This window comes from Campylobacter concisus, assembly GCF_902460675.1.
Classification (GTDB): Bacteria; Campylobacterota; Campylobacteria; order Campylobacterales; family Campylobacteraceae; genus Campylobacter_A; species Campylobacter_A concisus_AJ.
Map to the genome: position 1 here is coordinate 37,050 of NZ_CABPUQ010000001.1, position 56,442 is coordinate 93,491.

At 39.7% G+C, this 56,442-nt stretch carries 61 protein-coding genes and 1 pseudogene; 28 read left to right on the plus strand and 34 right to left on the minus strand.

Going from position 1 to position 56,442, the window contains the following annotated elements:
• The 5 genes and pseudogenes from F3G88_RS00175 to F3G88_RS00195 all read left to right on the plus strand — a co-directional run.
• Positions 1-266: pseudogene (locus F3G88_RS00175) on the plus strand (hypothetical protein); the annotation flags it as partial.
• Positions 267-270: 4 nt separating this feature from the next.
• On the plus strand, positions 271-822 hold the full coding sequence (locus tag F3G88_RS00180; RefSeq protein WP_149715073.1) for a hypothetical protein: 552 nt from the start codon (positions 271-273) through the stop codon (positions 820-822).
• A gap of 2 nt (positions 823-824) precedes the next feature.
• Positions 825-1,622: a hypothetical protein gene (locus F3G88_RS00185; RefSeq protein ID WP_149715074.1), complete on the plus strand. Its 798-nt coding sequence runs from the start codon at positions 825-827 to the stop codon at positions 1,620-1,622.
• A 78-nt stretch (positions 1,623-1,700) separates the two neighbouring features.
• A complete protein-coding gene (locus tag F3G88_RS00190) occupies positions 1,701-2,372 on the plus strand; it encodes a hypothetical protein (RefSeq protein WP_149715075.1) in 672 nt (223 codons plus the stop codon).
• Positions 2,373-2,401: 29 nt separating this feature from the next.
• Positions 2,402-3,190: a hypothetical protein gene (locus F3G88_RS00195; RefSeq protein ID WP_149715076.1), complete on the plus strand. Its 789-nt coding sequence runs from the start codon at positions 2,402-2,404 to the stop codon at positions 3,188-3,190.
• 120 nt (positions 3,191-3,310) lie between these two features.
• Here the strand turns inward: F3G88_RS00195 and F3G88_RS10145 are convergent, their stop codons facing one another.
• Positions 3,311-3,526: a hypothetical protein gene (locus F3G88_RS10145; protein WP_188117439.1), complete on the minus strand. Its 216-nt coding sequence runs from the start codon at positions 3,524-3,526 to the stop codon at positions 3,311-3,313.
• Between the two features lie 43 nt (positions 3,527-3,569).
• On the opposite strand from F3G88_RS10145, the gene F3G88_RS00200 reads away from it, so the two are divergent.
• The 10 genes from F3G88_RS00200 to F3G88_RS00245 all read left to right on the plus strand — a co-directional run bounded on the left by F3G88_RS00200 (position 3,570) and on the right by F3G88_RS00245 (position 10,340).
• Complete coding sequence (locus F3G88_RS00200; RefSeq protein WP_103573111.1) at positions 3,570-4,361, plus strand: hypothetical protein; 792 nt, start codon at positions 3,570-3,572, stop codon at positions 4,359-4,361.
• A gap of 13 nt (positions 4,362-4,374) precedes the next feature.
• Positions 4,375-4,824 carry a hypothetical protein gene (locus F3G88_RS00205; protein WP_223228690.1) on the plus strand — a complete coding sequence of 150 codons (450 nt, stop codon included), beginning with the start codon at positions 4,375-4,377 and terminating at the stop codon, positions 4,822-4,824.
• Between the two features lie 52 nt (positions 4,825-4,876).
• Positions 4,877-5,242 (plus strand): hypothetical protein, encoded by a 366-nt coding sequence (locus F3G88_RS00210; RefSeq protein ID WP_103573113.1) that lies wholly within the window; start codon positions 4,877-4,879, stop codon positions 5,240-5,242.
• Between the two features lie 59 nt (positions 5,243-5,301).
• Positions 5,302-5,784 carry a hypothetical protein gene (locus F3G88_RS00215; protein WP_103573114.1) on the plus strand — a complete coding sequence of 161 codons (483 nt, stop codon included), beginning with the start codon at positions 5,302-5,304 and terminating at the stop codon, positions 5,782-5,784.
• Positions 5,768-6,475, plus strand: a complete 708-nt coding sequence (locus F3G88_RS00220; RefSeq protein WP_180999926.1) for a hypothetical protein — start codon at positions 5,768-5,770, stop codon at positions 6,473-6,475. The genes F3G88_RS00215 and F3G88_RS00220 overlap by 17 nt, the downstream gene beginning before the upstream one ends.
• A complete protein-coding gene (locus F3G88_RS10375) occupies positions 6,468-7,007 on the plus strand; it encodes a hypothetical protein (RefSeq protein WP_219809567.1) in 540 nt (179 codons plus the stop codon). The genes F3G88_RS00220 and F3G88_RS10375 overlap by 8 nt, the downstream gene beginning before the upstream one ends.
• A 190-nt stretch (positions 7,008-7,197) precedes the next feature.
• Positions 7,198-7,980, plus strand: a complete 783-nt coding sequence (gene fdhD, locus F3G88_RS00230; RefSeq protein ID WP_103573116.1) for a formate dehydrogenase accessory sulfurtransferase FdhD — start codon at positions 7,198-7,200, stop codon at positions 7,978-7,980.
• Positions 7,973-8,716, plus strand: a complete 744-nt coding sequence (locus F3G88_RS00235) for a winged helix-turn-helix domain-containing protein (RefSeq protein WP_103573117.1) — start codon at positions 7,973-7,975, stop codon at positions 8,714-8,716. The genes fdhD and F3G88_RS00235 overlap by 8 nt, the downstream gene beginning before the upstream one ends.
• A 24-nt stretch (positions 8,717-8,740) precedes the next feature.
• Positions 8,741-8,929 (plus strand): hypothetical protein, encoded by a 189-nt coding sequence (locus tag F3G88_RS00240; RefSeq protein ID WP_002941192.1) that lies wholly within the window; start codon positions 8,741-8,743, stop codon positions 8,927-8,929.
• A gap of 85 nt (positions 8,930-9,014) precedes the next feature.
• Entirely contained in the window at positions 9,015-10,340 is a 1,326-nt protein-coding gene (locus tag F3G88_RS00245; protein ID WP_103573118.1) for an aminotransferase class V-fold PLP-dependent enzyme, read from the plus strand.
• A 646-nt stretch (positions 10,341-10,986) separates the two neighbouring features.
• Here F3G88_RS00245 and hisG read toward each other — a convergent pair.
• From hisG to F3G88_RS00270, 5 genes are read right to left on the minus strand one after another with little or no spacing between them, the layout of a single operon-like run.
• Positions 10,987-11,601 (minus strand): ATP phosphoribosyltransferase, encoded by a 615-nt coding sequence (gene hisG / locus F3G88_RS00250; protein WP_103573119.1) that lies wholly within the window; start codon positions 11,599-11,601, stop codon positions 10,987-10,989.
• Positions 11,598-12,227 carry a type III pantothenate kinase gene (locus tag F3G88_RS00255; RefSeq protein ID WP_103573120.1) on the minus strand — a complete coding sequence of 210 codons (630 nt, stop codon included), beginning with the start codon at positions 12,225-12,227 and terminating at the stop codon, positions 11,598-11,600. The genes hisG and F3G88_RS00255 overlap by 4 nt, the downstream gene beginning before the upstream one ends.
• The gene (locus F3G88_RS00260) at positions 12,214-12,546 is read right to left on the minus strand and encodes a hypothetical protein (RefSeq protein WP_103573121.1); all 333 of its coding nucleotides are present in this window, start codon (positions 12,544-12,546) and stop codon (positions 12,214-12,216) included. Before F3G88_RS00260 ends, F3G88_RS00255 begins: the two co-directional genes overlap by 14 nt.
• On the minus strand, positions 12,543-13,550 hold the full coding sequence (locus F3G88_RS00265; protein ID WP_103638267.1) for an L-seryl-tRNA selenium transferase: 1,008 nt from the start codon (positions 13,548-13,550) through the stop codon (positions 12,543-12,545). Before F3G88_RS00265 ends, F3G88_RS00260 begins: the two co-directional genes overlap by 4 nt.
• Positions 13,550-14,113, minus strand: a complete 564-nt coding sequence (locus tag F3G88_RS00270; protein ID WP_103631043.1) for a hypothetical protein — start codon at positions 14,111-14,113, stop codon at positions 13,550-13,552. Before F3G88_RS00270 ends, F3G88_RS00265 begins: the two co-directional genes overlap by 1 nt.
• Before the next feature lie 124 nt (positions 14,114-14,237).
• Between F3G88_RS00270 and gatC the strand changes: the two genes are divergently transcribed.
• The 10 genes from gatC (at position 14,238) to F3G88_RS00320 (ending at position 22,120) form a co-directional block, all read left to right on the plus strand.
• The gene (gene gatC / locus F3G88_RS00275) at positions 14,238-14,525 is read left to right on the plus strand and encodes an Asp-tRNA(Asn)/Glu-tRNA(Gln) amidotransferase subunit GatC (RefSeq protein WP_021085025.1); all 288 of its coding nucleotides are present in this window, start codon (positions 14,238-14,240) and stop codon (positions 14,523-14,525) included.
• A gap of 3 nt (positions 14,526-14,528) precedes the next feature.
• Entirely contained in the window at positions 14,529-15,659 is a 1,131-nt protein-coding gene (locus F3G88_RS00280) for a type IV pilus twitching motility protein PilT (protein ID WP_149715077.1), read from the plus strand.
• The gene (locus F3G88_RS00285; protein ID WP_149715920.1) at positions 15,659-16,270 is read left to right on the plus strand and encodes a CvpA family protein; all 612 of its coding nucleotides are present in this window, start codon (positions 15,659-15,661) and stop codon (positions 16,268-16,270) included. Before F3G88_RS00280 ends, F3G88_RS00285 begins: the two co-directional genes overlap by 1 nt.
• Before the next feature lies 1 nt (position 16,271).
• Positions 16,272-16,739: a Fur family transcriptional regulator gene (locus tag F3G88_RS00290; protein WP_002941362.1), complete on the plus strand. Its 468-nt coding sequence runs from the start codon at positions 16,272-16,274 to the stop codon at positions 16,737-16,739.
• 4 nt (positions 16,740-16,743) lie between these two features.
• The gene (gene lysS / locus F3G88_RS00295; protein WP_223228755.1) at positions 16,744-18,252 is read left to right on the plus strand and encodes a lysine--tRNA ligase; all 1,509 of its coding nucleotides are present in this window, start codon (positions 16,744-16,746) and stop codon (positions 18,250-18,252) included.
• Entirely contained in the window at positions 18,249-19,493 is a 1,245-nt protein-coding gene (locus F3G88_RS00300) for a serine hydroxymethyltransferase (protein WP_149715079.1), read from the plus strand. Before lysS ends, F3G88_RS00300 begins: the two co-directional genes overlap by 4 nt.
• Complete coding sequence (locus tag F3G88_RS00305; RefSeq protein ID WP_012140331.1) at positions 19,493-20,035, plus strand: DUF1882 domain-containing protein; 543 nt, start codon at positions 19,493-19,495, stop codon at positions 20,033-20,035. Before F3G88_RS00300 ends, F3G88_RS00305 begins: the two co-directional genes overlap by 1 nt.
• A 9-nt stretch (positions 20,036-20,044) precedes the next feature.
• Positions 20,045-20,938 carry an SPOR domain-containing protein gene (locus F3G88_RS00310; RefSeq protein ID WP_149715080.1) on the plus strand — a complete coding sequence of 298 codons (894 nt, stop codon included), beginning with the start codon at positions 20,045-20,047 and terminating at the stop codon, positions 20,936-20,938.
• Positions 20,935-21,723, plus strand: coding sequence for a shikimate dehydrogenase (locus F3G88_RS00315; protein ID WP_149715081.1), 789 nt, complete (start codon positions 20,935-20,937; stop codon positions 21,721-21,723). Before F3G88_RS00310 ends, F3G88_RS00315 begins: the two co-directional genes overlap by 4 nt.
• A 142-nt stretch (positions 21,724-21,865) precedes the next feature.
• Complete coding sequence (locus F3G88_RS00320; protein WP_103573126.1) at positions 21,866-22,120, plus strand: hypothetical protein; 255 nt, start codon at positions 21,866-21,868, stop codon at positions 22,118-22,120.
• 170 nt (positions 22,121-22,290) lie between these two features.
• Here the strand turns inward: F3G88_RS00320 and F3G88_RS00325 are convergent, their stop codons facing one another.
• The 4 genes from F3G88_RS00325 to F3G88_RS00340 all read right to left on the minus strand — a co-directional run bounded on the left by F3G88_RS00325 (position 22,291) and on the right by F3G88_RS00340 (position 26,711).
• On the minus strand, positions 22,291-24,126 hold the full coding sequence (locus F3G88_RS00325) for an aryl-sulfate sulfotransferase (RefSeq protein ID WP_021087507.1): 1,836 nt from the start codon (positions 24,124-24,126) through the stop codon (positions 22,291-22,293).
• A gap of 205 nt (positions 24,127-24,331) precedes the next feature.
• A complete protein-coding gene (locus F3G88_RS00330; RefSeq protein WP_012140336.1) occupies positions 24,332-25,075 on the minus strand; it encodes an ABC transporter ATP-binding protein in 744 nt (247 codons plus the stop codon).
• Complete coding sequence (locus F3G88_RS00335; RefSeq protein ID WP_149715082.1) at positions 25,072-25,797, minus strand: ABC transporter permease; 726 nt, start codon at positions 25,795-25,797, stop codon at positions 25,072-25,074. Before F3G88_RS00335 ends, F3G88_RS00330 begins: the two co-directional genes overlap by 4 nt.
• Positions 25,794-26,711 (minus strand): ABC transporter substrate-binding protein, encoded by a 918-nt coding sequence (locus F3G88_RS00340; RefSeq protein ID WP_149715083.1) that lies wholly within the window; start codon positions 26,709-26,711, stop codon positions 25,794-25,796. The genes F3G88_RS00335 and F3G88_RS00340 overlap by 4 nt, the downstream gene beginning before the upstream one ends.
• Positions 26,712-26,864: 153 nt before the next feature.
• On the opposite strand from F3G88_RS00340, the gene cooS reads away from it, so the two are divergent.
• Entirely contained in the window at positions 26,865-28,904 is a 2,040-nt protein-coding gene (cooS, locus tag F3G88_RS00345; protein ID WP_149715084.1) for an anaerobic carbon-monoxide dehydrogenase catalytic subunit, read from the plus strand.
• Between the two features lie 199 nt (positions 28,905-29,103).
• On the opposite strand, the gene F3G88_RS00350 is transcribed toward cooS, so the two are convergent.
• The 7 genes from F3G88_RS00350 to gltX form a co-directional block, all read right to left on the minus strand.
• Complete coding sequence (locus F3G88_RS00350; RefSeq protein WP_103573130.1) at positions 29,104-30,540, minus strand: SPFH domain-containing protein; 1,437 nt, start codon at positions 30,538-30,540, stop codon at positions 29,104-29,106.
• A gap of 281 nt (positions 30,541-30,821) precedes the next feature.
• The gene (locus tag F3G88_RS00355) at positions 30,822-31,502 is read right to left on the minus strand and encodes an MqnA/MqnD/SBP family protein (protein ID WP_103573131.1); all 681 of its coding nucleotides are present in this window, start codon (positions 31,500-31,502) and stop codon (positions 30,822-30,824) included.
• The gene (locus tag F3G88_RS00360) at positions 31,499-31,771 is read right to left on the minus strand and encodes a barstar family protein (RefSeq protein ID WP_149715085.1); all 273 of its coding nucleotides are present in this window, start codon (positions 31,769-31,771) and stop codon (positions 31,499-31,501) included. Before F3G88_RS00360 ends, F3G88_RS00355 begins: the two co-directional genes overlap by 4 nt.
• A complete protein-coding gene (locus F3G88_RS00365; protein ID WP_149715086.1) occupies positions 31,768-32,274 on the minus strand; it encodes a ribonuclease domain-containing protein in 507 nt (168 codons plus the stop codon). Before F3G88_RS00365 ends, F3G88_RS00360 begins: the two co-directional genes overlap by 4 nt.
• 9 nt (positions 32,275-32,283) lie before the next feature.
• Positions 32,284-32,910, minus strand: coding sequence for a uracil phosphoribosyltransferase (gene upp, locus F3G88_RS00370; RefSeq protein ID WP_012140343.1), 627 nt, complete (start codon positions 32,908-32,910; stop codon positions 32,284-32,286).
• 89 nt (positions 32,911-32,999) lie between these two features.
• Positions 33,000-34,253 carry a malic enzyme-like NAD(P)-binding protein gene (locus F3G88_RS00375; protein WP_004317644.1) on the minus strand — a complete coding sequence of 418 codons (1,254 nt, stop codon included), beginning with the start codon at positions 34,251-34,253 and terminating at the stop codon, positions 33,000-33,002.
• Positions 34,250-35,629: a glutamate--tRNA ligase gene (gene gltX, locus F3G88_RS00380; RefSeq protein ID WP_149715087.1), complete on the minus strand. Its 1,380-nt coding sequence runs from the start codon at positions 35,627-35,629 to the stop codon at positions 34,250-34,252. Before gltX ends, F3G88_RS00375 begins: the two co-directional genes overlap by 4 nt.
• 70 nt (positions 35,630-35,699) lie before the next feature.
• Between gltX and F3G88_RS00385 the strand changes: the two genes are divergently transcribed.
• Positions 35,700-36,530: a peptidylprolyl isomerase gene (locus tag F3G88_RS00385; protein WP_149715088.1), complete on the plus strand. Its 831-nt coding sequence runs from the start codon at positions 35,700-35,702 to the stop codon at positions 36,528-36,530.
• Between the two features lie 218 nt (positions 36,531-36,748).
• On the opposite strand, the gene F3G88_RS10380 is transcribed toward F3G88_RS00385, so the two are convergent.
• The 17 genes from F3G88_RS10380 to ileS form a co-directional block, all read right to left on the minus strand.
• The gene (locus F3G88_RS10380) at positions 36,749-36,901 is read right to left on the minus strand and encodes a hypothetical protein (protein ID WP_223228692.1); all 153 of its coding nucleotides are present in this window, start codon (positions 36,899-36,901) and stop codon (positions 36,749-36,751) included.
• Positions 36,902-37,078, minus strand: coding sequence for a hypothetical protein (locus F3G88_RS10385; protein ID WP_223228693.1), 177 nt, complete (start codon positions 37,076-37,078; stop codon positions 36,902-36,904).
• Between the two features lie 80 nt (positions 37,079-37,158).
• The gene (gene dapE / locus F3G88_RS00395) at positions 37,159-38,250 is read right to left on the minus strand and encodes a succinyl-diaminopimelate desuccinylase (RefSeq protein WP_149715089.1); all 1,092 of its coding nucleotides are present in this window, start codon (positions 38,248-38,250) and stop codon (positions 37,159-37,161) included.
• Positions 38,250-40,160, minus strand: coding sequence for an EAL domain-containing protein (locus F3G88_RS00400; protein WP_148823412.1), 1,911 nt, complete (start codon positions 40,158-40,160; stop codon positions 38,250-38,252). Before F3G88_RS00400 ends, dapE begins: the two co-directional genes overlap by 1 nt.
• 90 nt (positions 40,161-40,250) lie before the next feature.
• On the minus strand, positions 40,251-42,452 hold the full coding sequence (locus F3G88_RS00405; protein ID WP_188117440.1) for an endonuclease MutS2: 2,202 nt from the start codon (positions 42,450-42,452) through the stop codon (positions 40,251-40,253).
• Complete coding sequence (locus tag F3G88_RS00410) at positions 42,449-42,793, minus strand: hypothetical protein (RefSeq protein ID WP_107856467.1); 345 nt, start codon at positions 42,791-42,793, stop codon at positions 42,449-42,451. The genes F3G88_RS00405 and F3G88_RS00410 overlap by 4 nt, the downstream gene beginning before the upstream one ends.
• The gene (locus F3G88_RS00415; protein WP_149715091.1) at positions 42,787-43,104 is read right to left on the minus strand and encodes a hypothetical protein; all 318 of its coding nucleotides are present in this window, start codon (positions 43,102-43,104) and stop codon (positions 42,787-42,789) included. The genes F3G88_RS00410 and F3G88_RS00415 overlap by 7 nt, the downstream gene beginning before the upstream one ends.
• On the minus strand, positions 43,104-44,411 hold the full coding sequence (gene murC, locus F3G88_RS00420) for a UDP-N-acetylmuramate--L-alanine ligase (protein ID WP_084041740.1): 1,308 nt from the start codon (positions 44,409-44,411) through the stop codon (positions 43,104-43,106). The genes F3G88_RS00415 and murC overlap by 1 nt, the downstream gene beginning before the upstream one ends.
• An 86-nt stretch (positions 44,412-44,497) precedes the next feature.
• Positions 44,498-44,851, minus strand: coding sequence for an MmcQ/YjbR family DNA-binding protein (locus tag F3G88_RS00425; protein WP_103574020.1), 354 nt, complete (start codon positions 44,849-44,851; stop codon positions 44,498-44,500).
• A gap of 398 nt (positions 44,852-45,249) precedes the next feature.
• The gene (locus F3G88_RS00430) at positions 45,250-46,785 is read right to left on the minus strand and encodes a flavocytochrome c (RefSeq protein ID WP_149715092.1); all 1,536 of its coding nucleotides are present in this window, start codon (positions 46,783-46,785) and stop codon (positions 45,250-45,252) included.
• Positions 46,786-46,938: 153 nt separating this feature from the next.
• Complete coding sequence (locus tag F3G88_RS00435; RefSeq protein ID WP_149715093.1) at positions 46,939-47,496, minus strand: DNA-3-methyladenine glycosylase I; 558 nt, start codon at positions 47,494-47,496, stop codon at positions 46,939-46,941.
• Positions 47,493-48,287, minus strand: coding sequence for a carbon-nitrogen hydrolase family protein (locus tag F3G88_RS00440; RefSeq protein WP_149715094.1), 795 nt, complete (start codon positions 48,285-48,287; stop codon positions 47,493-47,495). The genes F3G88_RS00435 and F3G88_RS00440 overlap by 4 nt, the downstream gene beginning before the upstream one ends.
• Positions 48,280-48,471, minus strand: coding sequence for an exodeoxyribonuclease VII small subunit (xseB, locus tag F3G88_RS00445; RefSeq protein WP_004317712.1), 192 nt, complete (start codon positions 48,469-48,471; stop codon positions 48,280-48,282). The genes F3G88_RS00440 and xseB overlap by 8 nt, the downstream gene beginning before the upstream one ends.
• Before the next feature lie 3 nt (positions 48,472-48,474).
• Complete coding sequence (gene metX / locus F3G88_RS00450) at positions 48,475-49,581, minus strand: homoserine O-acetyltransferase MetX (RefSeq protein WP_107915345.1); 1,107 nt, start codon at positions 49,579-49,581, stop codon at positions 48,475-48,477.
• Positions 49,581-51,029: an IMP dehydrogenase gene (gene guaB, locus F3G88_RS00455; RefSeq protein ID WP_149715095.1), complete on the minus strand. Its 1,449-nt coding sequence runs from the start codon at positions 51,027-51,029 to the stop codon at positions 49,581-49,583. The genes metX and guaB overlap by 1 nt, the downstream gene beginning before the upstream one ends.
• A 4-nt stretch (positions 51,030-51,033) precedes the next feature.
• On the minus strand, positions 51,034-52,392 hold the full coding sequence (gene gatA, locus F3G88_RS00460; RefSeq protein ID WP_149715096.1) for an Asp-tRNA(Asn)/Glu-tRNA(Gln) amidotransferase subunit GatA: 1,359 nt from the start codon (positions 52,390-52,392) through the stop codon (positions 51,034-51,036).
• 99 nt (positions 52,393-52,491) lie between these two features.
• Positions 52,492-55,248 (minus strand): isoleucine--tRNA ligase, encoded by a 2,757-nt coding sequence (gene ileS, locus F3G88_RS00465; protein ID WP_149715097.1) that lies wholly within the window; start codon positions 55,246-55,248, stop codon positions 52,492-52,494.
• 95 nt (positions 55,249-55,343) lie between these two features.
• Between ileS and F3G88_RS00470 the strand changes: the two genes are divergently transcribed.
• A complete protein-coding gene (locus F3G88_RS00470; RefSeq protein WP_149715098.1) occupies positions 55,344-56,441 on the plus strand; it encodes a CinA family protein in 1,098 nt (365 codons plus the stop codon).
• The last annotated feature ends 1 nt before the right edge of the window (position 56,442 follow it).

The following is a 56,442-nucleotide window of genomic DNA, read 5'->3' on the forward strand; positions in this document are numbered from 1 at the left end:
TTTATGGCGAAGACTATGAGAAATTTAAAGAAGTCTTTGAAGATACTTTAAAATATGTGCCTATACTTTACTCTGAAGTAGAGCTAGATGACATTAAAAATACAGATGATAAGCCCTATGCTGAGTTTTTAAGAAAGTATGATGACTATACTGGCAACTATGGCGATTATCGTATCCACGACCTCCTTTATATAGTCTTAGTCCAATACTCTCTAATAGACAAAAATGGTCATTTAGTTTTACCAGAGAATAGAAAAGAGGAGTAGTGACATGAAGTTAAATGGCTTAGTTCTTATTTTTGCCTTACTTACTTCTACTTTTTGTTCTGAGTTAGAAGAAAAACTAGAGGCTGAATTTGACAAACATAAGGTCAAAGAAGTATATAAAGGTGAGATAAAAATTCCAAATAGTTATAAGAAGGATGAAGAAGGGCTTTATAGGGATGAACTTGGTAAATTTGTAAGTAACCAACAGCAGTTTTACGTAAATTTTGCAGGTAAGTATATGATAGTCACGCATAGCTGTGGCACTAGTTGTTATTACAGAACGGTTGAGGACTTAAGTGCAGGCAAGAGCGTAAAGATAGAAGGTATGGATAAATTTGACAATACCGAAACTAGACCATTATTTAAAGATAGTGAAATGGGTGGATTTGCCAAACTTTATACCAGAGAGGATAGCGATCTGCTAATGGCAAGATACATAAATTTTGAAAGCGAAGATTGCAAACAAGAGTATTTTGTACTAAAAACACTCAAAAATGGCAAGAAGGAGCTAAAAAGCATATCAGAAAAAACACCTTGTGATACGCCAATAGAATAATCATGAAATTTAGAACCATATTATTAATAAATTTGTTAGTAAGCTTAAATTTATATGCTTACGAGCCTTTAAGCCCAGACGAAGCTATGAGAAAATTTGCCTCTGACTTTTTACAGATAAACGACTATCCGCTTGATCCTACAATGGACTATGGTAGCCATACTATATCGCCAAGCTTTACCTGCTATGACGACAAAGGAAAGTATAAATTTAAAAAATACTCTTTAGAAGACTTTATATGTCAGTCAGACTATAACTCTTTTAGGGATAACTATTTTGCTGATCTTTATAATCTAATCGTAAAAGAAGCTCCAAATTTAAAAGACAAAGCTCAAAAGATAGCTAGAGAGAGGATAAAAGATAGCAAAAAAGAGTGCATTAGATACTCAAAAAAAGAGTATGACTATAGCTTTGTAGAGAGCAAGGCTTTATTTGTATCTGAAAGTATAGGTTGTATAAGTGAAAAGTATAGAGACTTTACAGCAAAGCTAGCTTTAATGCTTTATGAGAACGATGAAAAGTTATTTAGTAGAATTTATGGCGAAGATTATGAGAAATTTAAAGATGTTTTTGAAGATACCATCTCTATATCAGACCTAAAATTTGAAGGCATAAGCGCAAAACAAAAAGAAGAAAATTTAAAGCTTTATGAAAATTTTAAAGAAGAATATAAGGACTACGATATTGAGAGCTTTGAGTATAATCATTGCTGGGATGTAAGCTATGTTTTATTAGTCCAATACTCGCTAATAGACAAAAATGGCCACTTAGTTTTACCAGAGAATAGAAAAGACAAGTAATGTGTTCGTTTGTAAAGTAAAACTCGTACAACCTAGAGGCAAATGTCTAAATTTTGTTTAAAGTGGATAAGTAACAAAATGATTAAATTTATAGTTTTAATATTTGCTTTAGCAAGCGGCTTAAATGCAAAAGATGCTATCATCAAGTCCAAAAATGGAAACTCCTTGATATTTAAAGAAGCTGAGAAAAATGAACATTTTGAGGTAAATTTATACAAGAAACTAATCTTTTCTAGCAAAGAATATAATTCTACGATATACATCAATAACGACACGTACTACTTTGGTCCTAATAGCAGTATCTTGTCTAGTTCTGGTAGATACGTAATATTAGATACTTTGGAGGGAGGCTATATAACTGGTTATTCTGATGATAAAGATGAAAAACCTTTGTGGAAAGATAAGACACATTGTTTGGTTATTGATTTACAAAATGGCTGTGTTTTGATAAACGAAACAGATGATGCCTGCATGATGGAGTGGAAAGGAGATGAGCTATATAATAATGCAGAACAACAAAAAGAGAGAATCGAGCTAAAAAGGAATATAAAAGACGATTTGGACCATCTTTTAAAGTGTGAAAATATAGGTTTTATGGATATAAATGAGTGTAAAAAGCAAAACAAAGGCAAGGTGGATAATGCTATCCGCTGCAACCCAATAAACTCTAAGAATATAAAAGAATATGAGAAATATCTAGGTAGTGATATAAATTCGGACACAAATAGTATCTTGAATAGATCACGATAGATTTATCTTAAATACAAATAAGGAAAATTATGAAATTTAAAATAGTATTGCTAGCAAGCTTGTTAATAAACTTAAATTTAAGTGCTTTTGAGCCCATAATGCCAGGTGAAGCTTATGAGAAAGCTAGCGATGATTATGGGCAGGTTGATGGTGGAGCTTTTTGTGATGCAGACTATGGTACCGACTTTATTACTCCTAGCTTTAAATGCTATGACGATAAAGAGAAATATAAATTTAAAGAGTACTCTTTAGAAGATTTCATATGCCAGTCAAGAAGTACTGCTTTTAGAGATAACTACTTTGCTGATCTTTATAATCTAATAGTGAAAGAAAAACCAAATTTAAAAGACAAAGCTCAAAAGATAGCAAGAGAGAGGATAGCTCAAACTAAAAAAGAGTGTATAAATAAATTTTCAAAAGAGTTTAAACAAAATTGCAAACTAACATTTAGTATATCTGGCGCTATTCTTTGTTCTAGATCATACTACAGAAGCTATACTGCTAAACTAGCTTTACTTCTTTATAAAAACGACAAAGAGCTTTTTAAAAGAATTTATGGCGAAGACTATGAGAAATTTAAAGAGGTATTTGAAGATACTTTAAAATATGTGCCGATACTTTACTCAGAAGTAGAGCTAAATGGTATTAAAAATACAGACAAAAATCCTTATGCTGAGTTTTTAAGAAAATATGATGACTATACTGGTAATTATGGTAATTATAAAATCCACGATCTAATTTATATAGTCTTAGTGCAATACTCCCTAATAGATAAAAATGGTCATTTAGTTTTACCAGAGAATAGAAAAGAGGAGTAGTGCATAAATTTTCTACAAAGGATTTTTAATGAGTTTGAACTTTATCTTAATCATAATTTTCTTTGAAATAGGAATATTCTTACTATTTCTTTTTCTCAAAGCTCTATTTAAAAAGATCTCTCAAAAATTTGATACTCTATTTTTTAAGCTAGTTTTATTTGTCACATTAAATGTTTGGATCGGATGTGGTTGCTTTTTATACAATACCTCAAAAGATCTTTTAGATCCTACTTTTTGGGACCCAGATACTGGAGATTTTCTTTTTTTACCTTTTATATCAGTGCTAATCTTAATAAATTTATCTTTAGTTGCAACTATTGTTATATTACGCATCATTTACCAAATAATAATTAAATATAGGTAAAGGCAAGGAAATAGAATGAAATTTAAAATTATATTGTTAGCCCTGATTGCTAGTTTAAATTTAAGCGCTTTTGAACCTTTAAGCCCTGAAAATGCTATCAATAAGTTTAGTAATGATTTTTGCCAACTAAATGATTATGATTCAAGCCCCTGGAGAGATTACGGCACAAATAGCAAGCCAAGCTTTGCCTGCTATGACGCCAAGGGTAAATATAAATTTAAAAAATACTCTTTAGAAGACTTTATATGCCAGTCAGACTATAACTCTTTTAGAGATAACTACTTTGCTGATCTTTATAATCTAATAATAAAAGAAGCTCCAAATTTAAAAGAAAAAGCTCAAAAGATAGCTAGAGAAAGGATAAAAGATAGCAAAAAAGAGTGCATTAGATACTCAAAAAAAGAGTATGACTATAGCTTTGTTGCTAAGTCAGCATTTTTTGTATCTGAAAGTATCTACTGCATAAAGAATTTCTATAGAGAGTATACTGCTAAGCTATCTTTAATGCTTTACGATGATGATAGAGGACTATTTAGTAGAATTTACGGAGAAGATTACGAGAAATTTAAAGAGGTATTTGAAGATACTTTAAAATATGTACCGATAGAAAATGGTAGCATGCCAAGAGATGTAAAAAGAGCTGAAATAAACAACGACTTTTTACAAAAATACAAAAGTTACCACTATGATGACGACTACCCACAGATAGATGATATGCTATATATCATGCTCGTGCAATACTCACTCATTGACAAAAATGGTCATTTAGTTTTACCAGAGAATAGAAAAAATGATGTCAAAAACTAGTTTTTTATACTTATTGCTACTTTTAGCTATATTTTCTAATGCCAAAAACTTAAGCATAGAAACATACAGCAAGGATAACAAATGCTCCATAAGTATAAATGATGAAGAGATTTATAGCAGGGAGTGCGAGTATGAGCTTGAACCAAATTTGATCTTTTATACCAAATTTAATCGTAGCGAAGTGTGGATATTTCAAGACATACAAAACTATGCCGCCTGCAGCGGACACGGCTCTTTGAGAATTTTTGAAAAGAAAGATGACGACAAGATAAAATTTCAAGGTGAGATAGATTGGTGCACGAGTGTGCCATTTTTCGAAGTCACCAATGAAGGCATCTTGGTAATAGACAAACCACACAAAAATGCACTAACCAACAACTGCGATCCAAATTTTAAAGGTAGCGGAAAACTATCAAATGAAAGAAAATATAAATTTGAGAATGGGAAGATCAAAAAGATATAGTTTTGCCTTTGTTAAATAGATATAATGCGACTAAAAAAGCACGGACATAGGTATGACAAACAAGATATTTATTTTTTATTTTACGGCACTAGGCTTTATGACGCAAAATGCTTACGCAAAAGATATAAATTTAACGGGGATTTACAAGAGTGAGCCTTGTAATATTTCAATAGAAATAGCAAAAAATACCAATAAAGCGAAGTATTTTTACAAGATAGTGGAGAATAATCAGACAAAATCACAAGGCTATATATCAAGCATAAAAAGCAACGGCGAAGGTGGATTTTACATAAAATTTAAAAAGATTGGCGGAGAGTATAAAAATGGTAGTATAGTCATACAAAACTATGGAAATTCTATGAACGAGTATAATCACTTTGAAGATTGCGATAGTAAATACTTAAAATTTGATAAATAAGGCTAGCGTGCGTGATTTTGCAATTACTATTTTGCAGTAAATTTTAATAGAAAGAACTTATGGTAGTTTTTAGATTTTTTATTTTAATCAATTTATTCTTTGCATTTATCAAGGCTGATGAGTTCGGGTATTACTATGAAAATGAAAAATTTTTAATAGCTACTCCAATGTTCGAATGCGAGGGTGACATACATTGTATAAATGGTGGTTATTTTGGGGTAAATAAAAGAAATAGCAAAAGTTTAGAAATTTTATCAAAACCAACACCGATAAAAAATAGTGTAAATGAGCGCTTGATGGGGTATAAATTTAAGAATTCAAACTACATATATGAAATTTATGGCGACATAATGTCTGGTGGAAAAATGTATTTAAACGTTTTTAAGCAAGGAAAAACTATTTTTAAAAGCGATGATTTACAACAGATAGAACAAGAAGAATTCCTATCCAAACTTAAAGAAATAGATAAAAGGCTACCTGCTAGCTTTGATAAATTTTATAAGAAGCTACAAAATAAATACAAACATGAAGACTATAAATAAAATAATTCTCTTTTGTTTAGTGTTATCTATATCACCTGCTCTTTTTGCAGAGCAAGCCACCAAGCAGTGCTTTAGTGGATATTTAGATAGTAAAGCTCGTTTTATAGATGAAAATAAATTTGATGAATTTGACTTTTCTGTCATTTTGGCTGACACTCGTACAAAATTTTTGGGCTATATCGGAGCTGATTATCACAGGCTACATATAAATTTTAGTAGCGTCAAAAAAACCTCAAATACAAAATATATAGTATCTGGTGAGTACAAAATAACCGCAGAGGCTCGCCCATTTAACGGCGAAATTCAAATAACAAAGATAAAAAAGTATGCGAATTTAAACTACGGCGTTGATGACTTTATGAAAGGTAAGATCGATGCTCAAGGCATAGCCTTAGCGAGCTATTTTTTAAAAGGTGATGGAGGTTTTCTGGCCAAAGGTCAAATGCTCATGAAATGGTACATTAATAGCGATCAAAGGCTAGTGTATGACGATATATCAGAAGATAAGGATATATACGCAAATAATTTATTTTGCGGAGAGTGCAAGGTAGGCAAGGCGCAAACAAAGCCATGCGCGTGGGGGCATTACAGGATACCAAACAGCGGCGATCTTGACATAGGTGCCGGGGAGTTTAGTCCTAGTCCAAAATATCTTAACAACGGCTGGAGCGACTTTAACAAGAATGAGTAAATTTTCTATAAAAAGCTTTTTAATACTATCTTTAATTGTAGGATTTCTAAATTTAACAGCTAGCGAAAATTTACCACACACGACAAGCATAGGTGAGATCAAAATCGGTCAAAATTTAGCTTTGAAAAATGTCACATACTTTTTAGATGGCGAAAAGACAAGCTTTGTAAATTTAGACAAAACGCAGATTATGACACTTGATTTTTGCTGTGGCGGTAACGGCGAAATTCAAAGGATAAACGTCAAATTTTATGATAAAAATTTAACCAAAGACTATATAAATTTCAGCAAGACAAAAGAATTTACTACAAATTCTGGTATCAAACTGGGCGACAAACAAGAGCAAATTTTAAATAAGCTTGGCAAGCCAAGAGACCAGCAAGAGCAAAACAGCACAACCGCTGCGATCTATATCACCGAGCAAAATGAGAGCCGCCTCTTGCAAGAATTTGACATGCCACTCTACTATGAGAGATTTATCTTTTATAGTGGCGTTTTAAAAGAATATGAATTTGGCTTTGAGTATCCGTGATATAAAAAATAAATAGCAAAATAAGTTTAAGAAATATGCCTATCTTGCATATCAAATTTTAATCACAATAACGTTTATTTCGTATCAAAACACGTTTAAGCTTTTTGCTTTGTTTAAGCAAGTTTTTACTACAATCCAAAATTAAATTTAGCTTTTTGGGCTATCATTTGTGAAAACTTCAAGGAGCAAGATGGAACCGATTTATAAAACGCAGATCATCAAATATAAAGGCGAGCAAAAAGCGCAGGTTGATGATATTTTGGTGCGTGAGATCAAGCTTGAAATTTACATAAATGACAAAAAATTTGGTGCCGTTATGGCAACGCCTACCGATCAAAAGGCGCTTGCTGTGGGCTATTTGATCAGTGAAAACGTCATCACAAAGCCAGAAGACATAGCTGAAGTTAGGCTCTCAAGCGACGAGCTAAGCGTCTATGTAAGCGCCAAAGTGAATGAAAAACGCTTAGAGCAGTTTGACGAAGAAAAGGTCATAATAAGTGGGTGTGGCAGAAGCTCAACGGCAAATATCGACCCACAGGCGATGGCGGCAAGAGCCGTAAAAAGCGGGGCTAAATTTAACAAAGATATGATCCTTACGCAGATGAAGGAGTTCTACACGCAGTGCGATCTTTATGAGATGACTGGCTGCGTGCATACGGCAAAGCTCTTTGTGAGCGAAGATAAATTTTACATAGGCGAGGATATCGCTCAGCACAACACGATCGACAAAGCCGTTGGCAAGGCCGTTTTAGACGGAGCTAACTTAGCAAATTCATTTTTGATGGTGAGTGGCAGGCTTAGTTCAGAGATGGTTGCAAAGGCCGTTATGCACGGCATCCCAGCACTTATCTCAAGGACAGCGCCGACTAGCCTTGGCGTGGTGATAGCTCGTAAATTTGAGCTCACGCTTTGCGGCTTTGCAAGGGGCGAAAATATCAACGTTTATAGCGGCGAAGAGAGAATTTATGAGTAAAAATTTAGAAGAGCTAATAAAACAAACGCTAAATAAAAGCGGCAAACTTGACTGCGGAACGGCCTTTAAGATCGCAAACAAGCTAGGCATCGAGGTAAGCGAAGTGAGCGACGAGGCAACCAGACTTGGCATCAAGATAGATAACTGCGAGCTTGGGCAGTTTGGTGGCTTGGATAAAGACCGCGGTAAATTTACATTGTCACTAAAACTAAAAGAAGTGAGCGACGAAAAGGGCAGAGTTTTTTGCAAAGATGCAAGGGATATGGCGGCAGCTAATGGCGGACTAAAGACCATGCGCTCTACACTTAGAGACTACGGCTTTGACGTGAAGTACTGTCAGCTAGGCTGTTTTAAGGAAAAGAAAGGCAAAAAGATGAGAGTAAAGACAAAGACTTGGATAGAAAACGACGAGGGCGAGCTTATATTTGGCAAGGGTAAAACCGAGGTTTTAGACGTGATAGCCGAGGTTGGCTCGATATCAAAGGCAGCTGAAATTTTAGGTATGAACTATAAAAAATGCTGGTCGCATCTGCAAATTTTGCAAAAAAATTTAAAAGAAGACCTCTTTACGACCAAGCAAGGTGGCGGAGATAACGCTGGCACTACACTAAATGATAGGGCCCATGAGCTTATAAACGCCTATAAACAGCTTCAAAACGACATCGAAGACTATGCAAATAAGCGCTTTAAAGAGCTATTTTTAAAACAAGACGATAAGACAAAAGATAAAAAATAAACCAAATTTTTAAAAGGAGAAAACATGTATGTAAAACTAAACGACAGGACTTATCTAAACAAAGATAAGATCACAAGAATCAAGATCGATAGCGTTCAAGACGGTATTCGTATCCGTTTCTATGAGGGTGCAAACCAAGTTGCTAAGAGCCAAAGATTTGAGAGTGAAGCAAAAGCTAACGAGTGGTTAGAAAAAAACTTCTTAAACAAATAATCACACGAGTGGGCGCCCTGCCCGCTTGTAACCTCACTTTATACAAAATTTCATTATAATCGCACTTTTAACCAAAAGGAAAATCGTGCCAACTATAGATGAAGTAAGAAAAAATATCATTTTAAAAGATGGAATTTACTATTTTGACTACACGGCCTCAGGCCTTGCCTATGAGCCTATCGAAGATGAAATTTCAAAATTTTTAAAAACCTACGCAAACACTCACTCAGACAGCAGCTCAAGCGCCGTGCTAACGCAAAAACGCTACGAAAACGCAAGGGCTGAGTTAAAGGAGCTTTTGGGGCTTGATGAGAGCTTTTATCTCATCGCAACTGGTCAAGGCGCAACGGCTGCGATAAAGAAATTTCAGGAGATAATGGGAATTTATCTGCCACCAACGACAAGAGCTTTGATCGGCGAAGCAAATTTAAGAAGCGTAAATTTACCACTCGTGCTTGTTGGCCCATATGAGCACCACTCAAATGAGATCAGCTTTCGTGAAGGGCTTTGCGACTGCGAGCGCACCTTGCTTGATGAAAACGGCGAGATAGACTACGTGATGCTTGAGAGGACGCTAAAACTAAACACAAAAAGAAAGATCATCGCCTGCTTTAGCGCCGCCTCAAACGTCACAGGCGTGAAAACCGACTACAAGAGAATTTACTCGCTCGTTAAGAAATTTGGCGGAGTGGTGGCATTTGACTGCGCAGCGACCAGCTCGCATGAAATTTTAGACGCAGCCTATTTTGACGCAGCCTTTTTTTCGCCTCACAAGCTACTTGGCGGAGTTGGGAGTTGTGGGCTTTTGGCGATCAAAAAAGAGCTTTATACAAGCGACATACCAAGCTTTGCAGGTGGCGGCACCATCGCACTTGCGACGCCTTCAAAGCACCTTTTTATAAAAAATGTCGAGCAGCTTGAAGAGGCTGGCACGCCATCTATCTTGGGACTGGTGCGAGCAAGCCTAGCTTACAGCCTGCAAGCAAGTGTAGGAGTAGAAAATATCAAAGCTCGCGAAGATGAACTGGCAAATTTCTTTGAAAAAGAGCTAGAAAATATCGAGGATATCACCATTTATGGCCCTAAAAATGCAGAAAAACTGCCTATTTTTTCATTTAATGTGCGCGATATTTCGCCTTATGACTTTGCTGCAACACTTAGCAACAACCACGGCATACAAAGCCGCGCTGGCGTGATGTGCGCTGGGCCTTATGCTTTTGATCTGCTGGGACTTAAAGAAAATAAGATCTTAGAGAAAAAGCCAGGTTTTGTAAGGGTGAGCATGCACTACACGCATACAAAAGAGGACGTACTCTATCTCATAAACGCTATCAAATCATCTATCAAAAAGCACCGTGAGCTTTGGGGTGAGGAAAAGGCGATGTATGAGATGTTTGGCGGGAAAATTTAGGCTAAATTTGTTGTTTCGGGTTAAATTTATTAGGTTTTGAAATTTAAAAGCTTTGCTTTAAACAGCCTCTACGAAACCAGTTATGTTGTCTAAATTTAAACTGGCTTTATCTATAAAAATTTAAAATTTATCATGGTAGCACATAAGCTCAACAACAAAGTTTGCCTGCCCACTCAATAAAAATATTTAAATTTAACTTGTAACTTTAGTGGCAATTACAACTTTTGATTTGCCCAAATTTTAATAGCAAAGTCTTTTAAAAATAGGTTTTGAAATTTAAACGCTTTGCTTTAAGTAGCTTCTATAAAGTTAGTTTTTTAAATTTAAACCTGCCTCATCTACATCAAATTTCATCACTCCAAAATAAAATTTGACTATAAAACCAAAACCTATCATAGCGACACACAAACCCAACCAAATAACTTCAAATTTAACTTGTAAATTTAGTAGCGGCTACTACTTTTTCTATTTTACTTAGCTCAAATTTTAATAGCAATCTTTTGCGATAGCCTAGAAAAACGAAACGTTTTTTACAATTTAAATAAAGCAAGCCATGTAAATTTAATATCCTATGCACTTAAATTTATTAGCTTCAGAGTGGATAAATTTAGGCGTTTTTAAAATTTAGAAGCCAAGATTTCAAATTTTATTTTGAAATTTCATCTTTTATCTTTTGATAAAGCTCCAAAATTTCATCTTTTTTGATGATGAAGCTATTTTTATTTGCGATTAGATAGGCTGAGCTTTGTATGATATCACCAGCCACTTTTAGCCCATTTTGCTTCATAGTTGAGCCAGTTTCGACCACATCGACGATCGCGTCGCTTAGCCCAACAAGCGGCGCTAGCTCGATCGAACCATAAAGCTTGATGATCTTGACGCCAACTGCAAGCTTAGCAAAATAGTTTCTCGTGATATTTGGCATTTTTGTAGCGATCTTTAGCTCAGACCTTGAAAAATCAAGCTCATCTTCGTTTTTTATGCCGATGCAGACCTTGCACTTGCCTATTTGCAGATCAAGTAGCCTCACCACATTTGGCTTATGCTCTTCAAGGACGTCAAGGCCGACCACGCCGATATCTGCAGCGCCTTCTGTGACGTATGTTGGTATATCTTGGTTGCGAACCATTAAAAATCTAAAATTTCCCTCTTCAAGGATAAGCTTTCTATCCTCAAACATAAAGCTAGAGCCAAAAATTTTTCTAAAAATTTCAAGTGTATCTTCTGCGATCCTGCCCTTTGGCAAGGCTACTGTTATCATTTTAAAATTTCCTTTTTCTCATCGATTATTTTTTGCATGGCACGAAAGATCAGCATCTTGTCGCAAATGGCATTTTTAAAAAATTTAGATAAAAAGTCACCATCTCCGCCAGTAAAATATACTTTTTTGCTGCCTGCAAGCTTTGAAATGAGCGTGATAATGGGCTTTATGATGCCGTAACTCACAGCATCGCTCGTTTTTTGAGGCAATGCATCGATGTCAATTTGCGAATTTAGTGTCACATCAAGGCGTGGTGAGATGCTTTTATAGGCATTTAACATAGTTGCAATACCTGGCAAGATGTAGCCGCCAAGATGAAGTGAGTTTGCCATTATATCAACGGTGATAGCACTTCCAGCATCTACTATAACGCCATCATTTATCATATAGCAACCCGCTTTTCTATCTACTCCGAGCCCCTGATAGATCGTGTCTATCTCAAAGTAAGACTCTAAATTTACAAACATTTCATCCTTATCTACCATGCGTAAAATTTCTTCATTTACACAGATAAAATAGACCTTTTCATTTGGCTTGTAGTTTTTAAATTCGCTAACTTTTATGTGTGTGATCTTGCCATTTTGCAAAAAAGAGGCGTTGGTGTTGCCGATATCACACAAAATCATAACAGCTCCAGCCTTGCTCTTTGAAGTAGTTTAGGGATTTTGAGCAAATTTGAGAGTTGTAAAAGATCACACGTTTTTTGATCTTGGTTTGAAATTTATCTTCAAATTTAGTGCAAATTTCATTTATCTCGCTGGCTTCTTTGAGCAAAAGCCTGCTCTTTGCATTTCTTAAAAAAACGATCTCGTAGAAATTTTTTGTATTAACACCAAAAAACGCCTCAAGCGAGCGTTTCTTGGTAAATTCGCTAAGATCAAGCCTTTTTAGATCCCTTAGCAAGATCTTTTTAGCTTCAAAAAGCTCCCAAATTTTTTGGTTCATTGCCCTAGATTAACATACTCGTTATCGTAGTAAAATGCGCCATTACCCATGAAGCTTTTATCTTTTATCTCATCGCTAAACTCGTAAATTTCAGCTCCGCTAAGGTCTAAATTTGTCTTTATAACATAACCTGTTTTTTCGATGACATAGAGCTTATTGTTGATGATAGTAGCCGCTGAGAAGATAGCAAATTTGAAATTTACCTTATTTTGCTCTTTTAGCATAAGGTCTGTTCTTACTATCGTGCCATCTTTTTTAAAGATGTAAATTTCATCGTTATGAACTAGCACGTCTTTGATCTCGCCGTCATAATAAACTGTCTGGCTTGGGTTGATGACGATTAGTTTTTTGGCTGTTGCTGCGATTAGGTTATCGCCCTCAACGCCTAAGAATATGATGTTATTAAAGAAATTTTCAGAGCTTACGACAACGTCGCGTAAAATTCTACCACTATCTTTTTGCACGATGTAAATTTTGCCATCAAGCGCTGGATAGACGATGAGTGAGCTCATGAAGTAAGGTGCCACAACTCTTGAATCAACCGCAGCGATGTCAGAAGAGCTATACTCCATTAGTGTCGTAGCTGTGTTGATGTCGATTAGATAGATGTGGTTTGATGCGCTGATAGCCGCAAGTTGGTTTTGATCAAGCGAGGCTGCTACGATCGCAGTTGGAAATTTACCGCTATAAACGCTGTGACCGCTAGGATCAGTCACGTTTAGATCGCCATTTATGCTAGCTGAGATGACAAAGCCGTTGTTTTCGTTTAAGAAGTTGAAATTTTCAGGCAAGGTAACGCTTTTATTTAGCCCATTTTTAGTGATGATGTTGCCATTATCAAGCGTTGCGCCATTTGCATTTGCTGATTTGATGTAAGAAGGAAGATCTTTTGACAAAGATATCTCACCAGAAGTTTGCGCAGGCTCAAAATATTGTCTTTTTGTGCCGCATCCGCTTAGAACTAAAGCCAAGGCAAAGGCCAAGAATAGTGTAAGTTTTTTCATTATTTTATTCCCTGATAGTGTTTTAAATTTTTAACTAAAGTTTGTAGTTGTGAGTCAAGTGCGATCTTGTCAAATTCCACATTTGCCTCTTTGATTTTATTTTGTTTTAAAAGCTCAAAACCTTTTAAAAGTGCGTTGTATTCGCTTAAAATTTGAGTATTTGCATCGCCAGTTTGTGAAAGAATGATATCTTTTACGATCGGATTTACTTTTAAATTTACAAGCTCACTAATGCCTTTTGTATCGTTTTTATCGAGCATTTGTCCAAGTGAAAAAAGTGCATATAAGCTTGGCTCTTTCTCCTTTAAAACATTTAAAGCGTTTGCGTCATTTGGGTTTAATATAAGCTTTGAATAGGCTAAATTTGCCTCCTCAACCCTATTGTCGTTTAAAACCTTACTAGCGTAAAATCCGATGAGTGCGACGATAGCTGCCACGCATAGCACGATCAGCAAAGTTTTGTATTTCCTAAAAAAACGCTCTCCCTTGATCATACTCTCAAGAAACTGCTCTTGGGCGTCGATCTCTTTTTTTATCTCGGTTAAGTCTTCTTTTATAGCCAACGTTTTTCCTTGCTTTTGAAAAATTTTAATTCGCAGATTTTAGCATAATTAAATTAAAAGTAGCCCAAAATTAAAGCTTGAATGTGATATAATGCCTCAAAATCAATTAAAAGGTTGCTTAATAATGCAAATAGACGACACTCTCTTAAATAAACTAGAAAAACTCTCAGCATTACAAATTAATGATGAAAAAAGAGAAGAGATCAAGAAGCAATTAAGTGAAATCGTATCTTTTGTCGATGTTTTAAACGAGCTTGATCTAAGCAGCGATGAGGCCGTAGTTAGCTCTATAAAAGGCGGCACTCCATTAAGAGAAGATGAGCCACATTTAAGTGACGTTGTCGATGAAATTTTAAAGCACGCCCCTTCACGCGAAGGACACTTTTTTGCCGTGCCAAAGATCATAGAGTAAAATATGGATCTAATCGAACAACTCCAAGCAAAAGGCCTAAACGCCGTTCAAACACCAGAAAGTAGCCTATCAGGCGACATCCAAACGCTTCTAAAAACCGTTGTTTTTAACAAAGCTAGCGACCTCCACCTAGTCTCAAGGTCTGAGCCTCAAATAAGGATAGATGGTACTTTAAGGCCACTTGAATTTGGCGTGCTAAGCGGCAAAGATATAGAAAATTTATGCTACGCTCTGATCACAGACGCCCAAAAAAGCGAGCTAGAAAACAACAAAGAGCTTGACTTTGCCATAGAGCTTCCAAATATCGGCCGCTTTCGTGGCAACTACTACTACACGATGAATGGCGATCTAGCCGCAGCTTTTCGTATCATACCTATCGATATACCTTCGCTTGATGATCTAAATGCGCCACAAATTTTTAAATATATCATCAAACGAGAAAAGGGCCTTATCCTAGTTACTGGACCAACGGGTAGTGGTAAATCAACGACGCTTGCAGCGATGCTTAATGAGATAAATTTAAATTATAGAAAGCACATCATTACCGTTGAGGACCCAGTTGAGTTTGTGCATAACAACAAAAAAGCCCTATTTTCACATAGAAACATAGGCACCGACACGCACTCTTACTCAAAAGCGCTAAAATTTGCACTTCGCGAGGACCCTGATATCATACTTGTGGGCGAGATGAGGGATAGAGAGACGATCTCTACGGCTATTACAGCGGCTGAGACTGGACACCTAGTCTTTGGCACTCTTCACACAAACTCGGCCATACAAACTATAAATAGGATCGTTGATAGCTTCGATGGAAGTGAGCAGCTTCAAGTAAGAAACATGCTTAGCGTTTCGCTAACTGCCGTCATCTCACAAAGTCTGATACCAAAAATAGGCGGCGGAAGGTGCGCTGTACATGAAATTTTGATAAACAACATGGCGATATCAAACTTGATACGCGAAAACAAAGTGCATCAAATTTACTCTCAAATGCAGCTAAATCAGCAACAAACCGGCATGAGCACGCAGACTCAAGCCCTGATGAAAGCGCTAAAAGAGGGCATGATTACAAAAGAAAACGCGCTAGCATACTCAACTAGCCAGCAAGAACTTCAAAATTTAATAGGAACTGTATGATGGATTTAGTAACTTGGTTTGACATTATCATTATCGCCCTTGTCTTGATGCTGGGCGTAAAGGGCATAATAAATGGCCTCATAAAAGAGACTTTTGGGCTCATCGGACTTATCGGAGGTTTAGTTGTTGCTAGCAGGTTTTCAGATGTGGCTGAGGGTTTTATAAGTAAAAATATATATAAATTTGAAAATCCTTCATTTTTACAATTTGTCGCATTTATCGGACTTTGGCTAGTTTTTTGGCTGGTTTGTCTGCTGGTTGGTAAATTTTTATCAAAGATTGTTTCAGTAAGCGGACTTGGCTTTTTAGACAGACTTGGTGGATTTGTTATGGGAAGTGGCAAAATTTTCCTCACATTTTCAGCAGTCGTTGCCGTGATGTCAGGCACTTCGCTAAACAAAATGATCGAGCCATACTTTACAAATAGCAAGGTCTATCCGCTCCTACTTGAAACTGGCAGGTGGATAACAAACGTCGATATGAAAAATATCAAAAACGAAATAGATGAAATGGTAGCAAGACCAAAGGATACAAACAAGAGTGATGCATTTATATCAATGGATGCAAATGCGAGCACAAATACCGACACAAACGTCACCAAAGGGGAGTGAGATGATAGAAAATTTAGAATACGATGCGTTACTTGAGAAATTTAAAAGGGTACTTCGCGACAATGGTTTAAAATATACAAAACAGCGTGAAATTTTGCTAAAAACGCTTTATAACAACGACGAACACTTTACACCAGAGAGGCTATATCTTTTCATAAAAGAGACCTACCCTGAGCTAAATATCGGCATCGCAACAGTTTATAGAACGCTAAATTTACTTGAAGAATCAGAGATGGTAACATCTATCAGCTTTGGTTCGCAAGGCAAGAAATTTGAGCTTGCCACAAAGCCACACCACGACCACATGATATGCAGAAAATGCGGCCTTATCATAGAATTTGAAGATCCTATGATAGAAAAAAGGCAAATAAGCATTGCAAAAGAGCATGGCTTTAAACTAACTGGTCACATGATGCAGCTTTATGGAATTTGCGAAAAATGTTCAAAAAATAATATAAAGGGAAAGTAAGGTGATATTTGACAACCAACATGAAATTCAAAGATTAGAAAGCATAGATGAGCTTAGAAATTTAGGTATAAATCCATATCCACATTTTCTTAGAAGAGATATGAATATCTCTAAATTTAGACTCAAATTTAATTACATAAAAGATACTGAAGATAAAAAAGCAGAGGGGCAGCTAGTAGGCCTTGCTGGAAGAATAAAGCTAATCCGCGACGCTGGTAAAGCGGTCTTTGCAAACATCGAAGACGAAAATGGAAATTTACAAATTTACTTTAGCAATAAGACGCTTGATCCAGAGTGGTTTAAAATCGTTAAGAAATACGTAGAAATAGGCGATATCGTCTATGTTAGAGGCTACGCCTTTATAACAAAAACTGGCGAATTTTCAATGCATGTAAATGAGCTTAGCTTAGCTACAAAATCAATAAGTCCGCTTCCAGAGAAGTACCACGGGCTAGTTGATGTAGAGACAAGATACCGCCAAAGATACCTTGATATGATAATGAACCCTGAAGTTAGGGCTGACTTTAAAAAGCGCTCGGTGATTATAAGCACGATTAGAAGATTTTTTGAAGAAAAGGGCTTTTTAGAGGTTGAAACTCCGATGCTTCACCCAATAGCTGGCGGCGCAAATGCAAAACCATTTGTGACATTTCACAACGCTCTTGGAGTTGAGAGATACCTAAGAATCGCTCCCGAGCTATATCTAAAACGTCTTGTAGTTGGTGGCTTTGAGGCTGTTTATGAGATGAATAGAAACTTCAGAAATGAGGGCATGGACCTAACCCACAACCCTGAATTTACAAGCATAGAGTTTTACTGGGCATATCACAACTACCACGATCTAATGGGCATCACAGAGGATCTATTTAATGTCATTTTAGAAAAACTTGGCATGGAGAAAGTGATAAATTTTGATGGCATGGAGATTGATTTTAGCAAGCCATTTAAACGCATAAGCTATAAAAAAGCCTTAGTTGAGATAGGCGGACTTGCTGAAGATGTGGTAAATGATAAGGATAAAATTTTAGCAAAACTAAGAGCTGACGGCTTTGAGGCAAACGAGAAGCTTGACCTTGGACACTTGCAGGCTGAACTCTTTGACAACTACGTAGAGAGTAAGCTAATACACCCAACTTTTGTCATCGACTATCCGATCTCTATAAGCCCACTTTCAAGAAGAAGTGATACAAATCCTGACGTGGCAGAGAGATTTGAGCTATTTATCGCTGGTCGCGAGCTAGCAAATGGCTTTAACGAGCTAAATGATCCAATTGATCAATACAACCGCTTTAAAGCGCAGATCGACGCTAAAAACGCAGGCGATGACGAGGCACATGAGATGGACGAGGACTATGTAAAAGCCCTAGGATACGGCATGCCACCAGTTGCAGGCGAAGGCATAGGCATCGATAGGCTTGTCATGCTTTTAACAGATAAAAAATCAATCCGCGACGTTGTCCTCTTCCCAGCGATGAGGCCACTAAAAACTGAGACAAAGGAGAACGAAAAATGAGTTTGCAAAGCTATGATAAAGATATTTACGACCTAGTAAATTTAGAGTTAAAACGCCAGTGTGACCACCTTGAGATGATCGCTAGCGAAAATTTCACATATCCAGATGTTATGGAGGTGATGGGCTCAATCCTAACAAACAAATACGCCGAAGGCTATCCTGGCAAGAGATACTATGGTGGCTGCGAATTTGTAGATGAGATCGAGCAAATCGCGATCGATAGATGCAAAGAGCTTTTTGGATGCGAATTTGCAAACGTTCAACCAAACTCAGGCTCACAGGCAAACCAAGGCGTTTATGGTGCTTTGCTTAACCCAGGCGATAAAATTTTAGGCATGGATCTAAGCCATGGCGGACACCTAACTCACGGCGCAAAGGTAAGCAGCTCTGGCAAGATGTATGAGAGCTTTTTCTACGGCGTTGAGCTTGATGGTCGCATAAACTACGATAGGGTTATGGATATCGCAAAGATAGTAAAACCAAAAATGATCGTTTGTGGCGCAAGCGCATATACAAGAGAGATCGAGTTTAAGAAATTTAGAGAGATAGCTGACGCTGTTGGTGCGATACTATTTGCAGACGTTGCTCACATCGCTGGCCTAGTCGTAGCTGGTGAGCATCAAAATCCTTTCCCGCACTGCGACGTCGTAAGCTCAACTACGCATAAAACTCTAAGAGGCCCAAGAGGCGGTATCATAATGACAAACAACGAAGAGTACGCTAAAAAGATAAACTCTTCTATATTCCCAGGCATCCAAGGCGGACCACTAGTTCACGTCATCGCTGCAAAGGCAGTTGGCTTTAAGCACAACCTTAGCCCTGAGTGGAAAATTTACGCTAAACAAGTAAAAGCAAACGCTAAAAAACTTGGCGAAGTGCTAATAAGTAGAGGCTTTGATCTAGTAAGTGGCGGCACTGATAACCACCTAATCCTAATGAGCTTCTTAAACCGCGATTTTAGCGGAAAAGACGCAGATATCGCTCTAGGAAATGCTGGTATAACTGTAAATAAAAACACAGTTCCAGGCGAGACAAGAAGTCCGTTTATCACAAGCGGCATACGTGTAGGTAGCCCAGCTCTAACGGCTCGTGGCATGAAAGAGGCTGAATTTGAGCTAATAGCAAACAAGATCGCTGACGTGCTAAGCGACATCAACAACGCATCTTTACAAGAGAAGACCAAGAGCGAGTTAAAAGAGCTAGCTCATAAATTTATAATCTACGATAAAGCGACATTTTGATGCAAAGTATTGATACATCTCTTATAAAGATAATAACGACCCACTACTACATCAAACGTGACACGATCGTCAATAAGATAGAGTATAAGGGCAAAATTTTCTTTGATAAATTTGAAAAGATCAACGAACCACTAACTTATAGCGTTATGAAAGAGCATGAAGAGGGCAAAGCTATAATCGCCCACTCGCTAATCAATGCAAGTGACAAGGTCGAAAACATAGTCTTTGACTACAACGGCAGAACTCCAGATAGGTTTTGGCATAGAGCGCAGCTTCTTTTAAGAGAAGAAGGCTTTATAAATTTCACAGCCTATGAGACCAAGACGCCAGGACATTTACACCTTTATGTGCATAAAGGTCACACTACGCTAAATGAAGCTTGCACGCTTGCAAATATGCTAAGCGCAAAGCTCTCACAAAAGTTAGCCAAAGAGTGGAGAATGTTCCCAAATATCGACATGCCAAAAGAATTTAACATCCTAACTTTGCCATATAACCTCTATCAAAAAGAGCGCGGGGCAAGTTGGTCAAAATATATGTAAGGAGAGATAATGGAAAACGAAGAGTTAAAAGATATACTTTTAGAAAAAGATGATGAGGCAAAGGGTGCAAAACTAAAGAAACTTCTTATGTTTATAGCAGCTCTTGTTATACTATTTTTAATCATCATCGTAGCCATGAAGCTTATAAACTCAGGCGACTCAACACAAGCACAAAACGAAGCTGACTCAAGACTAGTTCTGCCTCCAGTGCCAGCAGAGCAGCCAGTCGATACACAGGTGCCTGCACAAGATACAAATTCAGATGTTAAAAAAGGCGATACTCAGCTTTTCGAGCAAGTGCCTATCGTGCCTGAAAATAAGCAACAAGATGATTTTGAAGATATGATCAAAAAGCTAAAAGATAAAGAAGGTGCAAAATCAGCTCCTAAAACTGAAGAGCCAAAAGAGGTAGTAAAAGCTGTCGAGCATCCAGCTGAAGCACCTAAAAAAGCTGAGACAAAGGTAGAAGCTCCAGCTAAAAAAGCTGAAACAAAAAGCGAAGCTAAAGCAGAGAAGAAAGCTGAAGCAAAGCCAGCCAAAACTGAGGCAAAAGCAGAGAAGAAAGCTGAAACTAAAGCTGAGAAAAAACCTGAAACTAAGGTAGAAAAAAAGGCTGAAGCTCCTGCAAAAGCAGAAAAAGTAGAAAAAAAAGCTGAAGCTCCAGCAAAAGCCGAGAGCGTCGCAAAAGGCTCTTATGTACAAGTATTTGCAACTAGCAAATTTAACCCAAATGCCGACTATATGAAAAAAATAGCAGCCAAAGGATATAGCTATAAGACTATAAAAGCTGGTGAGCTAACTAAAATTTTAGTTGGTCCATTTGATGAAAAAGGGCTACAAAAAGCTGTAAATGACATAAGAAAAGATGTCAATAAAGACGCTTTTGTCTTTAGAGCAAAATGAAAACCTTCGCAGTTTTTGGAGATCCGATAGCTCACTCGGTATCTCCAAGACTACACAACAAAGCCATTGCCGATCTAGCTCTTGATGCCCTATATACTAGGGTCTTGCTAAAAGATGGCAATGAGCTAATCAATAAATTTAAATCCCTAAAACTAAACGGCGCAAATGTCACACTCCCACATAAAGAATTTGCTCTAAATTTAGCCGATGAGGCTTCAGAAGCAGCCCGTAAAATAGGCTCTGCAAACACTTTGGTGCTAAAAAATGAGAAAATTTATGCCTACAACACTGACGCACCTGGCTTTTTAAAAGCGATAGCAAATTTCAAAGAGGCAAAAAGCGCCATCATCCTTGGAGCTGGAGGCACTGCAAACGCCCTAGCCTACGCACTTAGATCACAAAATATAGATATTTGCATACTAAATAGAAGCAAGGCAAGACTTGATAAATTTAAAGATCACTACGAGTGCTTTAGCTGGGATGATTATAAAGAGCATAAATTTGATCTAGTGGTAAATTCAACCTCAGCAGGGCTAAAAGATGATCTTTTGCCAGCACCAAAAGAGATTTTAGATGGCATTTTAAAAAGCGCTAAATTTGCATTTGATGTCATTTACGGCAAGCAAACGCCATTTTTAAAAGAGGCTAAAAGCCAAAATTTAGCATGCAAAGACGGAGCTGATATGCTCTTGTATCAAGCGGTCTTGGCGTTAAATTTATTTTATAATGGCAGCCTTGATGAGAAAAAGATAGAAATTTCTATGCGAGAGGCTCTTAGTTTATAAGGCTCGCAAGACCTCATCGTTCATTGCGTAAAATCAAAATGGAAAAATCATCAAGCTTAAAAAGCCAAGCTCTAAAGCTTAGCGATATAAATTTTAACTCCTTTAGCCACTCTAAAGCGCCTTAAACTACGATGATACTAGCTTGAACGATGGAACGCTTGAAATAAAACATTTGCACGATAAATTTAAAAAGCTAGGCATCTTACAAGAGCCAAATGAGCACTTTGATCTTGATTTAAATAGTGAAATTTTACTGCCTGCCATCTGCCTTAGGATAGATATTTTAAAATTTGATGAGATCAAAGATCTAGCTAAACTACTCATGCTCTATACATACTCCTTAAATGAGTGGTGCTTTTTTATATTTTCAAGCCTAAATTTAGCTGTATCCGCATGATGAGAGAGGTTTTGGCTGCATTGGACTAAATGACGATACAAAAAATGGGAGAGAATTTCTGGAGTTTTGTAAAAGAGAGAAAAATGCAAAGGTTGTTATAAAAGAGCAAATAAATTTTAAAATCAAATAAAACTAAAAGCCTCCCTTGCCGAAGCAAAGGAGGAAAAAATTTACTTTTCAAACGCTTTTTGTAAGCTAAATGGAAACGCTTGATAGCCCATAGCGTTTGTCATCTTTATCTCGATGCTAGGCTCTTTTGCTCCCCACTCAAACTCATCGATGTGCGGGCTAGGAAGTCCTACTGGGCGACCTTTTGCGATGTCAAACTGCATGCCAGCAACGGCTGAATAGACCATCACGCTATCAAGGTCATCTTGATACTGCGTAAGGCTAGTAACTGAGCTATACCACTCTTTGCCGCGCTCTTTGCCGTACTCCCAGATCTGCTCAACGGTCTTTTTGTTCTCATCGATCTTATAAACGACCGCACGAGAGTACTTCATACCAGCGATGGCTGGTTGCTCCATGCCCCTTGTGTCGCCGTTGTCAAAGACACTTAGATAAATTTCGCCTTTTTTAGACTTGCTATCTATCCTAAATGCTGTGTGCTGCGTCCATTGCCAATCAAAGCCACCTTTATCGCTCTCGTATCCTGGGCATTTTGAGTACTCATCTTCGCAGACTATTTTGTTGCCCTTGCTATCAACTGGCTGAAGAAGCTTATCTTTAAATTTATCGCTCCAGCCCTTGTGAGCGCCCATGATCCATTTTACTTGTTTGTCACGGCCGATCTTGATAACTGCGTCTTGGTGGCGGCTTGAGATGATGATACTATCGTCGCTTGGGTCGTAATCCACGCTATTTACGTGTGCCCAGTTGCGTCCTGGACCAGCGCCAACTATGTCGCCCCATTTATCATGCGTATCCATAGATTGAAGCTCGTCAGAGCTTGCTGTATGGCCTGCTTTTTTAGCGTCGATGTTTAAGCAAACTGCGCCTTGATCAAGCGTTTTTAACACGATGTCGCGGTAAGGATCAAGAATTTCATATAGTCTAAAGTCATCAACCACGTTGCCATCTCTGTCAAGCTCAACGATGACGTCGCGCACTGTTCTTACGTTTTTGCCATCAGCCCTTTTATAGTCAGCATTTGCCACACGCAAGAAGTAGTGTCCGTTTTGTGCTACGTCCATTGAGTGAGAGAAGTCGTTGTAGCTAGCTGGTAGCTCGCGGTTGAAAATTTCTCTACCCATGATGTCGTATTTTGCGTATCTTTGACCGTAACCCCAAGTCATAGCGCCATCGTCATTTTGCTTAAAGCCCATCATGACGCCAGCGTGAAATGGCTGTTTTAGGTCGTAAATTTTACTTGGCTCAAGATACCATCTAACCTCGCCTTTTGTATCAAGGATGAAGTTATTTGGGCTGTAGTTCCACTCTATCGCACCGCCAGCTGGGTTGTTCCAAACGACTTTTGTGCCCTTGCCTGTTTTATTTACAAAGTTATTTACATAGTAGAGGCGGTTTGCAAATTTAGCACTCGCAGGCTTAGTAACCTCGATCTTGTCAAATAGCGCGCCCTTTTGATTTGGCGTGCCAGCGCTCTCTAGGTAGATAGCTGGGGCGTAAATTTTATAGCTCTCTTTTATATGCTCAGTCTTGCCCTTGTAGCTCTTGTCGTACTCGACCTCAACGGTGTTTTGATAGTCAGGATACATGCCAAAAACTGGGATGCCGCCATGTGTGCGAAGATGCTTGTCAGCCACTTTGTAGCTTATAGTTTGACCACCTTGTTTTGGCACGATGGTTACTTTTGCATTGCTTAGTGTGTAGCCGCCATTTTTGATGACTGCTGTAAGTGGCGCTGTGTCGTATGGATTTACCACTACTTCGCCGATCTGCCCAGTGATAGCGTAGTCAAGTTTAGCTCCGCTTGGACCGCCTATCGCAAAAGCGCTCGAGCAAAGCACAGAGGCTAGTGCAACACAACTCAAAGTCTTTTTCATAACATCTCCTTTAGATAAATTTTATAAACTCTACTCATAAAGCTTATAAAATTTAGAAAAAGCCTTGGCAAAAACCAAGGCTTAAATCAGTAAAAGGAATAACAAAAATGATTTGCTTTGTGTGTAATTGTAGTAAATCTTTATAACATAAATTTCACGCTAAAGTTAATACTAGCTTAAAATTTAAAAATATATTTAAAATTTATTAAATAGCGTATTCAACCTCGTTATCTTCGCCATTTATGAGGTCAAAGATCTTAGCTTTTAGCTCAAAATACTTTAGATCATGCACGCCAAAATTTGGATTGATTATCTCTTTTATGATCACGCCATCGTGTAAGATCACGATCTTATCAGCCAAAAATAGCGCCTCATCGATATCATGCGTGACAAAGATAGTGGTTTGAGTCTTTGACATCTGCTTTAAGCTTTTTTGTAAATTTGTCCTTGTTATTGGATCAAGCGCAGAAAATGGCTCGTCCAAAAACAGCACCTCAGGGCTTAAGCTAAGTGCCCTTGCTATGGCGACACGCTGCTTTTGACCGCCACTTAGCGAGTGTGGGAAGAGCTCAGCCTTGTGAGAAAGGCTAACAAGCTCCAGAAATTTACTAGCTCTCTTTTCTTGTTCAAATTTATCCTTTATGCCAGAGCATTTTAGGGCAAATTTGATGTTATCTTTTGCGCTTAGCCACGGCATTAGCGAGTAGGTCTGAGTGATGATCTGGCGCGATTTGTCTAGTGAAATTTTCTTTGTATAAATTTTATTTTGCATTGAAATTTCACCGCTACTAAGCTCGCTCGTGCCACTTAGGATGTTTAAAAGTGTCGTCTTACCAGAGCCACTGCCGCCAAGCAAAACGCAAAATTCATTCTGCTTTATCTCTAAATTTATCCCTTTTAAAATTTTAGCGTCCCCAAAAGATTTGGTTAAATTTTTTATCTTTATCATCGTCCAAGCCTCTCCCCTGCGTATCTTTCAATGAGCGAAAAGATGAAATTTATCACGATGCCTATCACGCCGATCACAAAAATCACCGCCATTACGCTATCTATCCTAAGCTGGTTTCTAGCGTCTATTATGAGATATCCTAGCCCGCTTTGCGCTCCCACCATCTCGCCAACTACTAAATTTATCCAAGCAAGGCTCGCTGCTAGCTTTAGCCCTGAGATGATGCTAAAAAGACTTGCTGGCATGATGACGCCAGTGATTATTTGCATTTTGCTAGCTCCAAAGCCACGGGCCGCTAAAACAAGCTCATTTGGCACGCTTTTTACGGCACTTATAGTAAGAAGTAGCATAGGGAAAAATATCGCATAAGCGATGATGAAAATGGTCGGTTTATCGCCGATACCAAAGGCAAGGACTATCAAAGGTATCCACGCAATCGGCGAAATAGGACGCAAAAGTCCGATAAGTGACTCAAATGCATTTGCAAATTTTGGAAAAAGTCCAAATATAAGTCCGACCAAAACCGCAACAAGCGAGCCAATAGCAAGTCCTATGACGTATCTAATGAGTGAGTCAGTGACGCCAAGAAGCAGTTTGCCACTCCTTGCAAGCTCGAAAAATGCGCCTACCACCTCTTTTACGCTTGGTACTAAGTCCCCACTAAAAGCTTGCCAGATAAGCAAAGCTAGGGCTAAAACGAGAATTTGAAAAAGGTATTTCATCTTTGCTCCAAGTATGAGTTTATCTCTAAATTTGCTAGTTTTTGATTGCCTAAATTTTTGCTGATTAGAAATTCTTTTAGCTCCTCTAGCTCCTCTACTCTTAGGCTTAGATCGTTGTAGCTTACGATCTCTTTATCTAGCACTAGCTTTAATAAATTTGCATTTTGACTTAAGATCTCATTGCCCAAAAGTGCGCTTTTTTCGTGATCTTTTATGATAAAACTTGCTGCTTTTCTAAAAGCATCTAAAAGCTCGTTAAAATAAGGCTTTGAGAGGATCTCTTCTTGAAAATTTAGTGTGCAGCAGATGTGGTTTGGCTTTATATCTTTTGAAAAGAGTAAATTTTTCGCCCTGCCTTTAAAATTTACCGCCATTTGCCCAAATGGCTCAGCCACGATATAAGCGTCTATTTGATGGCTAAGAAGCGCAAAAGGCATCTCAGGTGGCGCCATCTCAATGATATCTGCACTCATATTTTCACGCTTTAAGATCGTATCAAGTAAAAAATAGTGCATGCTAAATTTTGAAGGCACAGCGATCTTTTTGCCAGCAAGCTGCTTAAGACCGGTAACGTCGCTTCTAGCCACAAGGGCTGAGCCATTTTTGTGAGCTGATAGCACTGTCTTTATCTTTGCGCCATTTGCTCTTAGCATAAGACCTAGTGGAGCTAGCATAAAAGCCCCGTCAATCGCCCCTGCCCTAAGCGCCTCAGCTAGATCAACCCAGCTGGCAAATTTAATAGGCACTATCATGAAATTTTCACTTTTATAGAGCTTTGAAGCGATGATGCATAGATGATCGCTTATCGGCACAAAGCCTATTTTTACGCCGATCTTTGGAGTGCTTGCTAGAGCTTTTTGGCTACTAAGAGCCAAGAAAGAGCCTAAAATTTGTAAAGCATAACGCCTGGTCATAAATTTTCCTGAATTTTATTTTAAGTGTGTAATTATAGTAACCAAATCTAAAATTTACACTAAATTTATCCTAAATCAATATCTGTGAAAATTTTTGATGATATAATCCAAGACTTATCCAAAAGATAAAATTTACTTGCATAAGGAGCAAAAATGCAAACAAACGACGAAATTTTAGGCATCAAGATCCAGAAATACGGACTTGATAAAGAGGCTAAGCCAAATGAAAAAGGCTTTTATGACTACAAAGACGAGGCAGAATTTACAGACTACTCAAATGCTATCTCACTTTATAAAAAAACCTTTCCAAATAAGCAAAAAGTAATCGAAGAGACACCTGATCCAGCCGTTAGCGAAATGCTCCTAAAAATGCAAGATATGGGGATCGAGACTGTTTTTGATAGATTTGACAAGCAAAAGCCACAATGCACCTTTGGCATGGCTGGAATTTGCTGTAAGATCTGCTTTATGGGGCCATGTAAGATCACATCAAAGGCAACTCGTGGCGTGTGCGGCGCTGATGCGGACGTCATCGTAGCTAGAAATTTACTCCGTCACGTAGCTGGCGGTGCTGCGGCTCACGGCGCAAGAGGCAGAGAAAACATGCTAGCTCTTAAAAACGCAGCAACTGGCAAGCTAAATATCCCAATAGAAGGCGAAGAGAAAGTACGTGCAGTTGCAAAGGCTTTTGGACTTGATGAGAGCAAAAGCATAAACGAGCTTGCCTCGCAGATCGCTGATATCTTACTTGAAGATCTATCTCGCACCTTGCCACAAGAGCACAAAGCCATAAAGACCTTTGCTCCAAAAGAGCGTCAAGAGGTGTGGAAAAAGCTTGATATCTTGCCAATAGGCGTCTATCACGAGGTTACAGAGAGCCTTCATAGAACAAGCACAGGCACAGATGGTGACTGGCGAAATGTAATGAAGCAGTTTTTCCGCACAGGTCTAGCTTATGCTTGGTCAAGCACGCTTGGCACGTCTATTGCGATGGATTGTCTATTTGGTCTGCCAAAGCTAAATGACTCTAAGATAAATTTAGGCGCTATCAAAAAAGGCTACGTAAATATCGCGCTTCACGGACACTCTCCACTTTTAGTAAGTGTCGTCGTTAAGCTTGGCAAGAGCGAGAAATTTCAAAATTTAGCCAAAGAAAAGGGCGCTTTAGGCATTCAGTTTTATGGTGTTTGCTGCAACGGACTTTCGGCTATGTACCGCTACGACGGCGTTATACCGCTTTCAAACGCAGTTGGCGCAGAGCTTGTCGTTGGCACAGGAGCGCTTGATCTTTGGCTAGCTGACGTGCAAGATGTCTATCCTACCGTTATGGAGGTAGCAAGGTGCTTTAAAACGACAGTCATCACTACAAGCGACTCTGCAAGGCTTCCTGGAGCTGAGCACATCGGTTTTGATCATCATCACTCAAATATGAGTGAAATTCACGAGATCGCAGAGAAAATTTTATATAGAGCACTTGAGAGCCATGAAGCTAGAAAAGGCATACCAGTGCATATCCCGCAATACGAAGTCGAAGCTAAAATGGGCTTTTCACTAGAAAATGTAAATAAAATTTTTGGCTCAACGCAGGTTATCGCTGATGCGATAAAAGAGGGCAAGATCCTTGGACTTGTAAATTTAGTCGGCTGCTCAAATCCACGCGTAGTTTATGAAAAAGCTGTCGTAAACGTAGCTAGAACGCTTCTAAAAAACAATGTCTTAATCATGACAAACGGCTGCGCCTCATTTCCACTACTAAAAACAGGACTTTGCAATGCAAATGCGCTTGAATACTGCGGCGATAGCTTGAGAGAATTTTTAGCCCCTTATAAGATCCCGCCGATCTGGCACATGGGCGAGTGCTTGGACAACGCTAGGGCTTCAGCGATGTTTAATGCGCTTAGCCAAAACTTAAGCACTGATATAAAAGACCTGCCATACGCATTTTCAAGCCCTGAGTGGTCAAATGAAAAGGGCATAGATGCCGCACTTGGCTTTAGACTACTTGGAATTTCATCTTACCACTGCGTATTTGCCCCAGTTCAAGGCTCAAAAAATGTTGAGGAATTTATGGCAAATGGCACATTGCCGATCCTTGGCTCAAAAATGGTAGTAAATCTTGATCCTGTCACACTTGCTGAAAATATCGTAGCTGACATGAAAGCAAAACGAGAAAAACTTGGCTGGCGAGCGTAAGATAAATTTAATACTATAGCCTCTTTACAATATACAAAAGAGGCTAGCTTTATAATTTTTTATCAATATAAGGTTTTATAAAGCAAGCTAGCGGTATAAAAATTTATATTTTTGTTAGCAAAATTTAAAATAGAAAATCTATCTTATAGTATAGATAAGTTTTATTGCAATCAGGGAAATTCCCTGATTGATTTTGTGTTTATTTTTGTGGCTTATCGCGACCTGAACCGTCATTTGGTTTTATAAATTTATCGATTAGTCCTTTGCCTATCTCACTTTGGTTTAAGCCTTCAAGCATTGAAGCTAAATTTGTGCCACCTTTTGAGCTTAGCACGTCACTTATTTTAGATAGGCCGTTTGATACGCTGCCCTCATTTGCGATGATCTTTAGATCAGCTGCACTTAGCGCTTTAGCCTGCTCTAAGCCCACATCTCTATTTGCCTCGATCTGTTTAATAGAGATAAGATAGGTCTGGTAGCCCTCATTTTCGCCGATCTCTCTAGCAAGCTCAATCTGTGCATTTACAGGTGCAAGCTCTTTTAGTCTTAGTGCCTCAGCCTCAGCAGAGCCGATTTTTTGTATACCTTGTGACTCTTTATCTTTAGTCTCCAGTAAAGCAGCAGCCTCCAAAAATGCCTTCTCTTTCTCACCCTCAGCTGTTAAAATTTGATTTTGTTTGTGTGCTTCAGCGTCTTTGATCTTTGCATTTTTCCTAGCTTCAGCGTCGATCTCTATCTTTCTTTGCTCTTGCTCAGCTTTAACGATCTCTACTTGTTTTGAAATTTCAGCTTGCTTAACATCAGTAACTCTGATAACTTCCATCTCTTTTTCTTTAGTGACCTTCTCTTGGTCAGCCACTTGTTGGCAAGCTTGCTGACGAGAAATAGCAACCTCTCTTTCGTTTTCAACTGTTTTTAGACCTACTGCCTTTTCAGCCTCTTGTTTTTTAACATCAGTCTCTTGTTTTGCATTTACTTCAGCGATCTCGGCAATCTTTTTATTCTCAGCCACAGTCATACGAGACTCTTTCTCGATTTCTGATTTTTTCTTCTCCATAATGTTAAAGATAACCTTGCTATCTCTACTATCGCGGATATCCATTAACTCGATATTTTTGACAGGCTCTATGCCCCAGTTTTGAAGCTGCTCTTTGACTGCAGTTGTAAATTCTAAGCCAAATTCACTTCTTTGTTGAAGAATTTCTTCTAGCTGCTTGCTAGCTAAGATAGAACGGATCGAGCCTTGGATGATGTCAGTTAGCTGAAGCTCCATATCTTTAAGATTTATAACACGTTGTGCAGCTAGGTTGCTATCTTTTATCCTAAAAAATGCAGTGATATCAACCATAAATGGCAAACGACCTACATCATATGCCTCATAGCCATCTATCTTTATACTAAAAACAGAAACTGGCAAAACTATCTTTGTTACACCGATTATTGGTATCCAGCTTGGAAATTCATAGTAGCTATTTCCATTTGCCGTATCTTTGCCGTAAGATGTGGTGCTTTTTGATGTTTGAACGATATGCACCTCATTTGTTGCAACAACGCGCCTAAATAAAAGCGGTATTAAAATGATAAACAGTATAACCACTGCGCCTACAATCATTGGAACTGAATATGCAAATTCCATTTATTCTCCTTTTTATAATTTTTATAAAATATTAATAACCTACACATTTATGCTAGGTTATACACTTTAGACTTTAACTTTAAAATGAATTATTGTGCCCAAATTGGGCATGTTTGAATTAATTTTATATCTACCTCCTTTTAAATATTTTAGTTTTATAAACAAGAATTATTTTTGGCAATTATAGTCAGTAATCCTTAAAATATAATGTAAATGTATTTATTATATTATAAAATTTATATTAAAGCCTTAATCTATAAACAAAACCACTATGCATAGCATTAGACTTTTATTGCCTCTCTTAAAAACCTATGTTCTTTAAAAAATTTGCGGAGTGATTTTTGCTCTTTTGGGCCGATCTTGTAGCTTATGAATTTAAGGTACCACTTGATATCTTGCTCGCTTATGTCGCGGCTTTTGGCATACTGGGCTAAGATGTAGTTTGGGATTTTTACATTTTTTTGCAAAAATTTTGCGACCAGTTTTTTGTAAAACGAGCCGTTTTTTACGTAAGAAAACCTACCAAAAACAAAGGGCAAATTTGTCTTTTCATGCCAAATTTGACCAAGGTCGTAAAAGCACTCTTTGCCCTCGCTCAAGTATGCCTTTAGCGCCCTGTCGCCTATGATCACCTCGCCATTTAGCTTAAGCACCTTGGCTAGGGCGTTTGAGCTGGCTGAGGCTGGGTCAAATTTTATATCTGAGTTTTTGCGCACAAGCACGCTTTTTACATCTTTTTTGGCGACTATTCCAAAATTTAGCTTCTTTAAATTTGCCTTTTTGCTGGCTATGCTTGAGATCACCGCAGCGTCGATCTTTCTAGCGTTTAGGGCTCTATTTAGCTTGCTTGGCACGCCCTTTTTAAACTCGATAGCCTTTTTTATCTGAGAGCTTAGTGGGGCTGATTTTAAAAATACGTGAAATGGGAGTAAATTTAGATAATCAATCTTTCCAAATATCATTTTTCATCTTTTACAAGCTCAAATTTAACCATCTCATTTTCGTTGCAAACGTCGCGAAATAGCTGGGTTAAGCTCTCTTTTGTGGCACCATCCAAAGCATTTTCGTTTTTTAGCTTTATAAGCGTTGGCTCATTTATCTCACAAAGGCAGTCAAAGAGCGCGTCTAAATTTTTGCCGTAGTACTCTGGCAGGTCAAATTTCTTAGCAAAATACTCATGCATCTTCTCTTTTTCGACCATCTTTTTGGCATCTAAGATCACGCTTTTCATTGCATCCTCTTCTCATAAAGCAGGTAAAAATGCTCGTAGTGATCGGGCGTGTAGTAGATAAGCCCGTCGTTTGAATATAAAATTCTCTCAGCGCCGCGTCTGCCGCCATTATAATTCACATCACACTCAAACCACTTTCTACCATCAGCCTCAGGCAGCCTCTTTTCTCGGTTTGAAAATCTATCCCCACCGATGCTTTTGCCGCCACTTACCTGCCATAAATTTCCGCTTTTTGCGTCCCAACCAAGTTCAAGTGCCTCTTTTTTAGTTATGAAATTCTTTGGCAGCTTATTAAATTTATAGATATAAAGTGCGACCTCATCTTTTGAGGTGTATGAGCCGTTTTCTGCAAGGCTCTGGCTCTTTTGCCCCTCTTTGTTTAACTGCTCAAGTAAAATTTGAGCGTTTTTGTTTGCCTCGCCGCCCTCTTTTGAAAAAAAGAAGGTGCCTATGATGATGGCAATGACAAAGGCAACTAAGGCTGGAAAAAGTTTTTTGTTCAAATTTTGCCCTTAAAGTGTGTTAAAAACTCTATCACCAGCGTCGCCAAGACCTGGAACGATATAGTTTTTCTCGTTTAATTTCTCATCGATCGATGCCGTATAGACCTCGACGTCTGGGTAAATTTCGCTAAATCTCTTTAACCCTTCAGGTGCAGCGATGATAGAGATAAATTTTATCTCCTTAACGCCCTTTTCACGCAAGAATTTGACCGCATCTATCGCCGTGCCGCCAGTTGCAAACATAGGGTCGATGATGATCGCCATGCGCTCTTTTGCGTCTTTTGGAAGCTTTGCGTAGAAAAACTCAGCCTGCGCTGTCTCCTCGTTTCGCTGAAAGCCCAAAAAGCCCACACTCGCATCTGGGATGATAGTAAAGACGCTATCAAGCATGCCAAGCGCAGCCCTTAAGATAGGGCATATCATCACTTTCGTAGTAAGCCTTTTTGCATCTGCCAGCGCAACTGGGGTTTGGACTTTGACATCTTTTACCTTTAAATTTCTAGTCGCTTCAAAGATCATAAGATAGCTGATCTCATCAACTAGCATGCGAAACTGAAAGGGTTGGGTGTTTTTATCACGTAAAATGGTTAATTTATGCTCGATCAATGGGTGTGAGATGAGCTTCACGTTTTGCATTTTTTGTCCTTAAATTTACTGTTCTTACAAGGTTTGTCTTTTACAAAATGCCAAGAGGAGAATTTAGCCCAAATTTGGGCTAAATTTGATTAAAAACCTTTTGCAAGTTTGGCTTTGTAAGCCTCAACATCAAAATCTTTTACTCTCGCTACGCCATCTTCAACTGCAGCTTTTGCAACTGCTGGAGCGACCGCTGTTAGCACGCGTTTGTCAAATGGTTTTGGGATGATGTACTCTTTGCCAAATTTTAGCTCGCTAACGCCACTTGCTTTTAAAACTTCAGCTGGCACTGGCTCTTTTGCAAGCTGAGCAAGCGCTTTAGCTGCAGCCATTTTCATATTTTCAGTGATCTTTTTAGCCCTAACATCAAGCGCGCCTCTAAAGATAAATGGAAAGCCCAAAACGTTATTTACTTGGTTAGGATAGTCGCTTCTGCCTGTGCCCATCATAACGTCATCTCTTACAGCTACGACGTCCTCTGGGAAGATTTCAGGCACTGGGTTTGCCAAAGCGAAGATGATAGGCTCTTTGTTCATCGACGCGACCATCTCTTTTGTCACAACACCAGGCTTAGAAAGACCTAAAAACATATCAGCGCCTTTCATCGCATCTGCTAGTGTCCTATCCTCGGTCTCAAGCGCAAATTCAACCTTTTCTGGAGTTAGATCTGTTCTTTTTGAGTGGATGACGCCTTTGCTATCTATCATCACGATGTGTTTTGCGCCAAGTGCTTTATACATCTTTGCGCAAGCGATGCCGGCTGCACCTGCGCCACTAACTACAATCTTTATCTTAGATATATCTTTGCCAGAAATTTCCATCGCATTTATAATGCCAGCGCTTGTTATCATCGCTGTGCCGTGCTGATCGTCGTGCATTACAGGGATATCGACTGCTTCTTGAAGCTTTCTTTCGATCTCGAAGCACTTTGGAGCACGGATATCTTCTAAATTTATACCGCCAAATGTAGGAGCTAGAGCCTTGCAAATCTCAACGATCTTATCAGGATCATGCTCGTCTAGTTCGATGTCAAAGGCATCAACGTTTGCAAATTTCTTAAATAGCACCGCCTTGCCCTCCATAACTGGCTTACCAGCGATAGCGCCGATGTCACCAAGTCCAAGAACAGCCGTGCCATCAGTGATGACAGCCACCAAATTTGCTTTATTTGTATATTTATAAGCTAGCTCAGTGTCTGCATTTATCTCACGGCATGGCTCAGCAACGCCTGGTGTATAGGCCATTGAAAGGTCTCTTGAAGTCTCGCAAGGTGTCTTTACCCTGATCTCGATCTTACCGCCGATGTGGTAGTTTAGTGCCTCTTCTTTAGTTACATGTGTCATTTCTCTTCCTTTAATAAATTTTGTATTCTGTTTTTGATCTCGCTGCTGCCTACTACTTCAAGCACTTCAAAGATACTTGGGCTCACGCTTGAGCCAGTTAGCGCTATCCTTAAGGCTTGAGCTAGGTCTTTTAGTTTTAAGCCATTTTGCTCTAAAAATTTATTAGTTAGCTCCTCGTAGCCCTTTGCGTCAAGGTCGCGGTCTAAAATTTGAGCAAATTTAGCCAAAATTTCTTTGCTATCTTCATTTATAAATTTAGCCCAAGCTTTCTCATCGTAGCTTTTTGGAGCGTTTATGATTGCATTTGCGCTATTTGCCATTTCTATTAGCGTCTTTGATCTCTCACGGAGTGAATTTAGCAGTAGCTCGCCCTTTACCAAAGCCTTAAAATCCACGCCAAAATCGAGCATATCGTGCGCTAGCCTATCGTAAGGCAAAGTTTTTATATAGTGAGAATTTAGCCAGTCAAGCTTTTGGGCGTTGTAGGTGCTTGAGCTTTTGTTGATATCGTTTGGATTGAAGTATTTAAGCATATCCTCGATAGTAAAAATCTCATCATCACCGTGGCTCCAGCCAAGACGAACAAGAAAATTTAAGAGCGCTTCAGGCAAGTAGCCCATCTTTTTATACTCCATAACGTCAGTCGCGCCGTGCCTTTTGCTAAGCTTTTTGCCGTCCTCGCCATTTATCATAGCGACGTGATAAAATTTAGGTGTTTTAAAGCCAAGCGCCTCGTAAAGAACGATCTGTTTTGGGGTATTTGAGAGGTGATCGTCGCCACGAATAACGTCTGTTACGCCCATTAGCGCGTCATCTATCACGACCGTGAAGTTGTATGTCGGTGTGCCGTCGCTTCTAGCGATAATGAAGTCATCTAAGATATCTTCAACCTTAAATTTAACCTCGCCCTTGATGCCGTCATGTATGACGATCTCGCCGCTAAGTGGGGCTTTTATACGGATAACTGGCTCAATGCCAGCTGGAGGTGTGCCTTTAAAATCTCTATATCTATTATCATATTTTGGGCGCTCTTTTCTTGCCTCTTGGCTAGCTCTAAGCTCCTCAAGCTCGTCCTTGCTCATGTAGCATTTGTAGGCTTTGCCCTCATCAAGCAGCTTTTTAACATACTCTTTGTAAAGATCAAACCTCTTTGACTGATATGTCACTTCGCCGTCGTGATCTAGCTTGCACCAAGCAAATGCCTCTTTTATGGCTTGTGTGGCTTCTTCTGAGTTTCGTTTTAAGTCAGTGTCTTCGATGCGGAGCAAAAATTTTCCATTGTTAGCTCTTGCGTATAAATAATTATAAAGAGCTGTCCTAAGTCCGCCTATATGTAGGTATCCAGTAGGCGACGGAGCAAATCTAGTAACTATCATTTTGTGCCTTATTTTTATGTTATAATTGCCCAAAATTATATTTACTAAATACTTAAACAAAGGTTTCATTATGAAAAAATTGCTCTTTTTGGCTGTTGGCGTGTTAAGTGCCTTAAATTTATATTCAGCTCAGATGATAAACGGCATCGCAGCTATCGTGGAGAACGAGCCTATCACGCTTTACGAGGTTTATAGCTTGAAAGAACAGCTAAAGACAACAGAGCAGGACGCTTTAAATTTGCTTATCAGAGATAGGCTTGAAGATGCGCAGATAAAAAACTTAAATTTAAGCGTTACGCCTTTTGAACTAAACGACAGGATCGAAGCGATCGCAAAGCAAAATGGTATGACAAATTCGCAATTTAGAAGCTCTATCCAAGCTCAAGGCATGGACTTTTTGGACTTTAAAAACAACTTAGAGCACAAGATGCTTCAAGAAAAGCTTTACAAAAGCATAGCTGCTGAGGCTGGCAAAAATATAAATGAGCAAAAAGCAAAGGCGTATTTTGACGCTAATCCTGATAAATTTAAGGTCTTTAGCACCGCTAGAGTCGTAGTTTATAGAGCAAAAGACCCTGATCTGCTTGAAGCCCAAAAGACAAGTCCGAAGCTACTAGACGGCGTGCAAACACAAGAGGTTAGTTTAGACTATCAAAGCATAGATCCAAGGCTTGCTGCGATCATCTCAAGCACAAATAACGGCGACTACACACAGCCTTTGCAAGGACCTGATAGCTTTGATATGTTTTTAGTAAAAGAGAAGATCGGCTCATACACACCAAGCTTTGCTGATGTAAAAGATAACTTTATAAACGAGCTTTACCAAGGCGAGCAAGAAAAATTAATGAGTGATTACTTCGAAAAACTTCGCGCAAAAGCAAAAATTCAAATCCTAAGATAACTTCAAATTTAGCCACTTTGGTGGCTAAATTTCTCTAAAATTTAAATTTAAAATTTATAAGCAAAAACCTACAAAAGCAGTCAAATTTAATTACGATTTTAGTTAAAAATCCAACGTAAATAGCATAAATAAAGCCAAGTACTACAGCATACTGAGTAAAAGGTATGATGCCAGCTCCCATTTGCACTAGATGTTTGCCAGGGCAGCCATAGCTTAAGCTAAAAGCAAAGACCAGCTAAGCTCATGCCAAAGAAATTACAAAGCATATCATTGTGAGCGATAGGCTGAGTTTCAAAGCCAAATTTGTATTGATCTAGCACTAAATTTGTGATGCCTGTGCAAATGATGATAGAGATTTCGCCATAAAACATCTAAAAATCACGCCCGAAAATTTTACTGATAGCTCCCACTAAGCAAAATTTACTTCTTTGCATAAATGCACCATTTTCGCCAAGTTTTAGGTCAAAGATAAGTGCTATCAAAAATAAATTAGCAATAATTAGTGGCAAAAACACTATCGCCTTTGTAGTGGTTTCACTCTCTGGCAAAACGTAGCCGTTTTTTGAAAATTTATTCTAAAAAATGCTAGAAATGGCGATTAAATTTAACTATTTAATGATAAAAGAGATTAGCGGAAATTTTCTATAAGGTCTTTAAAAACTTCATAAAGTTTATTTACTTCGCTGATGCTGACACGTTCGTTTTTGGCGTGTATGCGGTCGTTTATGACACCAAATTCTATCGCGTCTACGCCAAATTCAGCAAAGTGTCTAGCATCGCTCGTGCCACCTTTTGTGTTTAAAAGTGGTGTAACGCCAGTGATCTTTGTGACAGATGCCATTAAATTTCTTACGATCTTGCTATCTTTGTTCGTTAAAAATCTCTTTGAGCTTTGCTTTATACTAAGCTCGTAACTAAGCCCATCTAAAACGCTTCTAAGATAGTTCTCAACGTCATTTGCGTCAGTTAAATTTGAGTTTCTAACGTTAAACATTATGCTAAGCTCACTTGGAGTGACGTTGCAAACCTGCATGCCACCACGAATGTCCGTCACCACGATCTTACTTGGGCTAAAAAACTCACTCCCGTCGTCCATATCGTGATCAGCTATCTTACTTAAAAGTGGAGCTATCAAATTTACTGGATTTACACATTTTTCTGGGTATGCCACGTGACCTTGAACTCCCTTTATCACGATCTTGCCATTTATCGAGCCGCGCCTGCCGACCTTTATGCTATCGCCAAATTTCTTATCACAAGTTGGCTCAGCCACGACGCAAAATTTGGGCAGATCCCCTATTTCACGCAGATATTCAAGTGCCAAAGGCGTGCCGTAAGTGCCATCGCCCTCTTCGTCACTTGTTAAGATGAGACTTAGCTTGCCATTAAATTTTGCATCTTTAGCAGCACAAACAAAGGCAGCCACGCCACTTTTCATATCCTGCGCGCCCCTTGCATAGATGTAGCCATCTTTTTCAAGCGGTGTAAATGGCTCGCTATCCCAGCCATCTCCTGGAGGCACGACATCGACGTGTCCTGCAAAGGCTAGATGTTCGCCGTCTCCATAAATTTTAGAAAGTATGAGATTTTTTGTGCCGTTTTTTTCTATAAATTTAGTCTCAAAGTCAGGTAAAAATTTAGCGATGAACTCCAAGCTGCCTGCATCATCTGGCGTGATAGAACGAAATTTTAAAAGCTCTTTTAAAAAGCTAACTACCACTAAAATGCCTTTTTAGAAGGAAGTCCCAAGTAAAATCCCTGGAATTCGTCGATGCCTATCTCCTTACAGACGTTAAAGATTTCTTTAGAATGAACATACTCTGCGATCGTTTTTATGCCAAGATCCTTTGCAAATGCCACGATCGCGCTTGCGATAGCATATGAGTCTTTATTGATATCGATATCTTTGATGATAGAGCCATCGATCTTCACGTAGTCTGGCTTGATCTTTATGATGTAAGAGAAATTTGAGTAGCCAGAGCCAAAGTCGTCGATCGCTATCATAGCGCCCATGCTCTTTGCTCGCTCGATAAAGACTGAGACGCGCTCAGCACTCTTTAGCTCCTCGTCTTCAACTATCTCAAAAACTATCCTGCCAGCGACATTGTGCTTATTTAGTAAATTTAAAACAAGTGCGCTAACGTCGCCATCTATCATATCTCGGCTGCTTAAATTTATAGAAAGAACCAAATTTGGATCTTCAGTGAGGTGCTCAAAGCACTTTTTGATTAGCTGTTTTTCAAGGTCTGCGTAACGCTTGATACGCTTTGAGATATCTAAAAATACACTTGGCGAGATGACGTCGTCGCGGTCTAAAATTCTTATCAAGCATTCATATTTTATAGGGATCTTTTTCTCGTCAAATATCGGCTGAAAATACGGCACAATGTTATCATTTATCGTAGCGTTTTGGATCAGCTTTGAGCGCTCGATCTGATTTGCGTATTCATCTTTTTGACTTAGTCCTTTAAAGTAGCAAACATAGTCTTTATCAAGCGTCTTGGCTGATTTTAGCGCGATGGTTGCCTTTCTTAAGGTCTGGTCGCTATCAAGCGCAAAGCCTATGGTGTTGTGAATTTCTATATCATCGACCTCTACGCCATTTTCATCTTTTATGCTAAGCATCCTGCCTTTAAAGATATCTAGTAAATTTTCAGCAAGCTCTTCGTATCTGTCGATAAAGTCGTTATTATCTTCGACCAAAGCAAACCTGTCCGCCTCGATACAATAAGCCTTCATATTCTCATTTTTGGCAAATTCTTTGATGAGATTTGCCATCTGTTTTAGTATCTGGTCACACACGTATTTGCCGTAGTAGTCGTTCATCTTGCCAAAATCATCGATATCCATAAGTATCACTTTTGGATATTTATACTCGCTCACATCTTTTATGAGTGCTGCCTTGTTAAAAAGTCCAGTCATCGGATCGATATATAGCCTCTCTTTTAGTTCAGCGATCTTAATAGTGCTCTCTTCTTTTACTTTTAGATAGTCAAATTTGATGTTTAGATACTTAAATACAAACCAAAGACAGACCGCAAGCCCCAAAAATAGACCGATCGAGCTTAAGATCAAAGTAAGAGCCATATTTTTCATCAGCCACTGAAAATAAAATTCATCGCTAGTGCCAGTTATCCTTTGATCGATATGCGCTTTAAAGCCTAAAACATATTCATTTACTGCGACAAACATACATACTTTGGCGCTATTTTCTGGCAAAATTTCAGCCTTGAAATAATTCGTTTGAAAATCATGTGAATAGATGTCGCCACAGCTCTTGTCTTCGTAGTCTTTACCAACGAGGCTTTTGTCTGACGATGCCTCTATCTTAAAGCCATTTTTACCATTTTCTTTTAGCAAAAAGACATCACCAAAGGCAGCATTGCTTATGTAATTTTGAAAATCTAAGACACTAAATTTACTTATATTTTTAAAGTAATTCACATATTGATCTGTTAGATACTCAGTCTTTTTTTTGAGGCCAAAGTTGTTTGTAGAGAGCGCATTATTGTATTTATATGAATAGACAGTTAAATTTTCAATTACAAAGAAAGCAAAAAGCAAAACCACGACCAAAGTGACGGTTTTAACCATACTAAAGTGCTTTTTTTGCGATTCGTCACCTGGCATAAAGTTTAAACTTCCTTTCTTAAATTTTTCTAATAGATTATATCTAAGCTAAATAAAAAATTTCTTTCATTTTTTAATTAAAAATTTAGCTCAAAGTTTAACGATCTTTGCACCGTATCCGCCTTGATTTGCCGGTGCATCATGAAATTCTTTCACGCTTGGATGCTCTTTTAAGAAATTTTTGACAGCAAAGGCGAGTTTGCCAGTGCCAATGCCGTGAAATACGCTAACCTCATCAAATCCCATAACAAGACTATCTGAGATAAATTTATCAAGCTTTGCTATCGCCTCGTCAGCTCTCATACCGTGCAGATCAAGCGATAATGACGCCGTTTTTGGCTTATCGACATTTAGGCTTACGCCACCTTTTTTAGGCAAGACTACTTCGTTGCCATTTTTTCTTAAAAGCTCGAGTGGCACACGTAAATTTATACCATTTGACTCGATCATCGCGTCATTTTTAGAGATGCTTAAAACCGTGCCTTTTATATTTTCATATTTCACTCTATCGCCTACTTTTAGGCTCTCTCGCTCAGTTTTTTTAGGCTTAACGATGGCAGCTTTTTTCTCATTTGCCACATTTAGCGCCCTTTGCTTGTCTTTTATCTCTTTGAAATTTATAACAGCTTTTGCCGCATTTATCGCTTCATAATACTCTTTTTCAAGGCGTGAAATAGTCGCATTTAGCTTGATCTCATTTCTCTCTTTTAGCTCTTTTTGCTCCTCAAGCAAGCGCTCCAGCCGCTCCTCTTTTGCCGTGACCTCTTTTATCCCCTCATCAAGCTTAGTTTGTAAATTTAGAGTCTTTGTGATGATCTCATTTAAATTCTCTTTATCCTCGCCGTAAATTTTCTTTGCCTGCGCCACTAAATTTTGAGATATGCCGTATCTTGCCGCCGTTTCAAAGGCGTAAGACTTGCCGATCGTGCCTTTTAAAAACTCAAATTTAGGCCTTTGGGCCGCCTCGTCGTAAAGTGCCGCCACTAGCTCAACCTCTGGGTTTTTAGCTAGTAACATCGCAAGGCGCTTGTGGTGGGTCGTGATGATCATTTTGATATCTTGAGTGATGAGGCGCTCTATCATGACGCCATACAAGCTCGCAGCCTCCTCAAAGTCGGTGCCAAGCTCGATCTCGTCGATACCGATGATGATCGATTTTTTAGTAAAAAGCTTTGCAAAATGCACCATCCTGCCAGCAAAGGTCGAGATGTCGTTTTTCACACTTTGCGGATCTTCTATAATCGCGTCAAATTCTTTAAAAGAGCCGATAGTTGAGCGATTTGCGTCAATACGCATAGGCAGCAGATACTTTGCAAGTAGCGTAGCTGAGATGATCGATTTTAAAAGCATCGACTTACCGCCAGCATTTACGCCAGTAATGAGAAGCACCTTTTTGCTAAAATCCACGCTCACACTCTTTGGGTTTTTTAGCGCTGGATGGGCAAATTTCTCAAGCTTTATGACGTGTGAGCTATTTGGTAAAACAAACTCATAGTCACGCGATCTAGCCAAATTTACGCGCGCTTGATAGGCATCAAACTGATCAAAAGCGTTATTTATAAATTTCAAAAAGAGCAGGTTCTTACTCATCTGCAGGCTAAATTTCTTGCAGTGCTCAAAAATGATCTCCTCTTTTCTATCAAGCAGCTCGCTTTGCTCCTTTTTTAGGCGCTCGGTGCTTGCAGGTGCGACGTAGAAGTAGCCACCTGAGCTTCTAGCGATCACGGTGCCTTTTAGGGCGTGATTAAAGCCGCCGCGCACCAAAAGTGCCTCTTGCGAGTTGATATAGTGCGTCTGGGTATCGACTAGATAGGGCGTGATGTGCTTTGAGTAGATGAGCTTTTTAAGCTCGGCGTCGATCTGGCGCTTTTTCTCGCTAAAAGCCTGCTTTATCGCGTAAAATCTCTCGTCCACGCTGTCGCTAAACTCGCCGTTTTCATCAAAGCTGTTTGCCATCTGACTCATCGCTTCAGGAATTTCAACTTTAGCGATCCACTCGCCAAGCCTACCTTCAAATTTTTGCTTTTTTAGATATGAAAAATACTTAATAATCTTTGCAAACTCGTAAATTTCACTGATGTGAAGCACTGCTTGCTTGCTAAGTCTCATAAGCGCGTCATCAAGCTCTTTTATCTCGTCAGGCGCCTTAAAATCATACTTTGAAAGCTCGCTAATGTTTTCAAAGTGAATTTTGCTGTCGCCTTGTAAAAATAGCGGTTTTTGCCTTGCTAAAAAGGAGTTAAATTTATCCAGATACTCGCCTAGATCGAGCTTTGCAAAGATATCGTTCATTGCTCGCAGCTCGTTATAGGCACGATGACGCCTGAAAGATCACTAAATTCTCGCTTTGGTAAAAATGACGCCGTGCCAAATTCGTAGTTAAATTTCTTATTACTGACGTTGTGATCGCCGCATTTTAGCACTTTACCCTGCTTAAAGTCAGTCACTAGCTTTGATATGGCGTCCTCGTTTTTGGATAAATTCTCCTCGTAAAAATAGACGCAAACAAGGATCACTACAAGCACTGCGCTAACGAGCACTTTTATGCTTTTGCTGATCTTTTCATCTTTTATCGCCCAGATCGCTCCAAAAAGCAGCATCACGCCGGCGATTATTATCAAATTTCTTACCATTTTACGCCTTTATACTTTGCGATGAGCTCTTTGTAAAGCTCTGCATGAGGCTTGATCTTTTCTAAAATTTCAGCTCTAACCTCGCTGATATCTTGCTTTTCAACCAGCAAGCAAACGGCCAGATACGGGGCATTTGGCAGCATATCTTTTATCTGAGCGCTATTTAGCTTTTGCGACCTTGCAAGGGCTATCAAGATATCTTTTTTACCTAAATTTATAAGGCTAGAAATTTCATTCTCGCTTAGCTCTTTTTCTTTTATCTCTTTTAAAATTTCATTTTCATCTTGAGGCTTGAAAGTGCTTAGATCCATTAATATCCGCCTCTTAGTTGCACGCTGATATCGCCCGCTCCAAAGCCAACTACGATGCCGTCACTTAGGCGGTTTTTCACACCAAATTCATCTGTAAATTCTATCCCCTCTTCAACCCTCTCGACCTTATCGGTAAAGATCGGGTTATACTCGCTAAATTCGCTCTTCATATCAACTTCGATCGGATTTTCTCCGGCTGCATAAACTGGCAAGATAACAAGCTCATCAACGCCCTTAAAGCACTCTTTAAAGCCAGGTAAATTTGTGCTAAGCCTTGTGTAGCGGTGTGGCTGAAATATCGCTGTGACGCTATTTATGCCTAAAATTTTTGCGTATTCAAAGACTGATTTTAACGTCGCTTTTATCTCGGTTGGATGGTGTGCGTAGTCGTCAATAAGGACAAAATTTTTGTTTGCACTAAGTATGTCAAAACGCTTTTTGATGCCTTTAAAATTTAGTAAATTTTCTCTTATGTCTTTAAGCGGCGTCTCGTGCATCGCAGCTAGAATAGCCAAAGATGCGTCTATGGCGATGTGCTCGCCCATGCCAAAGGCTTCAAATTTGCCTAAATTTTTAAGGTTAAAGCTAGTGTATGGCTGATAATCTCTCACAACCATTGTAAGCTCGGTGATATCACTGCTTGGATAAAGCCTGATCGCATCAAGCTTAAGCGTGCTTAAAAACTCGTCCTCAGCGTTTATCACTCTAACCTTTGCGCGCTCCAAAAAGCCCTTGTAGGCTGCGTAAAATTTAGCTAGATCATAATCGTAGTGCTCCATGTGCTCTGGCTCTGCGTTGGTGACGATGGCTAGATATGGGTTTGAGTTTAGAAAGCTAGAATCGCTCTCATCAGCCTCAAATACGACGTTATCGCTTTTGGCGTAGCGCATATTTGAGCCAAACTGCTTTGAAATGGCGCCGATGATGACTGAGCCTTCAATTAGGCTTGCTAGCATCGCTGAAGTCGTGCTCTTGCCGTGCGCGCCTGCTACTGCAAAGACACACTTATCTTCAAGCACGTAAGGCAAAATTTCTTTTCTTGAAAAGCACTTTATGCCCTTTCTTCTGGCCTCCACTAGCTCGATGTTGTCCTCTTTTATCGCAGCTGAATAGACCACGAAGTCTTGGTCTTTTATCGCCTCTTTGCAGTGCGGCGTGATGACCTCGATGCCCTCATCTTTTAGCTCAAGCGTCGTCTTGCTCTCTTTGATGTCGCTGCCGCTTATCTTGTGGCCTTTTTCGTGTAAAAATCTAGCGATGGCTGAGATGCCGATGCCGCCGATGCCTATGAAATGGACTTTTTTGATCTCGTTGTTTAGCTCTTGCAAATTTTATCCTTAAGTTTTTCGTGATTTTAACAAAAACTACTAAATTTAAGGCTGAAAAATGGCTTTTATTTGCTTAGCGTAAAGCTTTCATCTATCAGGTCAAAAACGGTTTTTTGTGAGATTTTTGAGTTTAAATTTACACTTATCCAGTGCTTTTTATTCATATGATATGCCTTAAAAATTTGCCTCTCATCAACTAGCACCATGGCTAGATCAGGGCTGCATTTTAGGTTTAAAACCTCTATCACTTCGTCACTTTCAAGACCTAGCTTGCTAGCGCTTAGCTGCATAAGTAGCGCAAACCACTTCTCATTTTTCTTGTGACGAAAGGCATGAAAATTTGGATATTTTGGGAAAAGTTGCTCGCCTAAAATGTCAAATTTCTCTTTTATATATTTCTCTATCTCACTTCGTTTCAAATTTCACTCCGAAATAAAATTATCATTTTATTTAAAAGGGAGACAAGGGGACTTGAATTACGGTCTGCTTGCAGTTGCGAGCTTGCGAAGCAAAGTCGTCCCCTTATCCCCCTTTAGATCCCCCAAACCCCTCGCACGTTAGAGGTTGCTGTGCTTCGCACAGGTTTAGTGATTTATAAATTTTAAAATTTCATGAGCAAGCAATTTCGGCTCTAAATTTTGAGCTAAGCTGTAAGCGAAGCCAAAATTTAGTAGTCAATTCTTGTGAGCGAATGAAAGTTTTTAAATTTACTAATAAAAAACAAAATTTTAAACTCTGTACCGATGATATGGAGGCTAGCATTGCCTGCATAAGCCAATAACAAAACAAACTGCCTCCAAATTCAGCACGAGTAAATCTAAATATTCTCCCCAGCTATCATACCAAATGTTAGGCAGTCAAGTATCGCACAGCTACCAAGCCTACTAGCTCCGTGCGTGCCGCCAGTGATCTCGCCAGCAGCGTAAAGTCCCTTGATCGGCTCATCGTCTATGTTTAGCACCTGAGCTTTGGTGTTGATCTTTACGCCGCCCATTGTGTGGTGAAGCTTTGGAGCGCCGCGCATAGCGTAAAATGGGGCTTGTGAGATGGTTAGCCCGTCAGTTAGCTTAATCGGCTTATCAAAATCCTCATCCTTGCCTTTTTTAACAAATTCGTTGTATCTCTCAACCGTTTTTTCTAGCTCGCCAGCTGGCATTTTGTAGTATTTAGCAAGGTCTGCTAGCGTGTCAAATTTCATTATGACGCCGTTTTTCATAGGATTTGCAAGGTCGCTCTCGACTAGCTTTGCAGCAGCTACAGAGTCGCATAAATTTATAGGATAGCTGTCGTTTTTAGCATCAATTATCCTAAACATAGCATCAGCTCTTATCTTGCGGTCAGCAAGCTCGTTCATATAGCGTTTGCCAGTCTTTGGATCGACTGAGATGCCGTATCTAAAGGCAGCTTGTGAGGCAAATTTACTTGTGATGCCGTTGCCTTTTTCGTCAGGGCATTTGTAAGGGATGTATTGTATCCAGCCGATTTGAACAGGCAAAGCGCCTATTTTTAGGGCTGAGATCAAGGCACCTGCAGTTGCGCCTGGGTGGTTTGTGGTGTCAAATTCAGGCACTGCGCGTGGGTCTTGAAGCTTTCTAAAAAACTTATCACTGCAAAAGCCACCACTTGCTAACACGACGCCCTTTTTAGCCTTTATAAATTTACGCTCGCCGCTTTTATTCTCTTTGTCATCGCTAAATAAATTTTTATCAAATTTATAGTCATTTCGCACCGCAACGCCTACTATTGCACCATTTTCATCTGTTACAAACTCATCAAATTTGCACCTTGTTCTTAGCTCGCAGCCTTGTAAATTTTTAAATGTCTCAGCTAGAGGCTGGACTATGCCAGAGCCACTTGTGTTTTCGGTGTAATAAGTCCTTGGCACGCTGTGACCGCCCTCAAGAAGTAGCTTGTCTAGGTATTTTGCGCCGTGTTTTACGGTGAAGTTAAAAGTATCGACCGCCCTATCAGCAAGGATGCCAAGAAGCTCCACGTGGTTTAGCCCAAGACCAGCTTTGACGCAGTCTGAGATGAAAAGCTCTTTTGAGTCTTTGACTCCGTTTTTCTTTTGAAGTTCGCTGTTTGGCACGGCAAAAATTCCGCCATTTATCACAGAGTTGCCGCCAACTCGTCCCATTTTTTCTAAGATAAGAACCTTGTTGCCTCGCTCATTTGCCTTGATGCCGGCTGCAAGGCCAGCAAATCCGCTACCGATGATAATGACATCCCACTCCTCGTCAAATTTGACATCTTTATCTCTAAAGACTGGCATATCGCTCGCATAAACTCCGCTTGCAGCAAGAGCCGAAACAGCACCAAATTTTATAAAATCACGTCTAGAAACTTTACTCATAGCGTCTCCTTTTTAGTATTACGCCAAAGCCTGTAAATTTTAAATTTACACCTTAGTTTAAACCCTTTGTGATTACTAAAATTATAGGATTATTTATGATAAAGATTACTTAAAATTATTTATTTTGTATTAAGATTTGCTCTAGTGATGAGTTTAAATTTTGCCTTTACAAAAGCACTCATTTTCGTGATCATCGATGACGCCAACGCCCTGTAAAAACGAGTAGATGATCACAGCACCTACAAATTTAAAGCCACGCTTTTTCATATCTTTTGAGATGCGCTTAGAGAGCTCACTACTTGCTGGCATGTCCTTGGCGCTTTTTATGTCGTTTATCACGCGCTTGCCATTTGTAAATTTATAGATGTAGTTATAAAACGAGCCAAACTCGGCGCAAAGCTCTAAAAAAGCCTTGGCATTTTTTGGCAGAGAGTAAATTTTAAGTCGGTTTTTGATCGCTCTGTCATCACTTAGAAGGCTTTGAAGCTTTGCCTCGTCATAGCTAGCGATCTTTTTTGCGTCAAAGCCATCTAAAATTTGAGCAAGTCCAGCTCTTTTTCGCAGCACATAGTCCCAGCTAAGACCAGCTTGAAAGCCCTCTAAAATGAGCATTTCAAAGAATTTCTTATCATCTTTGACCGCCCTGCCCCACTCACAGTCGTGATAGCTCTTGCTAAATTCGCTCTTATCCGCCCAGGCGCAGCGCTTCATCTTTTAAATTTCGCCTCTATCTGCATAAAGCCCCAGGTGCTTCTAGCCTCGCTAAGCTCCTTTTTACTAAGCTCATCGATCATCATCTCTTCGTTCTTGCCAAGCCTATTCTTAACCTCGCCAAATGGGCTAATAAGCATCGAATCACCATAAAAACTCCACTGCTCGTCCTCGCTCTTATGGCTTCCTACGCGATTTACTCTAAGCACATAGAGGTTGTTTGTAAAGGCTCTAACCTTTAAAAGCTCCTCCCAGCGCGCCTGAGAAAAAAACGTGCAAGCCGTTGGCACAAGCACGATATCGACCTTTTTAGCGCTCATATACGCCCAGCACACGTCAAAATGCGCCTCGAAGCCAAACATGACGCCAACCTTAAATTTATCGTAGGTAAAGATAGGTAAATTTAGCTCCTCGCTTGCGTTGCTAAAAAATTTTGCCTCGTTCCAGTGCGCATATGGCATGAGAATTTGCTGGTCATATAGCTTTACTTGCGTAGGGCTAAATTTAGCTAGGCTCTTAAAAATCTCCTTGCCTTTTAAATTTATGATAGGCGCGATGATATTTAGATCGTATTTTTTTGCCATCGCAAATAGCGCCTCTTTTTTGCGCTCGCTCTGCTCTTTTATGAGGCTTTTTGGCATGCTAGCAAGCTCTTTAAAGAAGCTATTTAGCACGTATTCGCCAAGGACAACTAGCCTTGCATTTTCATCCGCGCAAATTTTAAGGTAATAATCAAGCCTCGCCTCGCTTAATGGCTGCGTTGGTAGCTGAAGGGCGCAAATTTTACTCATCATCCACCTGCTTTATGCTAAGTTTTGCGTTTTCTAAAATTTCTCTTGCCTCGTTTAAGAGTTTTTTGCCCTGTTCGTGCAGCTTTATGCTGTTTTCTAAGCTCACATCATCTTTGTTTAGATCGTTTAAAATTTTATCTGCAAGGGCTAATTTCTCTTCAAAACTTTGCTCTTTTTGCTCCATTTTCTATCCTTTTAATATATTTTTTATATATCCATCAAATTTTTCTATCTCGACCAAAAAGGCGTCGTGGCCGTAATTGCTATCTATCTCTATAAAATTTGTCTTTGCCTCTCTGCCCATCTCGCAAAGTGCGTCATAAATTTCTCTCATGCAGCTTGGCGGAAAGAGTAGATCGCCCTTAAATGCGATAAGGTGCAAATTTGCTTTGATCGGCGCAAGCGCGTCTTTTAGGCTATCGTAGTGCCTTGTGCAGTCAAAGATATTCATCATCTTTACGATATATAGGTAGCTTAGCGGGTCAAACCTCTTTGGGAAGTTGTAGCCGTTATACTCCATGTAGCGATCGACCTGAAAATGCCCAAAAAGATCGTAAAGGCCGTCAGTTTCGACGTAGTTGCGTCCAAATTTTTTATCCATGCTATCAGGGCTTAAGAAGCTGATGTGCCCTGCCATCCTGCCGTAAGCCATGCCTTTTAGCCCATTTTTTCTTATAAATTCCACGTCGTATTCGCCGTTTTTGAAATTTTCATCGTTTAAAATGGCTTCGATGGCGATCTTGTTAAACGCTATCGCCCAAGGCTTCGTCTGATAGGTGCTTGCAAGCATTATGATATCTTGCGCAAATTCTGGAAACTCGATAGCGTAGCAAAGTGCCTGCATACCGCCAAGACTGCCGCCTATCACAGCTCTTGCCCTTGTGATGCCAAGTTCGCTAAATAGCCTCATCTGCGCCTTTACCACGTCACTTATGGCAAGGACTGGGAAATTTAGCCTATACTCTTTGCCGCTACTTCGATCAACGCTTAACGGCGAAGTCGAGCCAAAGCACGAGCCTAAGATATTTACGCAAATAACGTAAAATTTATCGGTATCAACCGCCTTTTTGCTGCCTATTAGCCCGTCCCACCAGCCAGCTTTCTCATCGCCTGCGTAGGTGCCAGCAGCGTGGTGTGAGCCAGTTAGGGCGTGGCAGATCACGATAACGTTGCTTTTATCAGCATCTAGCGTGCCGTAAGTCTCATAAATAAGCTTGAAATTTGATAGCATACGGCCACTCTCAAGATAGAGTGGCTCGTTAAATTTAATAGTTCTAGTTTGCAGGTCTAACACTAATTAACTTTGTAGTTTGGTGCCTCGTGAGTGATAACTACGTCGTGGACGTGGCTCTCTTTTAGTCCTGCGCTTGTTATCTCGACAAATTCAGCTCTTTCTTGAAGAGTTGGGATATCTTTTGCGCCAACATAGCCCATAGCGCTTCTTAGGCCGCCTATTAGCTGATGGATCACATCTTTTATGCTGCCAGCAAATGGCACACGGCCTTCGATGCCTTCAGGCACAAGCTTGTCTTGAGCGGTGCCCTCTTGGAAGTAGCGGTCTGAACTGCCCTTTGTCATAGCGCCTATTGAGCCCATGCCGCGATATACTTTATACTGGCGGCCTTGGAAAGTGATGAGCTCGCCCGGGCTCTCTTCACATCCTGCAAGTAAGCTACCAGCCATAACGCAAGCTGCACCTGCTGCAAGGGCTTTTGCCACGTCACCTGAGTATTTTAAACCACCGTCAGCGATAACTGGGATGCCATATTTCGCTGCTTCGCTTGCGCAGTCATCGATCGCTGAAATTTGAGGCACACCAACGCCAGCAACGATCCTTGTAGTACAAATAGATCCTGGTCCGATGCCCACTTTTATGCCGTCCGCTCCTGCTTCTGCTAGGTCTTTTACGGCTGCTGGATTTGCGATATTGCCAGCTACGACATCGACATTAAAATTTGCTTTTACCTCTTTTAAAGTGTCGATGATGCCCTTTGAGTGGCCGTGAGCTGAGTCGATGACGATGACATCTACGCCAGCATCAACAAGTGCTTTAGCGCGCTCTATCTGACCCACGCCAATAGCCGCAGCCACACGAAGCCTGCCGTAGCTATCTTTATTTGCGTTTGGATACTCTTTGCGTTTTTTTAGATCTTTTATGGTGATAAGCCCGTCAAGTCTGCCATCTTTATCGACGATAGGTAGCTTCTCAACCCTATTTTGAGAGAAAATTTTCTCCGCATCATCAAGCGTGCAGCCCTTTGGTGCAGTGATAAGCGGTGCTTTTGTCATGCGGTCTTTTACCAAAACGCTCATATTTGTCTCAAATCTCAAATCGCGGTTTGTTAAAATTCCTATTAGTTTGCGGTCTTTGTTGATGACTGGAACGCCTGAAATATGAAGATCTGACATAAGGCTTAGAGCTTCAGCCACGGTCGCTTCTGGATTTATAAAGATAGGATCGATGATAACGCCACTTTCACTTTTTTTGACACGTTTGACCTCTTTTGCTTGGCTTTCGACGTCCATATTTTTGTGGATGACGCCGATACCGCCGAGCCTCGCCATCATGATAGCAGTTCTATGCTCAGTCACCGTATCCATCGCAGCAGAGATGATCGGGATATTTAGCGTGACGTTTTTGCTGATCCTGGTTTTTACATCAACTTGCTTTGGCAAAATTTCAGAGTATTGCGGCACAAGAAGCACATCCTCAAATGTTAAAGCTCTCTTTACTATCTTCATATTTTTATCCTTTTATTAAATTTTCTAGGCTCTTAGCACCATTTATCAAGGTCTGTTCGTCCCACGCTTTTGCGATGAGCTGGGCGCTCACGTTCAAATTTTGATCATCTTTGCCAACTGGCACAGAGATAGCTGGTAGGCCTGCTAAATTTACGCTGATCGTGTAGATATCGCTTAGATAGGCTTGAAGCGGATCGCTATGTGCTCCAAATTTATAAGCTGTACTTGGAGCAACTGGCATAAAGATGAGATCATTTTCTTCTAAAATTTTCTCATATTGAGCTTTTATATGTGCTCTTGCTTTTTGTGCTTTGATGTAGTAAGCATCGTAGTATCCGCTACTTAGTACAAATGTACCAAGCAAAATTCTTCTTTTTACCTCTTCGCCAAAGCCCTCTGAGCGCGAATTTACATATAGTTCTTTTAAATTTCTAGCATCTGCGCGTCTACCATATCTCACGCCATCGTAGCGGCTTAAATTTGCGCTTGCCTCTGCGGTTGCGATGATGTAGTAGGCAGCGACGTCATACTTTGAGTCTTCAAAATTTGTGTAAGTTACGCTGTGGCCGTGTGATTTTAGCTTCTCGATGGCTAAATTTAAAGCGACTTTTGTCTGCTCACTTGCGTTTTCTACATAGTTTTTAACAACGCAAATTTTTAGCTTTTTGTTACCATCTATCTTGTCGCTAATGCCAACAAACGGCACATCTGCGCTCGTGCTATCTTTTGGGTCATGTCCAGCGATCGCGTCATATAAAATGGCTGCGTCTTCTACGTTTTGCGTGATAGGACCTATTTGATCAAGGCTGCTTGAGTAGGCACCAAGGCCATATCTGCTCACTCTGCCATAGGTTGGCTTAAGTCCTACGCATCCACAAAATGCCGCTGGCTGGCGGATCGAGCCACCAGTGTCGCTACCAAGTGCTGCGACTGCAAGGCCAGCTGCGACTGCTGCTGCTGAGCCGCCGCTACTGCCGCCTGGGACGTGAGCGTGATTTAGTGGGTTTAGTGTTTTGCCGTAAAATGAGCTCTCAGTCGTGCTTCCCATCGCAAATTCATCCATATTTGTGCGGCCAAATGGAGCTAAATTTTTGCCAAGTAGCTTTTCGATGACAGTTGCGTTATAAGGTGCTACGTAGCCTTGTAAAATTTTTGAGGCACTTGTTACGTTCCAGCCTTTTACTTGGATGTTGTCTTTTATAGCGATAGGCACGCCCTCACCTAGTTTTGCGATCTCTAAATTTGCTAGCTGCTCGACATAAGCGCCAAGCTCTTTTTCTTTTATGATCTTCGCCTCAAGCTCGGCTCTTAAATTTTTTATCTCTTCAGCTGAAAATTTCAAAGCTTCTTTTAAAGTTACCACTATTTTTATCCTTTAAATTTATTAACCAAAAATATGCCAAATAAGCTGACAACGACCACCGCAGCGATCGTTGCTATTATGATAGTTGCGCTTACTGGCTCACTTAGCACTTATGACCTCTTCGCATCTTGGGCATAGCGCATCTTCTTTGCTAGCGTTAAATTTCCAGCATCTTGGGCATTTGTGAAGGTTGCTTGCTATGATCTTAAATTTATCGCCCTCAAGCTCAAACTCGGCTAGTGGCTCGCTATCGTCGTAAGGCCTAACTGAGCTTACCATGTAAAGATCGGCCACTTCGCGCTCGTCGTAGCCTGTGATGTTGTGGTTAGTTGTCTCTAGGCTTAGCTCTAGAGTTGATTTTATTTTTTTCTCTTTTTTAAGAACGTCCACGATCTCGTTAAATTTCTCCCTGCTGGCAAAAAGCAGCTCATCTTCAAAGCTAAGATCAAAAATGATTGGCTCATAGACTAGATCAAATGCATCTTTTGCCTCGCCTTTGATGATCTTTGGAGCGTAGTCCATCACCTCATCAACGGTGTAAGTAAGCGTTGGAGCGATGAGTGGCAAAAGCGCCTTTGTGATGATCGCCATCGCACTTTGAGCTGATCTTCTTCTTGGGGCGTCTTTTGCGTCGCAGTAAAGTCTATCTTTGCAAACGTCAAGATATACGCCGCTAAGATCGGCTGATAGGAAATTTAAAAGGATGTTAAAGCCCTTTGAAAAGTCATAATTTCTAAAGCAAGCGCTCGCATCGTCAAAGACCTTTTTAGCACGTGCTAGTATCCATTTATCAAGGATGTTAAACTCTGTATTTAGGCTCTCAAGGTCATTTACGTTTGCTAGTAAAAAGCGGATCGTATTGCGAATTTTGCGGTATTGCTCGCTTATTTGTTTTAATATATCTTCGCTTATTTTTAGATCACTTGAATAATCACTCATGCCAACCCAAAGGCGTAAAATTTCCACGCCATGAGTCTTAGCCACGTCTTGTGGAGCGATGACGTTGCCTTTGCTCTTACTCATCTTCTCGCCTTTGGCATCGACTGTGAAGCCGTGAGTTAGTATGCTCTCATAAGGTGCGTGAGAATTTACGGCTGTGCTTACTAAAAGCGAGCTTTGAAACCAGCCTCTGTGCTGATCTGAGCCCTCTAGATACATGCTTGCAGGGTATTTGCCAGCGTCGTACTCATCGCTTTGTAAGACCGCATGCCACGTCGAGCCGCTATCAAACCAAACATCAAGGATATCCATCACTTTTTCTAAATTTTCAGCCTTGTATTTTGAGCCCTTTGGTAAAAGCTCGTCTATGCTTAGCGCCCACCACGCATCAGCGCCTTTTTCTTTGAAAATGCCTGCGATGTGGTCTAAAATTTCACTATCAAATATAACTTCTTTTGTCGATTTGTCTCTGAAAAACGCGATCGGTACGCCCCAGTCACGCTGACGAGAGATGCACCAGTCTGGGCGATTTTCTACCATCGAGCCTATTCTTTTTATACCCACGCTTGGGTAAAATTTAACCTTTTCAAGCTCTTTTAGCGCTGTTTGTCTAAGCGTTTTGCCGCCTAGTTTAGCCTCGTCCATAGCTATAAACCACTGCTTTGTAGCTCTATAAATGACAGGCTTATGCGTTCTCCAGCAAAATGGATAAGAGTGTCTAAATTTAGAGACGCTAAGCAAGCTTTTGCCAAGTAGCTCTAAAATTTTCTCATTTGCTTTAAAGATGTGCATACCGACAAACTCGTCTACCACGTCAATTCTAAATAGTCCGTGATGTTTTATGCTCTCATCGTAGCAGCCACCGTCATCAACTGGCATCAAAATTTCACTAAAACCATATTTCAAACATACGTAGTAGTCGTCCTCGCCGTGTCCTGGAGCTGTGTGAACAAGTCCAGTGCCCCCATCCATCATAACGTGATCGCCTAGTAAAAATTTAGACTTTCTGCCGTTTAGTGGATTTATCGCGTGAGTGTTTTCAAGCAGGCTTGATTTAAACTCTTTTTTGATCTCGCCCTTGCTTAGACCACTCTGCACAACGCTTTCAAGTAGTGGCTTTGCAAAGATCAAATTTTCAGCTGTTAGGACGTAAATTTCATCTGGTTTTAGGCTTATAGCTTGATTTGCTGGAAGTGTCCAAGGCGTAGTCGTCCAGATAACTGCACTCGCCTCTTTTACGCCAAGCTTTTCTAGTGCGTCGTTATCGAGCTCAAAGGCTACATATATCGAGTAGTCCTCTTTCTCCTCGTACTCGACCTCAGCTTCAGCTAGCGCTGATCTAGCCGCCCAGCTCCAATAAACTGGCTTGCTTCTCTCTACTAAAAGCCCCTTTTTAGCGATCTCGCAAAGCGCTTTGTAGATGTCAGCTTCAAACTCAAATTTCATCGTCATGTATGGATTTTCAAAGTCGCCGATGATGCCAAGACTTTTAAATTCATTTCTTTGAATATCTATAAATTCTCTCGCGTGCTGCCTGCAAAGCTCCCGGATCTCGACCTTGCTAAGCTCTTTTTTCTTATCGCCAAGCTTTACTTCTACTTGCTGCTCGATAGGCAAGCCGTGGCAGTCCCAGCCTGGCACGTAGCGGACGTTTTCGCCGTAAAAATAGTGCGTTTTTGTAATGATATCTTTTAAAATTTTATTTAACGCGTGGCCGATGTGTAGGTGACCGTTTGCATACGGAGGGCCGTCGTGGATGTTGAAGCTTTTAGCCGCATTTTGGCGGTTTTTCTTCATTTTTTCATAAACCTTGCGCTCTTCGTACCATGATTTTAGTCTTTGTGGTTCATTTTGTGGGAGATTTCCGCGCATCGGGAAATTTGTCTCTGGGAGTAAAAGTGTCTCTTTGTAGTCCATTTTTTACCTTGATTTTAAAATTTGCTAATTTTACACCTGTGCTGGTTAAATCACACTGAAAAATAGTATAATGAGGCAAAAAAAGGAGCTTAAAAATGAGACAAAGTATCTTGATAATAGGCGAAGATCTTGAGATAAATAGAGAATTTCTAAACTACATTTTTCAAAGTTACGAGGATCATTTTGGCGAGCTTGGAGTGGTTAGTTTTGCTCCAAAAAATAGCAAAGAGCTACCTTTTATCATCGAAAATTTATCAAAAGATTACGACTTTGTAAGCATTTTTGGCTCAGATGAAAATTTTGCCATCGCCGCAAAGATCGTAGCGACGTTAACTGGGGGCTCGCTCGAGCTAAAAGATAGCACGACACTTGCGCTTAAAGATAGCTTAGACTACTCTAAAAATAGCTTTTTAACCAGTCTAAATAACGCCCAGATAAATCTCATAAAAGCTAATCCAAATGAAGAGCTAGGCGAGTTTTTAGTCGAGTATGAGCCTGATTTTAGCTACTTTCATCTAATAGACATCGACGCTGATAGCGCTAAGATCCTCATGCTGCCACTTGCTAAAACTTACGATGTTGATATCACCCTCGCGCAGATCCTGCCAAATTTGATACTAGTAAGGGCAAAAAGCAATAAATTTGGCCAGATCGAGAGCTTTTTACAAGGGGTAAAAACGCTATTTTCACAAAAATTTATCCCGCAAAAAGATGTGATCAAATTTGTAGCAAATAGGCTCATGCAAAAGGGGCTTAAAATTTCATTTGCTGAGTCTTGCACGGCTGGGCTTGCGGCGGCTAAATTTGCAAGATATGGCGGCATCTCAGCTAGCTTTGATGGCTCGCTAGTGACTTACGCAAATCACATAAAGCATGAGTGGCTGGGCGTTGAGGATGAAATTTTAGATACTTACGGAGCTGTGAGCGAGCCTTGCGTAAAAGCGATGGTAAAAGGCACACTAAGCACGACAAATGCGGACTTTGCGCTTGCCATTAGCGGTATAGCTGGACCAGGTGGGGGTACAGCTAGCAAGCCAGTTGGCACAGTCTATGTCGCAGCTGGCGATAGAAACGGCAACATCGAGGTTGAGAGGCTTCTTTTAAAAGGGGAGCGCAACTACGTTAGAGAGCAAAGCGTGCTAAGTGCCTATCTATGCCTACTTCGCCTAAAAAGCGAGATATTTTTCACTTAAA

Excerpts from the sequence above, each read along its gene's own strand:
- F3G88_RS00180 (WP_149715073.1), top strand. The coding sequence starts at position 271 with ATGAAGTTAAATGGCTTAGTTCTTATTTTTGCCTTACTTACTTCTACT.
- F3G88_RS00185 (WP_149715074.1), top strand. The coding sequence starts at position 825 with ATGAAATTTAGAACCATATTATTAATAAATTTGTTAGTAAGCTTAAAT.
- F3G88_RS00190 (WP_149715075.1), top strand. The coding sequence starts at position 1,701 with ATGATTAAATTTATAGTTTTAATATTTGCTTTAGCAAGCGGCTTAAAT.
- F3G88_RS00195 (WP_149715076.1), top strand. The coding sequence starts at position 2,402 with ATGAAATTTAAAATAGTATTGCTAGCAAGCTTGTTAATAAACTTAAAT.
- F3G88_RS10145 (WP_188117439.1), bottom strand. The coding sequence starts at position 3,526 with ATGATGCGTAATATAACAATAGTTGCAACTAAAGATAAATTTATTAAG.
- F3G88_RS00200 (WP_103573111.1), top strand. The coding sequence starts at position 3,570 with ATGAAATTTAAAATTATATTGTTAGCCCTGATTGCTAGTTTAAATTTA.
- F3G88_RS00210 (WP_103573113.1), top strand. The coding sequence starts at position 4,877 with ATGACAAACAAGATATTTATTTTTTATTTTACGGCACTAGGCTTTATG.
- F3G88_RS00215 (WP_103573114.1), top strand. The coding sequence starts at position 5,302 with ATGGTAGTTTTTAGATTTTTTATTTTAATCAATTTATTCTTTGCATTT.
- F3G88_RS00220 (WP_180999926.1), top strand. The coding sequence starts at position 5,768 with ATGAAGACTATAAATAAAATAATTCTCTTTTGTTTAGTGTTATCTATA.
- F3G88_RS10375 (WP_219809567.1), top strand. The coding sequence starts at position 6,468 with ATGAGTAAATTTTCTATAAAAAGCTTTTTAATACTATCTTTAATTGTA.
- fdhD (WP_103573116.1), top strand. The coding sequence starts at position 7,198 with ATGGAACCGATTTATAAAACGCAGATCATCAAATATAAAGGCGAGCAA.
- F3G88_RS00235 (WP_103573117.1), top strand. The coding sequence starts at position 7,973 with ATGAGTAAAAATTTAGAAGAGCTAATAAAACAAACGCTAAATAAAAGC.
- F3G88_RS00240 (WP_002941192.1), top strand. The coding sequence starts at position 8,741 with ATGTATGTAAAACTAAACGACAGGACTTATCTAAACAAAGATAAGATC.
- hisG (WP_103573119.1), bottom strand. The coding sequence starts at position 11,601 with ATGATAACAGTAGCCTTGCCAAAGGGCAGGATCGCAGAAGATACACTT.
- F3G88_RS00255 (WP_103573120.1), bottom strand. The coding sequence starts at position 12,227 with ATGATTTTGTGTGATATCGGCAACACCAACGCCTCTTTTTTGCAAAAT.
- F3G88_RS00260 (WP_103573121.1), bottom strand. The coding sequence starts at position 12,546 with ATGAACCAAAAAATTTGGGAGCTTTTTGAAGCTAAAAAGATCTTGCTA.
- F3G88_RS00265 (WP_103638267.1), bottom strand. The coding sequence starts at position 13,550 with ATGAAAAAACTTACACTATTCTTGGCCTTTGCCTTGGCTTTAGTTCTA.
- gatC (WP_021085025.1), top strand. The coding sequence starts at position 14,238 with ATGCAAATAGACGACACTCTCTTAAATAAACTAGAAAAACTCTCAGCA.
- F3G88_RS00280 (WP_149715077.1), top strand. The coding sequence starts at position 14,529 with ATGGATCTAATCGAACAACTCCAAGCAAAAGGCCTAAACGCCGTTCAA.
- F3G88_RS00285 (WP_149715920.1), top strand. The coding sequence starts at position 15,659 with ATGGATTTAGTAACTTGGTTTGACATTATCATTATCGCCCTTGTCTTG.
- F3G88_RS00290 (WP_002941362.1), top strand. The coding sequence starts at position 16,272 with ATGATAGAAAATTTAGAATACGATGCGTTACTTGAGAAATTTAAAAGG.
- F3G88_RS00300 (WP_149715079.1), top strand. The coding sequence starts at position 18,249 with ATGAGTTTGCAAAGCTATGATAAAGATATTTACGACCTAGTAAATTTA.
- F3G88_RS00305 (WP_012140331.1), top strand. The coding sequence starts at position 19,493 with ATGCAAAGTATTGATACATCTCTTATAAAGATAATAACGACCCACTAC.
- F3G88_RS00310 (WP_149715080.1), top strand. The coding sequence starts at position 20,045 with ATGGAAAACGAAGAGTTAAAAGATATACTTTTAGAAAAAGATGATGAG.
- F3G88_RS00315 (WP_149715081.1), top strand. The coding sequence starts at position 20,935 with ATGAAAACCTTCGCAGTTTTTGGAGATCCGATAGCTCACTCGGTATCT.
- F3G88_RS00325 (WP_021087507.1), bottom strand. The coding sequence starts at position 24,126 with ATGAAAAAGACTTTGAGTTGTGTTGCACTAGCCTCTGTGCTTTGCTCG.
- F3G88_RS00330 (WP_012140336.1), bottom strand. The coding sequence starts at position 25,075 with ATGATAAAGATAAAAAATTTAACCAAATCTTTTGGGGACGCTAAAATT.
- F3G88_RS00335 (WP_149715082.1), bottom strand. The coding sequence starts at position 25,797 with ATGAAATACCTTTTTCAAATTCTCGTTTTAGCCCTAGCTTTGCTTATC.
- F3G88_RS00340 (WP_149715083.1), bottom strand. The coding sequence starts at position 26,711 with ATGACCAGGCGTTATGCTTTACAAATTTTAGGCTCTTTCTTGGCTCTT.
- cooS (WP_149715084.1), top strand. The coding sequence starts at position 26,865 with ATGCAAACAAACGACGAAATTTTAGGCATCAAGATCCAGAAATACGGA.
- F3G88_RS00350 (WP_103573130.1), bottom strand. The coding sequence starts at position 30,540 with ATGGAATTTGCATATTCAGTTCCAATGATTGTAGGCGCAGTGGTTATA.
- F3G88_RS00355 (WP_103573131.1), bottom strand. The coding sequence starts at position 31,502 with ATGATATTTGGAAAGATTGATTATCTAAATTTACTCCCATTTCACGTA.
- F3G88_RS00360 (WP_149715085.1), bottom strand. The coding sequence starts at position 31,771 with ATGAAAAGCGTGATCTTAGATGCCAAAAAGATGGTCGAAAAAGAGAAG.
- upp (WP_012140343.1), bottom strand. The coding sequence starts at position 32,910 with ATGCAAAACGTGAAGCTCATCTCACACCCATTGATCGAGCATAAATTA.
- F3G88_RS00375 (WP_004317644.1), bottom strand. The coding sequence starts at position 34,253 with ATGACACATGTAACTAAAGAAGAGGCACTAAACTACCACATCGGCGGT.
- gltX (WP_149715087.1), bottom strand. The coding sequence starts at position 35,629 with ATGATAGTTACTAGATTTGCTCCGTCGCCTACTGGATACCTACATATA.
- F3G88_RS00385 (WP_149715088.1), top strand. The coding sequence starts at position 35,700 with ATGAAAAAATTGCTCTTTTTGGCTGTTGGCGTGTTAAGTGCCTTAAAT.
- F3G88_RS10380 (WP_223228692.1), bottom strand. The coding sequence starts at position 36,901 with ATGTTTTATGGCGAAATCTCTATCATCATTTGCACAGGCATCACAAAT.
- F3G88_RS00400 (WP_148823412.1), bottom strand. The coding sequence starts at position 40,160 with ATGCCAGGTGACGAATCGCAAAAAAAGCACTTTAGTATGGTTAAAACC.
- F3G88_RS00405 (WP_188117440.1), bottom strand. The coding sequence starts at position 42,452 with ATGAACGATATCTTTGCAAAGCTCGATCTAGGCGAGTATCTGGATAAA.
- F3G88_RS00410 (WP_107856467.1), bottom strand. The coding sequence starts at position 42,793 with ATGGTAAGAAATTTGATAATAATCGCCGGCGTGATGCTGCTTTTTGGA.
- F3G88_RS00415 (WP_149715091.1), bottom strand. The coding sequence starts at position 43,104 with ATGGATCTAAGCACTTTCAAGCCTCAAGATGAAAATGAAATTTTAAAA.
- F3G88_RS00430 (WP_149715092.1), bottom strand. The coding sequence starts at position 46,785 with ATGAGTAAAGTTTCTAGACGTGATTTTATAAAATTTGGTGCTGTTTCG.
- F3G88_RS00435 (WP_149715093.1), bottom strand. The coding sequence starts at position 47,496 with ATGAAGCGCTGCGCCTGGGCGGATAAGAGCGAATTTAGCAAGAGCTAT.
- F3G88_RS00440 (WP_149715094.1), bottom strand. The coding sequence starts at position 48,287 with ATGAGTAAAATTTGCGCCCTTCAGCTACCAACGCAGCCATTAAGCGAG.
- xseB (WP_004317712.1), bottom strand. The coding sequence starts at position 48,471 with ATGGAGCAAAAAGAGCAAAGTTTTGAAGAGAAATTAGCCCTTGCAGAT.
- guaB (WP_149715095.1), bottom strand. The coding sequence starts at position 51,029 with ATGAAGATAGTAAAGAGAGCTTTAACATTTGAGGATGTGCTTCTTGTG.
- ileS (WP_149715097.1), bottom strand. The coding sequence starts at position 55,248 with ATGGACTACAAAGAGACACTTTTACTCCCAGAGACAAATTTCCCGATG.
- F3G88_RS00470 (WP_149715098.1), top strand. The coding sequence starts at position 55,344 with ATGAGACAAAGTATCTTGATAATAGGCGAAGATCTTGAGATAAATAGA.